This is a genomic window from Fundidesulfovibrio magnetotacticus (assembly GCF_013019105.1).
Taxonomy (GTDB): Bacteria; Desulfobacterota; Desulfovibrionia; order Desulfovibrionales; family Desulfovibrionaceae; genus Fundidesulfovibrio; species Fundidesulfovibrio magnetotacticus.
Genome location: NZ_BLTE01000007.1, coordinates 1 through 57,671, shown reverse-complemented (window position 1 = coordinate 57,671; position 57,671 = coordinate 1). Strand labels below are relative to the sequence as shown.

The following is a 57,671-nucleotide window of genomic DNA, read 5'->3' as shown; positions in this document are numbered from 1 at the left end:
GTCTACGGCAACGCGCTCCTCAAGGCCTGCGCGGCCATGCGCGAGAAGCTCCAGGCCCGCGCCGCCCTCTTCCTGCTGGCCGACGAACCGCACCGCCTGGTCCTGGCGCCCGGGGCCGTCACGGACCCGACCGGCGGCCGCAGCGTGCCCCTGGCCCTGATCGCCTCCATGCTCCAGCGCGACGACCGCATCTGCGTCGACCAGTTCGTCTCGCCCGTGGTGGAGAGCCCGCCCGACACCGGCCGGGAGTTCCGCCTGGGCTTCCCGCACCGTTTTTATTCCCACGCCGCGTGCGTGTGCGCCGTGGAGGCCGACGAGCTCACCGGTCAGGTGGAGCTTGCGCGCTGCGTCACGGCCGTGGAGTGCGGCCGCGTGTTCGACGCCCAGGGCGTGGAGCGCCAGGTGCAGGGCGCGTCGGCCCAGGGCGTCGGCTTCGCCCTCTTCGAGGACCTAGCCGTTCAAGAAGGGCTCATCCGCGCCGACGGTCTGGACCGCTACCTGATCCCCACCGCCCTCGACCTGCCCGATCTGGAGTCTCTCAGCGTGGAGGGCCACGAGCCCAGCGGCCCGCACGGGCTCAAGGGCATGGGCGAGGTGGGCGTGCACGGCCCGGGGCCCGCCGCGGCCCAGGCCCTGGAGGACGCGGTGGGCCTGGACGCGCGCCGTCTGCCCGTCACCCCCGAAGAGGTGCTCGCGGCCATGGGAGGCGCACGATGAGCGCGACCGTCACCCTGGAGTTCACCCTGAACGGCGCGCCCGTGCGCCTGGAGGCCGCCCCCGGCAGGCGCGTCCTGGACCTCCTGCGCGAGGACCTGGGCCTCACCGCCGCCAAGGAGGGCTGTGGCTCGGGCGAGTGCGGGGCCTGCGCCGTGCTGGTGGACGGCGAGGCCCGGCTCTCCTGCCTGATGCTGGCCGCCCAGTTGGAGGGGCGCGAGGTGGTCACGGCAGAGGGGCTGGGGACGCTGGAGAATCCGCACCCCGTCCAGGCCGCGTTCGCCGCCGCCGGGGCCGTGCAGTGCGGCTACTGCACCCCGGGCATGACCATCGCGGCCTCGGAACTGCTCGCGCGCGACCCCGCGCCGGACCGGGACGAGGCCCGCCGGGCTCTCTCGGGCAACCTCTGCCGCTGCACCGGCTACGTGAAGGTCGTGGACGCCGTGCTGGACGCCGCCCGGACCCTGCGTGGAGAGAAGCCGTGACCCCCGACGTGCGCTCTCCGCGCTCCCTGGAGGAACTCTGGCCCCTGCTGGAGGACGGCTACACGGCCATGGCCGGAGGCACCGACCTCCTGGCGCGCCGCGCCCCGGCACGCCCGGAGCGCATCGCCTGCCTGGAGCGCATCGCCTGCCTGCAGGGCGTGCGCGAGGAGGGGGGCCTGCTGCGCCTGGGCGCGTGCGAAACCCACGCCCGGCTCCTGCGCCATCCCCTGGCGGCCGTGCGGCTGCCCGTGCTGGCCCGGGCGCTCTCCGAGCTGGGCTCGCCGCTCGTCCGCAACATGGGCACCCTGGGGGGCAACCTCGCCACGGCCTCGCCCGCCGGGGACGCCCTCCCGCCGCTCGCCGTCCTGGACGCCCAGGTGGAGCTGACATCCCGCCGGGGCGTCCGGCTGGTCCCCCTGTCCGGGTTCCTGCTGGGGCCTGGCCGCACGGCCCTCTCGCCCGGGGAGATCGTCTCGGCGGCCCTCGTGCGCCTGCCTGAGCCCGGGGAAATCCAGCACTTCGAGAAGGTGGGACGGCGCAAGGCCCTGGCCATCGCGGTGGTCAGCCTCGCGGCGACCATACGCCTGGACGGGGAGGGCAGGGTGACGCAGGCTCGCCTGGCCCTGGGCAGCGTGGCCCCCACGGCCGTGCGCTGCCCCCGGGCCGAAGCCCTGCTCACCGGACGACACCTGGACCGGGAAACGCTCCTGGACGCCGCCGAGACCCTGCGCGAAGAGATCGCGCCTATCGACGACCTGCGCGCCTCGGCCGAATACCGTCGCGCTGTGGCGGGGAACCTCCTGCTGCGCCTGGCCCTTTAGGAGGCCTCCGGCGGCCAGAGAGGGCGCTGCCCTCTCTGGACTCTCCCGCCAGGGGGGTGACCCCCCTGGACCCGCAATTGCTTCGCGGGCTTCACCGGTAAGGCCGCAGGTTCCGGTCCTGGTCCCCCTGAGCGCGCCGCACGGTGGATCGTCTTCAAATCGGTCCGCCGTGCGGCGCGCTCAGGGGGGCCAGGGCCGGAGCCGGTGGGCGAATTGAACAGACCGGACGTATCCGATCGTCTTCCGATCGGTCGGCGGCGACGGCCCGCGAAGGGGGCCCCGGGGGATGCTGCCGGTGGGACGAGGGAGCCGGGCCGGCTGCGGCTCAGTGCGGCGCGTCCGCCCCGGCGCGCAGCTCCCGCGCGGCCAGGGGCAGGTAGAGGAGCGCCGCCCCCGTCGCGCAGGCAGCGCTCACGCCGAACAGCGCCCCGAAGCCCCCGGAACCGGCCAGCAGCGCGCCGCCCGCCAGCGGCCCCAGCACGTACCCCGCGTCCATCATGAAGAGCATCAGGTTCATGTTCATGCCCCGCAGGCGCGCGGGCGACTCCAGGAACATGGCGGCGTTGGCCAGGGGCATGGCCACGCCCAGGCACGAACCGTAGACCCCGGCCAGGGCCAGGAAGGTCGTCGCGCTCGCCGCCAGGGGGAAAAGGACAATGCACGCGCCGAGCAGCGCCAGGGCCGAAAGGGCGGCCGTGCGCCGGGGCAGCCTGTCGTAGTACGGCCCGGCCAGCACCCGCACGGCGATGGATGCGCCGGTGGACACGGTGAAGAAAAGCCCCGGATCGGCCAGGCCCAAGGAAAGGGCGTAGGGCTTGGCGAAGAAGAACACCTGGGTGGTGGCCGCGAACGCCAGAAGGTTCGCGCCCAGGAGCAGCAGGACCGGCGGCCTGCCCAGGTTCTCCAGGATCTCCGCGCGCGAAGGCCCGTGGCGCTCCTCCGGTGGGAAGGCCTTTCGCCCCAGACGCTTGCCAAGGGGAACCATGAGCGCCAGGGCGGGCAGGGTCAGAAGCGCCGTCCAGGCGTAGGCCCGGGCCTCGCCCCCCGCGCGCGGCAGGAGCCATTCGGTCAGCGGGGGCATGAGGGCGTAGGGCACCAGCGACGCCAGCGAGAAGTATCCGAAGGCCCGGCCCGAAAGCTTCGGGGGCACGGTGCGCGCCAGGAGCGCCATCACCGCGCTCACCAGGCACACGAACGAGAGCCCGTGGAAGATGCGCACCGCCAGCAACTCCGGGACGGAGTGCGCGAACTGGTAGCAGGGCAGCGCGAGCCCCAGACCCGCCAGGGAGAGGCGCGCCAGCAGGAGGGCGCGCCGCGCGGTGACGAGCACGCTCAGGAAGGGCCGGACCGCCAGCGCGGCCATGGGCTCGGCCGCGATCACGGCCCCGCGCCAGGCCGGGTCCACGCCCTGGCGCTCCAGCCAGCTTGCCAGCCCGTAGAACACGGCGATGTTGCAGAAGCCGAAGGCCGCCGCCAGGGTGAGCACCGCGAAGTCGTAGGTGAACAGGCGCTGCGGCCCGTCGTCCGAAGGAGGGGTCATGAGCGGTCCAGGGCCTTGCGCAGGGCCTTGGCGAAGGCCTCCATGGCCTCCTCCCCGGCCAGCGTGACCCGGATCCAGTTGGGAAAGCGGAAGCCCGTCATGGTGCGCACCATCACGCCCTGGCGCATGAGCAGGCGGTGGAGCAGGGTGTCCGGCATGGGGGCGCGGGCCATGATGAAATTGCCCTCGCCCGAGACGTGCTCCAGGCCCAGGGAGTCGAACACGCCGCGCAGATGGCCGCGCGCCTGGGCCACCAGGGCGCGCGTGGCCTCCACGTGCTCCGCGCCGTGCTCCACCGCCGCCCGTGCGGCCAGCTGCCCAGGCGTGTTGACCGAATAGACCAGGTGCGTGCGCCGCACGATGTCCACGGCCTCGGCCGAGCCGCACAGGTAGCCCACCCGGAAGGCCGCCAAACCGTACATCTTGGAGAAGGTCCTGAACACGAGCACGTTGGGATGGCGCTCCAGCGCCTCCATGCCGTCGGGGAAGTCCGGCGAGTCCACGAATTCGCGGTAGGCCTCGTCCAGCACCACCACGGCGCGCCCGGCCACCCCGTCCAGGAAGCGCTCCAGGGTGGCCTTGTTCCACCAGGAGCCCGTGGGGTTGTTGGGGTTGCACACGAAGACGATCTTGGTCTTTTCCGTCACGGCCGCGAGCAGGGCCCCGGGGTCCAAGGCGTAGTCCCTGAGGGGGACGAGCCTGGCCTCGATGCCGGAAAACGCGGCCACCCACTCGTAGACGGCGAAGGTTTTGTCCGCCGTTACGATGGCGTCCCCGGGCTGGCAGAAGGCCTTGATCACCGAGGTGATCACCTCGCAGGAGCCGTTGCCCACCAGGAAGCGCGAGGGGTCCTTCCCGAAACTTCGGCCCAGGGCCTCGCGCAGGAAGTGGCAGTCCCCCTGGGGGTAGACGGCCCCCCGGCCGGGCTCGAAGGCCGCCAGGGCCTCGCGGGCGGCGGGCGGCGGCCCCAGGGCGTTCTCGTTGTTGTTCAGGCGCAGCAGCCGCTCCACGCCGTACTGACGCATGAGAACCTCGTCCGGACGGCTGGGGACGTAGCTCTCGAAGTTCAGGACGTGGGAGGGCGCGAGGTCAGCGATCCGGCTCATGCTGGAGCACCAGGAGGTCCGAGCGGCCCGCGAAGGGGAGCACGAGCCTCGGGCGGAATCCGGCCCGGGCGGCGGGGCCTGCCAGAGCGGCCTCCCAGGCGCGGGAGAGGTCGAGATAGAGCAGGATGTTCGCCGCGCCCTTGTCCGCAAGGGCCCTGGCGTGGGCGCGGAGGTTTTCGGGCACGTTGGCCCCGTCCAGCAGGGGGGTGAGCGTCGCCAGCCCCTTGTTCTTGTCCAGGTTCACCGAGAAGAGCGAGCGCTCGCGCTCCCAGGCTTCGGGGGATCGGGCGGGGAGGATGTCGCGGCACATGGCCAGGCGGTCGTAGGCCTTGCGCAGGAAGTCCGCCGATTCCGGGTCCGCCCAGACCGCCTCGCCTGCGTCCTCGCGCAGGTGGCGGTAGAGCACGGGTTGGCGCGCCGCGCCCTCGGGGCCGAGGAAAACGAGTTCCCCCAGGGGCTCGAAGTAGCCCGGTGGCACGTCCTGCGTGGCCCGTTCGCTGAAGACGATGTCCGCCTTCTCGCGGGCCACGGCCGAGAGGAAGGCGTCCGCCAGCATCCGGGCCACCTGTGGCCCGTCCCCCGGCGGGGCGAAGACGAACGGACCGGAAAAGGCCAGGCCCCTCCCGCCGGAGCGGGTCCAGCACAAAAGCCCCGCCGGGTGGGACGCCCCGTCCAGGGCCATGACGCTCTGGAAACGGCCCTCCAGGCTCATGTCCGCGAATTTTCCGGGCGTGCGGAAGCTGGCGGGGCAGTGGCGGGCGGGGTAGCGGGCGTAGGCCAGGGCGGCGGCGCGAAGGAGCAGGCCCGCATCGGCCTCCGCGCGGACGCGGTAGGGCGGGCGCACCGGTACGCATCCCATGGGGGAGTCCATGGCCGGATAGGCCTTGTCCACCTCGGCGTGCAGGACGAAGGAGCCGTCGCCCTCGCTTTCCAGGCGGAAACGGTCGGCCACGCGCCCGGCGAGGATCAGGCTCAGAGGCTCGCCGTCGTCCCCCGCGCCCGAGGGGGCGGGGGGGCGGCAGGCGTTGAGCGCGCCCAGGCAGAGCCCCTCGGCCCGGAAGCGGATGGATGCGCGGGTCTGGTAGGAGCTGCCCGTGAGGGCCACGCGGACCGGGCCGTGGTCCGGCAGGGTCTTGGCCAGGTAGAGGAAGAATTCCTCGACGGCCAGCTGGAAGCGCATCTGCTCGCGGGGGGCCATCGCGCGCGACCGGGCCAGGGCCTCGGCGGCGGTGGTCAGGACGCGGGCGTAGCCAGGGTCCGGGGGGATTTCCAGAGAGAGCGTGGTGTCCATTGCAGCCGCCGTGTTCGTGGTCGCGGGCGGCCCGGGCTCCAGGCCCGCGAAAAACCGTCGCGCCGCAAGCATAACCCGAACCCGGCGGCAAGGCAAACCGGCAGCGGACAGGGGACCTTGCGTCCGCCGACGCCTCGGTCTTCCGTGACCGGCCGACGGCTTGCGTCACGCCCCCTTAGGCCGTGGACTCCTCAACGCGATTCAGCGGGCGGTTGCTCTGGTCGAGGAACCATTGCATGTAGGCGTGGACCGACCGTCGGCCGGACTCCTGCAGACTCGCGATGGACTCCTGCGGCAGGTTGAAATCCGTTGCGCGCACACCGTCCGCTTCGATGAAGACGGTTCGCTGCCAGTCGGAGAGGTTGAGGAAATTCCCGGAACTGGAGTCGGTCATCAGTCCGATCATGGCTTTGATGTAGGCAGGGAAGGATTCGATGCCGCGCCGGAAGCCCGAATCATCGGGCGCGACGCCGGCGTCTCGCGTCCGGGTCTCCACCATGAGCCCAAGGGTTTCCTTGTTATAGAACCGGCTGGCGTTTCTGGAGGAGGGGTGGTCGACCAGGGCGAAGAGCCTCGCGTCGTCCTCCTGCGAGAGCCACCGCGCCTCGTCGTAGAAATTCAGCGGGTAGTTCCAAGTGAGGCCGCCGTCCACGTAGGGGCCCTCGCCGTCGAGCCGGGCGACGCTGAACAGGAAAGGGATGCTCATGGAGGCCTGGAGCGCCTTCCAGATGGGCAGTTCCGGCGTTGTCGAGGCGCTGAAGATGTGCGCGCATTGGAGTGTCACGTTGGTCGCGATGACGGCCAGATGCTTGCAGGCAGCGCCGCTGCGGCCCGCAAGTCCCTCAAGCTGTCCGAAGGTGATTCCGGGATCGCCCGAAAGGCTCTCCATGTGCCGCTTGAGCCAAAGGCTGAGGCGCTTGCCCTGGAACCAGCCGTAATCGGTGAGCAGGTGGGGCAGGGGCTGGCCAGGCCAGAACGTCTTGTCCAGAAGTCCGCGAAGGAAGCCGCTGTCCAGCAGCCGCCCGAGTTGTTCGGCCCGGCCGCCCAGGGCTATGTGCGCGGCCACGAGCGCCCCCGAGGACGTGCCGCAAACCCTGCGGATGTCCGGGATGACCCCGTACTGCTCAAGGGCCTCCAACGCTCCGATGTACGCGACACCCTTCACCCCGCCGCCTTTGAAGACAAGATTTCGGAATTGGGTCACGCCGTATCCTCCGGGCTTGGGTGGCTTGTGTTCGGGTTTGATCCTCCGTGCCGGGCCAGGCTGACCAAGCAAATTGCACTCCATGATCCGTGTCCTCTCGCACGGGCCTGGCAGGCCGTCGTGGCACGATTCATGCTTTAGGACCTTTGAAAGGAGATCACCATGAAGCCGTTCACACTGATCTTGGCGTTGTCAGTCTTCTTCAGCGGGTCCGCCCTGGCGGCTCCTGAGTATACCCAGGACACAAACCTGAACTGGGACGGATACAACTCCTCGACCTATGTCACGACATACGGGACCAAATACGGGGCCATCCCCGGGGATGTCATAGGCATTCCGGACATCAAACAGATTGGATTCACTTTCAACGGAACGCACCTAACCGCTGTCTCCGTCGACTTCTTCCTTCCGACGCAGCAGTCGCGCAGTTCGTGGAACTCCGACAAGTTGAAGCCCGGAGACATCTTCATCAACATCGACAACGACACGGACTGGGACTACATCATCCACAACCCCGATTCGCTCGTTCGCCCGGGCGGAACGGCGACAGCGTCGTCGGCTCAGCAAAAGGCGGCCATGGACGCGGTGAAGAACGATGTGGTCGACTCGCAGTGGACGGTGTACAAAGCCGACGGTGCGGGGCTGGAGTATGGCAACACGGCGACGTGGGCCGCCAACTACAACATGTCCACGGTCTACGAATACAACCTCGGCGGCTGGGACTGGCGCAAGAACCACCCCGTGCAGGCCAAAGATCCCGGCGACCCCACCGGCATCACCGCGACGGTCACCTGGCCCACCAGCGTGGCTGTGAATACGACCAGCACCGACTTCTGGGCCACCTGGACCCTTTCCGGCGGCGGCATCGAGCTGCAAGGTCATCATTCCATGACTGTAGGCTTCGCGGTGAGCTGCGCCAACGACGTCTTCTACGAGCGGGCGCCCATTCCCAACCCGGAACCCGCCTCCATGCTCCTTATGGGCGCCGGCGCGCTGGGAATCTCCTTCCTGCGCAGGCGGGCCCGCAGTAAGGAAGAAGTGTAAGGGATCGTTTCAATTCATGTCGGGTATCCTTACAGGCCCGGCGGTGTTCGGCCGCCGGGCTTTGTCGTTTCTGGCCCCGATCCGAATGATTCCTGCGGCCCCGATCGCCCCCCCCCACTAGACGAACCGCTTGAAGCGTTGTTACAGGATGATGTACCTGCTCAAACACGTACAAGCAGACAAGCAATGCTCCAAGAATGGTACTGGGCCCTTTCGGCCTCCGTGCTCGACCAAGCGAAACCCCTGGGGTACGCGCGGGATGCCGCCCGTTACCGGGGAATCTGGACGCGCAACGCCGAGGCCTGGCGGGGTCATCTCGAAGCCTGCCGCGCTTTTATCCTTCGGTCCGCCCGATCGGCCGCCGGGCATGGCGTCGCCGTGGTGGCGGGGTCGGGGTGGTGTCTCGATGTTCCGCTGGAAGAGCTTTCCCGCTTGTTCGTCAACGTCGTGCTCGTCGATGTCGCCCATCCTCTGGAGGTCCGGCGCAGGGCCGCGCGGCTTGGCAACGTGCGCCTTCTCCATGCGGACCTTACCGGCTCGCTTTCCGCAGTGCTGGAGTCCCTGAAATCCGGGGTGCGACTCCCGAACCGATTCGTCCCCGTCGACCCGCTTCCCGGGGTGAGCCCGGACATCACGATTTCCGCCAATGCTCTTGCACGGCTTCCCCTGCTGCCCATGGAGCGCCTTTGGACCGCCGGCCGCCATTCGGAAGGGGAGTTGGAAGCTTTCGCGCGCAATGCCATGCAGGCCCACCTCGACTGGCTTGAAAGCCGTCCGGGGGTTCGCTGTCTGCTCACGGAGCTTGCGTGGCTCGGGGTTGCCGACAACGAGACCATGATGTCGGATCCTCTGCACGGCGTGGCTTCCCCCGCGCCCCAGGAGCGCTGGGAATGGAGCTATGCTCCCAGGCCCGAAGCCCACCCCCTCCGGGACGTTGTCCACGTGATCGGGGCGACGGTTTTCTAATTCCCGGCGTTTCCCTGTCGTGATCTCCGGCTTGGCGGAGCCCAAGGCCGATCCACTCCTGACCTCTCCGCGCGTCCCAAGTCCTGGCCATAGCATGCCCGGCCCCGCATCACCGTGCCGGTCCCTTCTGGAAGAACATCCGACATGTGTTGCGTTTGTTTACATTCTGCCCGTTGGATTCATCCGAAAAGGCCGTTTCGGCACGTCCAGAGTGCAGTTTCCAATCCTGGAGAGGACGGCTGTCTTGGCATATATTTTGTAATGTATTTGAAATATGACAACAGACAAGGAAAGAGAGCATACAGTGATGCATCAGCAATTGACAGTATCAAGGGGGGGCACGACAACAGTTTGTTTTGATATTCCAGTCGGTTTGGCTGACAGATTCCGTGAAAAAGCCAGTCTCGCTGGAGAAACGCAGGACGCACTGTTGGATGATGTTTTGACAAAATTCTTGAATTGCACGAGCGATGCACGTTTCCATGAAAACGGATTCGATAAAAGGAGGGAGAAGCGTGTTGATGTATCGATAAACGGAGTGATGGAGATTTCTATGCCGCACAATGAGACACAATATAAGGCCGTGAAGATACGTGACATTTCTGTTGGTGGCCTCGGGATGGTCATCAGCTGCGACTCGTCTGTGATAGTGGATAATCTGCGTAGTGGAACACCGTTTGTTGTTATTTTTAGTGTGCCGTCACTTACGAATATTTTCAAGGTGTTGTGTAGGCCCGTCCATGTGACAACAAGTCTTGCGGTGTCTGTAGGTGCTTCGTTTGTTAAGCTCCCGGCAGTGTTGGCAAACACGCTTCAGGTTCATTTCGGCTTTTGAATCCCGAGACGGCACCCCTCCCCGCCCTGCATTTTCGTGTTACGAGTATTGACGCCAACAAGGGGCTCCCTTAAACAATGCTTGGTTTGCATTAGCCGTTTGGCGTCTGTTCGTACCATGTTCCCCTTTGTATACTGAAGGCGTCTGGAGTGGCGGGCAGAATGGCCAATATTATTGTTCTTGAAAAGGGACGTGATATCCTTAACGAAATTTTAGAGATTTCCAAGGGGGTACCTCATTCCGTCTGCTCCGCCAAGCGGTCTAGCGATCTGGTGGAGGACGGGCAGGAAGCCAAAACGGACCTGCTTGTCTACTATAAAAACGACGGTGTCCCCGTCGATCAGCTCTTCAACCGGATCCGTGAGTTCCGTTCCCCCCCCAAGGTTCTGGTCGTTGTCGACAAACCCGACTTTTCCGAGTTGGAATTCTCCCTGCGCGAAGGGGCCCTGGATTATATCCCCCGCAACGAAGCCACGGGTTTCCTGACCAGCTTGTTGGGGCGTCTGGACCAGCTTGTGGTCAAAGACGAGCCCATCGGGGCCGAGCTCGGCGAACGGTTCAACATCGTCGGCGAGTGCACGCTCATGCGCAACTGTCTCAATACGGTGGCAAAGGCCAGACACAGTGATGTTTCCGTGCTCATCCAGGGGGAGACGGGCACTGGCAAGGAGCTCATCGCGCGCGCGATCCATGGCATCAGCACGCGCTCCTCGAAGAGCCTCATCGTGGTCGACTGCGCCTCGCTGCCTGACACCCTCGTCGAATCGATCCTGTTCGGCTATTCCAAGGGGGCCTTCACCGGGGCTGACATGCAGAATGAGGGTCTCGTTATGCGAGCGCATGGGGGGACGCTTTTTCTTGATGAGGTCTCCGAGCTTCCCCTGGAATTGCAGAAAAAGTTTCTCCGGGTGCTCCAGGAGCGAAGGTTCAGGCCTGTAGGAGCAAAGCGCGAAGTGGAGAGTGATTTCAGGCTCGTTGCAGCGACTAACAAAGATCTTTCTCAGATGGTTAAGGATGGCCTTTTCCGTTCAGATCTTTTGTACAGAATCCAATCGCTCAAGGTCAATCTGCCGCCGTTGAGAAGTCGACTGGAAGATCTTCCGCTGTTGATCAAGCATCTTCTGAAAAAGTCGTGCAAGAAAAATCGTATTTCAGAGAAGTCATTCTCGGATTGTTTTTTAGAGACAATGAAATGTCACGATTGGCCAGGAAATGTGCGTGAGTTGGAGAATGTTCTCGACTCTGTTGTGGTGCTGGCTCATTTCAGTCCTGTTGTATATCCTGAGCATATTCCTCACTACATTCGTGTTCGCGTGGCAAAGCATTCTTTGCATAATAATGACATGCAGTCATCTGGTGACTTGAAGAGAATAACAGGCGGGTTGGTTACCAGGTCGTCGTTGCCGACGTACAAAAAATACCGGAACGAAGTGCTGGAGTCGATGGAGCAGCATTATTTCAAGGAAGTGTATGAACTCAGCGGCGGCAATCTGGCGGAGGCCATGAAGATCACCAACCTCTCCAGGGCCAGACTTTATGAATTTTATAAGAGATACAATCTGACGAAGAGTGAGGCGCACTGAATTTGAACAACTTCTGGTAAGCAATTTGCATGAGTGACCCATTCTGCCTGGGAGCATTGCATGCAACATATTTCATTGTCAAACTCATCGGGCTCGCCACTGCCTCCGCCAATCGCCCAGGACGACGGCTCCACCTCTGGAGCGGATCGTCGCCGTACCATACGTATCCGCCGTTCCGCATTGCTCGACGCCAAGCTTGAATCGCTCGATCGGCCGAGCATCAAGATCGCCGAGACCATGGAGGAATATTCCCAGGCCTTCGGGGTGCTCCATGATGTCTATGTCGCTTCAGGCTACCTGCGGTCTCCATTGACGTCCGGGATGCACTTTGGCATCCACCATCTCCTTCCGAAAACATGTGTGTTTGTATTCAAGACATATCTGACGGTCATATCGACCATGAGCTACATACCAGATACTCCGCAGTTTGGTCTTCCAATGGATGAGCTTTACAAAGATGAACTTGACTCGCTTCGTGCACAGGGTCGTAAAATCATAGAGGTCGGGTCCTTGGCAACATCACCGCACAGGCGGTGGCAAAACATTGTCGTCTTTCTGGCCAAGGCAATTTTCACCTATGCCTTATCCACGGGGGCTGACGATCTCTGCATCATGGTCAACCCGAAGCACGTAAGATTCTACAAGTCAATTTTCCTGTTTGAGGAATTTGGAGAGGCGAAGCATTACGGAAAGGTGGACGCTCCGGCTGTCGCACTTCGCGCCGACATGCGCGATATCGAATCTGCACTTTTCAAAGCCTATCATGACAATGACTTTGATACGAACCTTCACGCATTCTTCGTAAAGGTCAACGCGCGTCCAGGAGGTCATGAAGTTGATGGCGAAAGTTCTGAAAAAGATTACTCTCTGGACAACGACATAATGCGTCATCTCTTGCATTCAAATCCGTTTGTTCTCCACGCGCTGTCGCCTGGGCAACTGGCATGGCTGAAGCAAACATACGGCTGCGTCATCTCACAAACGCCCCCTCCTGTATCATGACCACCAAAGGACAGGATCCCCCCGTCGCGTCGTCACTGTTCGACGTCGAGGCCCGGGCTTTCATGGAGGCGGCCTTCTCCCGCAACCTGGGCATTCTCACCCCGCAGGAGCAGGAGAAACTTTTCCTGTCACGAGTGGCCGTGCCCGGCCTGGGGGGCGTCGGCGGGCTTCACTGCATGACTCTGGCCAGACTTGGCGTGGGGAGCTTTCACTTGGCCGATCCGGACGCCTACGAACTGGCGAATTTCAACCGCCAATTCGGGGCCACGGTGCGCCATCTGGGCGAAAGCAAGCTGTCCTCCATGGTCGAGGAGATCCGTCAGATCAACCCCCGTGCGTCGCTGACATCGTTTCACGACGGGCTGACCCCGGACAATCTGGACGAATTCCTCTCCGGTGTGAACGTTGTCGTGGACGGTCTGGACTTCAGCGCCTTCAACATCCGCAGGATGCTCTTCAACAGGGCGCGTGAAATGGGCATCCCGGTTGTTACGGCCGCCCCCCTGGGTTATACTGCGTCGCTTCTGGTCTTCGCTCCGGACTCCATGACCTTCGATGACTACTTCGACAACCGACCGGGGCTTTCCGAGCGCGAACGCCTGCTGCGCTTCGCGGTCGGGCTGGCGCCTTCCGGGCTGCATCTGGGGCAGATCGATCCGGCGAAGGTCGATCTGGCCAGGGGGCGGGGCCCGTCGCTTGCGGTTGCCTGCCTCCTCTGCGCAGCCTTGGCAGCCACGGAAACGGTACGGCTCCTAGGGGGGCGTCCCGGGCTCAAAACTGCCCCATGGTCGCTGCAGGTTGATCTTGCCACGGGCCGGTCCAAATGGTCCCGTCCGCGCCGGGGCAACGCCTCGGCAAGCCAGCGTCTCAAGCTTTGGTACGTCCGTAACGTTCTCCTGGCAGGCATGTCCGAGGCGACGCGCGGCGTGCCCTCCACACCGGTCGGCGTCACGGCGGGCCAGGCTCCGACTCCCGACCAACTGGGCTGGCTGGAGCAGGCGGCTCGCCAGGCGCCCTCCGGCGACAACTGCCAGCCGTGGCGCATCCAACGTACGGAGAATGGCCTGAGCATCCGGCTCGATCCATCCCGCGACGGTAGTTTCTTCAACTTCCGGCAGTTGGCGTCCGTCATAGCCTGTGGCGCAGCCGTCCAGAATGTGGTTAGCTCAGCCCCGGATACAGGCCTCAGGGCCTTGTTTGAGCTCTTGCCCGATCCTGCCGACAGGGATTGCATGGCGGAAATACGTCTTGAGCCCTCAGTTGCTGTCCCTGATGTGCTTAGCGAAACGGTTTGGACGCGCTGCACCAATCGACGTCCGTATTTCCGACGCTCCGTGGACTCCTACAGCGTTAAGCGTCTCGTGGAGTCGGCGGAGCCCTCCCGCCTGATCGTCGTGCATGATCCCAAGAGACTCCGGGAGCTTGCTGGTCTTGTCTATCTTGCGGACCGCATCCGGGTGGAGCGTCGCGACCTGCACGAGCACTTCACCTCCATGACCCGCTTCACACCTCCCGACGGGGCCGGGCATGACGACGGCCTGCCGCTCAAGAACCTCCATGCCGGCGCGGCGGGCGAGGCCTTCCTGCGGTTGACGCGTCCCTGGTGGGCCATGCGTGTCGCCAACACCGTAGGTCTCGGCAGGCTGGTTGCGCTGCATTCGCGCCTCGGCATGCTGTCGAGCCCTCTCGCGGGGCTTTTGTGCGCGGAGCAGGCCGACGTGGAGGGGTTCCTGAAGGGCGGCATGGGGATGGAGCGCGTCTGGCTCATGGCCACCCGCCTGGGCCTTGCTCTTCAGCCCATGACGGCCATCACCCTCTTCTGGCTGCGCTGGCGTCTGGAGGGTCCGGATGCCTTCAGTAAGGCGCACCGGACCCTCCTGGAAAAGGTTTGGCAAGGGTTCGAGAAGCTCTTTCCGGAGCTCGGAGCTGCCTGCTGGCCGGTGATGCTCTTCCGGGCAGGGCATGCGCGGCCCATCAGCCAAGGCACCCCCAGAAGACTGCGCGAGCCCTAGCAGCCTCTTGAAAAATCTTCGCTGGCTGCGTTGCAGGGGAAAAGCCAAACCCTCACGTATGGGAAATACGCTTCGGGCTTGGCTTTTTCCCCGCGCCTTGCCAGCGAGTTGTTTGAGCAGGCTGCAAGAATCGACTTATTTAACGGTCTGCCAGGCGCGCAGTGGGGGCGGTCCCCCAGCCCCCAGGGACTCTAAGGCCTCGGCACATGCGCGAGGGGCGTCGCGGGTCTGGATGATCTGCCCCAGGCGTCGCGCCGCGGAGGTGTACGCCGCATCCTCCAGGACGCGCTCCACGGCCTGTTTGAGGGACGCGGGGGAGCGCAGGAAGGCCTCCGGCGTTACGGTGAGCCCCGCCCCCAGGGCCTGGACGCGGCGCATGTTGAACTTCTGGTCCGGGATGGTGGGAATGCCCACGATGGGCTTGCCCAGGCGCAGGGCCTGGTAGACGCTTCCGTTGCCCCCGTGGCAGACCACCACGTCGCTCTCCACGATGACCAACTCCCCATCAACGAATTCCTCGATCCGGATGAAGCGGCTTGGCGAGGCCACATCCCGGGTCTGTCCGCCCGTGGTGATCACCGCGTTCCATCCCTCCGCCTCGAAAACGTCCGTCACGCGCTGAAAGAATTCCGGAATACCCGTGGTGCCCATGGTCATGTAGATCATGGGGCCGTCGCGCCTGGGCAGGGGCCACCAGTCGGGTCGGCCCTGGGGGAGTTCCCAACCCAGGGGGCCGACGTAGCGGGTGTCGGCCGGGAGGGTGCGTGTGGGGAAATATTCTGGGATGTCGGCCAGCAGCGTCATGTCTGCCCCGGTCAGGCAGTTGGTGGCCGTGACTCTCTTGCGCAGCGAGTGTCGTCTGGAAAGCCTTGAGAAGTCGCCCATGGCCGTGTCGAACACCGTCATCTCCACGGCCAAGTTCACCCGGTTCAGGACGCGCCGGACCAGGGAGCCCTGCGGCGCAAGACGCTCCGGAACCCCCTCGAACAAGGGAACATAGGGGAGCGCCCGGTATTCGCAGGATGAAACGTTCACGATGGCGGCATGCCTGTGTCCGCCCAGTTGCATGGAAATGGCCGCTGAAAAGCGCCCGTCGGTGAGGACCACGTCCGGACGCAGGCGGCCGGCCAGTTCAAGGTCCGCCTCGATCATCCGGTTCAATTCTTTGGTGGTGACGAAGCGCAGCGTTCCTTCCCGGATGCGGTCGAAAAGAGCCTTGGGATCGGGCTCGAACAGGGGGTGGGCCTGGAATCCTGCCTCGGACACGTGTCGCAGCTTGGGGCTTTCCCCAGCGAAGTGCACCTCGTGCCCCCGGCGGCGCAGTTCCAGGGCCACGGCCAGTGGCCGGGCCAGGTGCGAAAAGGTGTGGGAGTATGGGATGCAGAGGATGCGCAAGGTGCCTCCAGATCAAAAAGGAAAGGCGGGGAAGACCGGCTTCCCCGCCTTTGCCTGCAAGGGAACTCTAGTTCTTTCTGGCGCGGCGGCGCAGGCCGAAGAGGCCCAGGAGGCCGGAGCCCATGGCGATCATGGTGGCGGGTTCGGGGGTGGCGTAGATCTCGGCGCGGTCGCCGATGGCCACCTGGTAGTCGCCCGTCTGACGGGTGCGGGTCAGGCCCAGGCCGGTGGCGCTGGCCTGCGCGGCCTGCCAGCCGCCGGTGTTGCCCAGCAGGGTCTGCACGGCCAGGCCGGCGGTCGGGGAGAGGCTGAAGTCCATGGTGCCGAAGTAGTTGCCCTGCGGGACGGTGCCGCCGACGTACTGGCTGAGGATGTTCACGGAGAAGTCGTCGGCGCTGCCGAGCTGGAACGAGGACCAGAGGTCGCCGCTGACGATGTTGTTCACGTTGGTCGAGGAGTAGGTCTGGGTGGGGACGGAAGCGAGGTCGGTGGACCAGTACATCTTGAGCACTTCCGAAGCGTTGTCCTTGGTCCAGGTGTCGTTCTGGGCGTCGTAGGAGCCGAAGGCGTCCTTGAATGCATTGGACAGGGACGCGAACTGGCCGGAGGTGTAGTCGACAGCGCCCAGGGTGAGGATGGCGTCGCCGTTGCTGGCCAAGGAGATATTCGTCACCTGGGCCATGAACACGCCGGTGAGGTATCCGGCCCCGGCGTTGAGGTTGTTGTAGGTCTGGACCGAGGTGGAACCATTTTCGCTGTACATTTGCGAGACGTTGAGAACGCCAGCGAAAATGGTGCCATACAGGTTGTTGAGCTGCGGCCAGGAATTCGGGTAACCCGATTCCCATCCGTTCATGGTGAGCGAGTTAACGCCTTCGCTCAGCGTAGGCCACGCCGGGGTTGCATTCGCGTGCAAAGCACCACCGAAAGACATGAGCGCGACAATCGCAATGATCAGCCTGATTTTTTTCATGGTTACTGTCCTCCTGTTCACCGTGTACAGCAAGTGTAATGCCATCTTGTTGTTGCTTGTAATTATTGACTAATTCGTCAAGGCTGGTCGAACTGGTCTGTCGGCGTAAACTTTTCCGACCGCGAATTCCAAGAAACTTAACAAGCGGCTCGAGGGCTGGGTAGCGGGGTGCGGCAGGAGTATGTGGTTACTGCCCGCCGACGCGCCGCTCGATGGCGTCCGCCAGGAGTGCGCGGGCTTTGGCCATGGCATCCGGGTCGTCCCGCCAAGCGAAGGGACCGTTTCCGACCTGTGCGCAGATGCTTTCCGCCTCGGACCGGCCGCCCAGCTTTTCCAGAAGGGCGAGGTATTCGAAATCCTCAAACCCGTCTCGAATCGCCTTGAGCCTGATGGAAGGCACGGGAATCTCTTTGGTCCCTCCGATGACGTCCGGCGTCCCCGGATACCAGAGCGTACCGTCCCCGTTGGCGTCGAATGCGAACTGGTTTTCCCACGGGCGGTTCTTCCAGGCTAAAGCCATGTGGTAGTAAAGCACTCCCTGCACACCGCGTTGCCAGGTGAGCCATCCGACGACACGCGGCGAGACGGCGCTGGCGTCGATGAAGTAGCTGGGCAGGCTTTTGGTCTCCTCCGACATCATGGAGGTATACCACCACACCTGCTCCCCCGACTTCTGTCGCGACCGGTAAAGTTCCTCGCCGCCGTGCTTGTCCTTGCTGTCGTAGAAGTTGATCACGGGGCACCAGATGTCGATCAGTCCGCGTAACTCCGGGCGGCATTCCGTGGTGACCAGGGTGCGCAGTTTCGGGGCTCCGGCCTTGATCAGCCGTGCTCTCCGGGCCAGCTCGGGAATGTCGCTGTCGCGGGGTTCGTCCCACACGTAAACATAGGTTCTGTCCAACCAGCCTTTGCTTTCAAGGTAGGCCTGCACCGCGCGCCAATAGGCCACCCAGGCTTGATCGGAGTTCACATCCGGCTTGCCGGAGACGTTGATGGAGTCGAAGGAACGTCCATGCGGCATGCCCTTTCCAGTCATAGCCGATTCGTAATACTGTTCAGCCTGCTTCGCATTGATGCTGCACGTGTCAGAGTTGACGTCATAGACCCCAGTGATTGTGAAATATCCGCCATATAGTGAGATGCGGTGCTTGGATGCTTCCTTGGTGTATATATTGTAGTTCTTGCCAAGGTATGTCGGGTCGCAGCCGAATGATGTCCGTAGCGTCTGTTGAACTGGTATGGTGAAGTTTCGGACAGTAAACGCCAGCGGGATCTCCTTCTGCAGCACGCTTCCACTGTCAACACGGACGGTTCCTCGATACGTACCAGGTGTCTGATTTGACGGGACGTCGATCTCAATCCAGAACGATTCATTCTCCCCGCCATTCTTGACCATTGGTCGCTTTGCACGAGATTCACCGAAATATGCGTCTCGGAGAGGAACCAAAGCGTCAGGCCACCAGCCGATCCTTCCGACGTTTTTGGAAGGTTTGGTGAGGTTGATATACTCCTGACGGTAGATGCAGACGTTGTCGTCCGCGATGGCCGATCCACCGGGCCCCTGAAGGGGGGAAATTGTCACGCGGAGGTCGTCTAGGGTTGCCGCTCCGGTGAGCACAAGCTGGATCAGCTCGGACTCGCCCCGCGCGGCAAAGAATGTCGGCGGAGAGGAGGGCCTTTGGGGCAGGTCGAAACGCATGATCTTGCGCAGGGGGGACTCGAAATAAGCCTCGAGAGCCGACTCCTCCGGCGCGGCCTGGACATAGGGCTTGTCCGTTTGCACCCAGGGGCTGGCGGCGCCGAGATCGTTGACTGCTCGGATCCTTATGTGGACTTGGCCCCCAGGCCGGACTCCATCCATGGGGAGAAAAGCCTTCCGCTTGTCGCCGGGCAATTGCGCCAAAGGTACCCAGTTGGACCGGTCCTGCGACGTCTCGATCTGGTAGGAAACCTGGGCGCCTTGGTTGAAGTCGTGGGGGGCCTTGTGCTCCCACGTGAGCAGCACCTTGTCCTTAACCGGGTTTGGTGGGGGCTGCATGGACCATTCGGGAGGGGTTGGAGCTGCAACGCCCGAAAATGAGCACCGGAGCTTGAGGACCGGGCGAACGCTCTCGCTCCCATTGGGGCTGCCGAATACCAGGGGGTGGTTGGGGTTGCGCCCACCGCCAACATATTCTCGACGCACCAGAGCTCCGGGGGATCCTTTCCCGGTGGCCCAGGCCTCGACGGTCTCCCTGGGCAAGGGGAACTCGTACCAGCGACCGTGCGGGGTCTTTTGGGGGTGGTTGGCGCCATACCATGGTGTGGAGACCATCGGGGATCCGTCGAGACCCTCGACCACCAGCTTGAGGGACACGTCGGTCCAGTCGGGTTCGTAGCGGTAGTACAGCAAAAGACTGGCGGATTCCACACGAGGCTTGTTACCCGGAAGTGTGAACTTCGGGATGGTCAGGCGAAGTGGTGTCGTCCCCAGCGTGTACCATTCTTGATCTGGCGCAACGTTGGCGGCGAAGGGCAATGACAGCTCGCAGGTTTTTTGTTGCTCGGTGGATGCTGCGGTGCACTCGTTACTCAAGCAGACAATGGATGCAACAATGATAATCAATCGTGTCAGTGATACTGCGCTCATGTTATCCTGCCGTTGTCGCTACATGTTTCATAGCCTGTTTGTGTGTCTGTTGTACAGTGCGCTTAAATTCTTGAAATATGCATAAATTTCTTGGAAAGTAATGTTGCTGGTATCGCAACAATGATGGAAGCCGCCATGAACAAAGGAACTGTTGCGAATGATTTACCGATATATTGCAGTGTTGGCTTGATGAGTTCAAAGTGAAGTATGTAGACAGCGAGTGACAGCGATGCAATGTATGCAAAAAATTTAGCGTTTCGTGTGAAGATGCTCATGTCGTTAATCCTTCCGGCGACAAAGAAGAGCGAGGTCATCGTGGAAATGTTTACATAAAAATTGATCATTCTTACAGAAGGAATGAAGTGTACGATGGCCGTATGGAGTGTCATGGAGGTAATGAAGATGGTGAGCCATGGGATCGATTTCCCCTCGTTGCGGGACGATGAGTAATGTTGACCTGCAATAATACCAAATAGAAACATGCAAAGCGCATTGAAACAGTAGAGGATGTCGCTAGAGGGGTTTGTCGCTAGAGAGTAGTTGTTGCTGCCTAGAACAAGCGCGGCGGGTGCGATGAGTGCAATGGCGAGCAGGGCAAGCCGGAAGCTGTTTCTGCCTACCACAAGGGGGAACAGGAGGTAGAGGACAATGAGGTTGGGGAGAAATCGTGTGGATTGTTCAAGGGAGTGCGGGATCATGTTCTGCCAAATATCATAGAGCAGTTTCTGAGGGTTTGCAGGGTTGGCGATAATGAAAAACAGTATCGCTGGAACAAATAGCCTGAGGAACCTCCTTCTGTACCAATCAATCGGGGCTAGTGGCCTGTTGATATAACTAAGCAGCAGTCCGAATCCGGATGCGAAAAAGAAGATGGAGTTGCCAAGGTGTCCTCCAACAGCGAAACGCCCGTCTGGATACAGTGGCGTCATGTGCGAATTTACGATGAGCAGAATCGCAAGCGAGCGCAAAACGTGGATGGCGACATTTTGAGGTGCACTAGTGGAGGAAGGCCCGGACATGGTCAGCTCCTTTGATCTGCATCGAATCGTTGTCTGATTGCTGTAGTTTATTTAGATATTGCCGCGCTTTTGAGAAGTGTGATGTCCTGTCGACGCAGGCGTGTCACGCTGCCTGTCTATTAGAGGACGAGTTTGGAAAGATGTTGTTGACTAGTTTGCGGAGACATTCCATGTTGAATAGCATGTTGGCAACTATATAAAACCCCACGCCTGCCCCGCATTTGAAGGCTAGCGCCATAAAATTATCGCTGTACTGATGGCTGCTGGCTAAGATCATTACTGTGATTAGAGCTATGTGTATCATTGCGATCCTTCGCAGCCGACTTATTACTTGGGCAAAGCTGATTCCGAGCCTTGCGAGAAGAGCTTTGCTGAATCCGAGGCTGAGAAGAGGGTACGCAGTTATCCATATAAACAGAGAGTATCTTGGGCCAGCTGTCGCTGCGATCAGCGTAATGCTTACGCTTAGGACAATAATTAACGTCAGCATGTAACGTATCTGTTCATAGATCATGCCCATTGCTGTCATGCAATTTATATTGTAACTTTCTGCAAGCCTGAACAGGCATGCAACACAAAATATCTTCAACGGAAATACGGCTTGTGACCAGTTAGGCCCTAATAAAATGCTGACTGTTTCGTCAGCGCAAAAGAACAGTATGTAGTAGAACGGCGCGATAACCAGTGCTTGGTGTTCCGCAGCCTTGAGCGTCAATTCACGCAAGGCTGAAATGTCCCCCTGGTTGCGCGCGAGATACGGATAGAGAACCTGGTTCACGATCCTGACGATTTTCTCGAAAGGCATGTTGGTCAACTGTTTGGCGAAGCCGTATGCTCCGAGAAAATCCTTGGTGGCAAGCTTGCCCAGGATCGCCGTGTCGACGAGGGCGTAGAGTTGGAAAAAAATGGACCTGACCATGATCCCGATTCCGAAGTAAAGGATGTCGCGGATTTCCGAATATCTGATTAGGAGCGTTGGCCTGATGCGTTCAATCCTGCTGAACATTATGAATTGGAAGAACTCAATTAAGAGCCACTGCGCAGCCAACGCCCAGTAGCCGAATCCCGTCGCGGCCATTGCCAATGTGCAACAAGAGGTGCCTATGCGAGAGATGGTTTCCACCTTGGCGATCAGGTCGAAACGTGTTTCACGGACCAGGACGTTGCGCTGCATGGACTTCATGGCGGCGACGATGAAGATCAGACTTTGGAAGGCCACTAGGTTGCTCAAGCGTTCGTCGGAAAATATCCAGGCCAGGACAGGGCCAGCCAGGTAGCCGATCAGGGTCATGACGACGCCCGTGAGCAGGGAGAGGCCATACAGTGAGCGAATCTGGTGTTCCGTAACGCTTTCCCGCTGGATGACAGCCGCGCCCACCCCAAGCTCGCTCACTGACTGTGCGAACACGGTGAAGAGGCCGGACAATGCCACTAAGCCATAGTCCTCCGGGGTGAGAAGCCTCGCGACGAGTATGGTGACGCTCCATGTGACCACTTGTCCTAGGGCGCTGGTGCATCCCATCCAGGCGATGCTCTTCGCGATGCTCATACGAGCCATTGGCAATTACTCTCCAGAATAAATTGTATACACGATGCCGGTCGCTGCGGGTGCCGGGGATTTTCTTTTCAGCGCCTGGAAGAGCGCCTGGCTGGACCGGACATAGCTTTCTTCCGATAGCACCGTTCGGCATCTCGCCTGGGCGGCCTCGCCCAGGCGGTCGCGCAACGACTGATCGCTCAGGATCAGACGCAGTTTGTCGGCAAGATCCGCCGGGTCTTCCGGGCGGACCAGCAGGCCGGCCTCGCCGTGTCCCAACACGTCGGGGATGCCTCCCACGCTTGTCCCTATCACTGGTTTCCCGCATGCCATGGCCTCGATGAGCACTCTGCCCATGGCCTCTGAGCGCGAAGGTTGCGTGAGAACCGTGCAGCCGCGCATCACGTCCAGCATCTGGTCGTAGTCCACCGGTTTACGCAACTCGGCGCCTGGAACGGCATCAAATCTGGCCTGCCAGCGGCTGCGTTCCGGCTCCCGGCAGTGGCCCATGACCACAAGGCGCATGCCGGGGAATTCCCGGCGGACGGCATCATAGGCTTCCAGCAGGATGTCAACGCCCTTGCGACGGAACGGATACCCGACGCACAGGATGTACCCTTCGTCTCTGTCGCCAGGTGAGAATAAAGAGGTGGGGACAAAGTCGTGAAATATGAAACAGGGCTTGCGCCTGAGTATGTGTTCCCATTCGTCGTATTGTTCTTTGTTGAGAATCTTGACAGCATCTGCCAGGCAAAGTGTGATTGTTGATGCCATGTTGAAGAGGACTCTTCTTGATTTCTTCACATTGCCGTCGTTTGATTCCGCGTCGGCAGCGTTTTTCACGTGGCCGTTTATTTCGATGACCGACTTGCAACCGGTCAGCAGCTTGATGGCCGTGGCAACGATGCCGAGTTTCAAAGGGTCATAGGCAAGGACAGCATTGATTTTCTCCTGCCGGGCGATCCTCCAACCTTTGTATATCATGCGGGCAGTGGATAGCAGTTTGCCAAAGATGCTGGAGCCATCCTGTGGCGGTTGGGCGTGGAGCACAGTTCCCTTGAAACGTTGACCGTCCATGGTCGGATCACCCGTGAAGAGAACATGGCTCTCCATCTGTACGGAGAGAAGTTCAAACCTCGACCTGAAGTGCGGCAGGTGCGCATTGTAGGTAATGGGCATCACAAAGAGCACCTTGATCATATTGAATCCCCGCCTGGTTGCTGAAGACCGAGGGCCAGCAGATAGGCTTGGACCATGGTCTCGATGGAATATTCCAGCTCCGCGCGGCCCCTGGCGGCCAGCCCCAGGTTCTGGGACAGGCCAGGGTCGCCTGCCAAGGCGACAAGTCGGTCCGCCAGTTCGTCGGGACGGCGTGTTTGAAGCAAAAATCCCACCCGATCGTCCACCACGCGGGACAGGGACCCCACGTCCGTGGCCACTACGGGCAGAGAACAACTCATGGCCTCCATGACTGAGAGCGGGAGCCCCTCGTTGACGGATGTCATGGCATAGGCGTCGAATCCGCTCAGCCATGCGGGCACGTCGTCAACCATGCCTGTGAAGTGTACATCCTGGACTACTCCAAACGCTGCCGCCGTTGCCTCCAGCGACGTCCGAAGGCTGCCGTCGCCGACGAGCACCAATTTTGATCGTCGGATGTTGGGATGCTGCTTCATCTGGGCGAATCCTCGCAGGAGCAGTTCAAGATCCTTGACAGGTTCGAGCCTGGCGCAAGTTCCCACCACGAAGTCGTCCTGCCCCGCGCCGACCAGGGCCCGAACGCGCATGCGCTCACCCTGGTCCCGAACGAAACGGTCGGTGTCCACGCCGTTGGTGATGACAACCGCCTTGTGAGCAATTTGCGGCGCGCGTTCCACAAACCAGTCGCGGACAGCATCGGACACGAAAACAAACCTGCTCACCAATGGCGCGATGCGTCCGAAGTGAGCCAGGATGTGCGGCTGGTTCTCATGGGAATGGTGGTCGTGCTCCACGTGGACGAGACGGCGCCTGAGCACGGCAGCCCCTGGAACGGCATGGACGAGTTGCCGGAAATGATGGGTGATCACCGCATCGCAACGCCTTGCGAGCATGAGCCAGGTGAGCCTGGCCATGAGATCCGGGCGGACCCCGGAGGCCTTGCGCAGGCTCATGCATTGGACATTCGCGCGCGCCAGCCTGTCCCGCAGGGGGCCGTCCTGACCCAACCCGCAGACCAGACCGTCCACCCCGCGCTCCCGGAAGGCTCCAGCAAGAGTGGCAGACAGGGATTCCGATCCCCCAACGCGCAGGGAATCCAAGACATGGAGGATCTTCATGGCCGAGTCCCTTGACCGCGCGCGTTTGCATCGTGCGAGGATGCCTTGTCCCAGACGTCGTAGCGTCCTCTGATCCAGAGCATCCAGGCCCGGACGACGGCCGCGTTGAGCAGGAGCAGGCCAGCCATGGCCCGCCAGGGGAATCCCTGCCAGCCGAAACGCCAGGCGGCGATGGCCGCAATCCAGAAGGCCAGTTGCGCGACGCCCAGAACAGCGAGCCAGCCTCCTGCGGCCAGACTCGTCACCAAGCATCCCGCGAGCATGGCCGGGAGGAACAGGCGGGCCATCTTGTGGGAGACGAAGCGGAACCAGATGGGGTTGCGCCAGGGCGAAAGGAGTTCTGGAGCCAACTGTATGAGTTGGAGGTTGCCCAGAAGGGTACGCACCTTGCGGGTCAGTTCGCCAGCGTCGTGCACGGGCTTGGAGTCCACAGCAAGGGCGTCGGTGTCGTAGACCACGCGTTTTCCGGCCAGGACCACCCGCATGGGCGCGAGCACGTCGTCCAAGATGGTTCCGGGAGGCAAGGGGGTCCAAAGCTCTCTGCGCATGGCGTAAATGGCCCCGGTGACCCCCACCACCGAGCCGCTTGCCGCCTCGGAGTCGCGCAGCATGACTTCATAGTTCCAGTAGGATCCAACCCCGGAGGCCGCCGCAGTCTGACTGGCGGGACGTAAGCAGAGCCTGCCAGACACCGCGCCCACGTCCGGGTCCGCGAAGTGGGCCATGAGCCTTCGTGCCACATCAGTGCCGAAGCTCTGCCTTGCGTCGCACAACAAGAGAAGTGGGTAGGAGGACGCCGCGACCCCGGCGTTCAAAGCAGCCGCCTTGCCAAGGGGGCGTTCCAATCGGATCAGTCGTACCCGTTGTTGCGCGAACGACCGAACGACATCGTCTGTGGTGTCGGTGGAGCCATCCGATACCACTACGATCTCCATCAGGTCCGGAGGGTAGTCCATGTTAAGCAGATTCTCCAGGCGCAAGACGAGGCGTTCTCCCTCGTCGCGTGCGCAGAGGACCACCGAGAACGATCGAGCGAAATCGTCCTTGCGCACGGACCGCGGGCGCAGCCTAGCCATGGCCAGCATGAGCAAAGGGTACCCAGCTAAAGTGTGAAATAGCAAAGCGGTTGAGAGAATGAAGGCCAAAGTCATGAGACGTTCCTTTTCTTTCTGGTCAAATCAACAAGCGAGTCGTAAGTATATTGAATTGCATACGAGATTGCAAAGATAGATATGAAGCCGACGACAAATAGCATGAAAATGTTAAGCGCAGGGTTGTGTATCGGGATTACTTCGACAACATACATGAATATCACTCTGTGGTACAAGTACATGCAGTAAGAAGCATATGAAACAGCTGTAATTATGCAGTTTTGCGCGTAAATCTTGCTCGACAGTAAGATTATCAAAGGGATTGCAGCTGTGCTGGATGCGCGAGAAATACTTTCAGTTCCACAATTGTAGCCAACACAGGTCGCCAAAATTCCTGCTACGAAAAGGGGCACGACAACAGAGTATTTCGCAGTATATTTGCGAACCATAGCTGAGCGATTTGATATTATTCCGAATGTGAATGGAATGAGATAAACTATGGCTCTCTTGTCAACCAATGCACTGTTGAGTTTGCTTATCGTGACGAGAATTATGATTGCAAATGCTGCAGATATCGTGCAATGCGCAAAAGAATATCTATATATGATAACTGGGAATATTAAATAATACGCAATGATGCAGGTGATAAACCAGAGAGTAATTGGCTGATCATTTGTAATGATGCTGGTTAAGGTGGCTGCGTGAAAAAAAACATTGGCGTCGATCATTCCCGTTAAATAGAACAATGTTAGTGCAAGAATAAAAAGAGGGTATATTCGAATGAATCTTTTTTGGTAAAACAATAAAAAGTCATTGAAGTTTGAGATTGTATTCCGTGCAGACAATAGGAATCCTGATATGTACATAAATAAAGCAAGGAGTGTGTATGTTGTAATCTCGAAAGGCGTTGTGTCGAAAATGTGAATCGGTAAATAATTGTCAAAATGCCATATCATTACAATATAGAAGATAGAAGTTGCCCGTAACAGGTCGAGGTGAGGGTATCTCTGGCTTGTCATGAGGGTGCTGTCTCGAAGTTATATTGTTGAGTAAGACCCGTAGTAGCATTCATTGCGTGGTGACGGAAGGTCAGCGAATGCCGTGCTGGCAATTCTGCGTCCCAGATCTACGGTAAAAAAATTAATGTCCATATGTTGCGCTTCAGTTCAACTCTTCGAGTCGTCCTTCTCTCATTCCTTCGCTGGATCGCAATGCCACGTGGAAGTCGGAATGTATCATTTAGGGCGCAGGTGGTGTTTTGTATGAAACGGTGGCGAGAATCACGGTTGACAATGTTATGGAAGCGGGCCCCGATATAGCCCGTGGCCCAGGCCGGGGGGGGGTGCTGTTTGGCCGCCTCTTCGTGGTGGTTTGTGCTTCACTTTGTTCTATGGGTGAAAGTCGAGAGAATTCGTCACGTGACATGGTAAGAGATGATACTGTTGTAGATTGTCCAGACTTAGCAACAGTTAAGATTTGAACATAATATTTGGTTTGGCAAGGCGATTGAGAAGTCGTGTTGTATTTCATGGCTGTAAATTATTGTGGTCACATTGGACTGGCTGCGGCCTCGTGCAAACCGATTAGTCTTAGTGTAAGACTTGCGATCGTTTGTCGAGAATGTACGCGCTGTTACGTTGTGTTGGCGTTGCTATGTTTCGCGCATTAAGCTTTGTGCGCAGGTGCGATGCTCAGCAACGACTTGATAATACATTTAAATTTTCGCAACATTGCAAGCTGTACAAGCCCTTTGTTACTTAGCATGCCTGGCAGCTTGCTGGCAGCAACGTGGCTTTTCGGACATATTCTTCCAAGGTATGATGTGCCCTCGACATCAATCTGCTTCGTAGTTATTTCAGAAGTAAAAATGTAGTCGTAGCCGAGGTTTGCAATGTTCACATATGTTGAACTGTCAATGTCGCCTCCCGGTATGGATCCCGTAATGCATCGTTCGCCAGTAATGTCTTCGAGGATGTGCTTGCTGGTCATGAACTCGTCTTTCTGTCGCTCAGCAGTCAGTCTACAGAATGGATGTGGATGAGTGTGGGAGTGCGAGCCTATAATATGTCCCCTTGCCAAGAGATTCCGGATGCCGGATTTGTCTATAAAGTACGGTGCACCGATTCGATTCGTGGTAATGAAAAAATGGCCTCTAATTTCAAAGCGTTCGAGAAAGTCTGCTGCATGCAGGAATGAAAGCCCTCCGTCGTCAAAGGTAAATAGCATTCTGTTCTCAGGGCTTGCTGGGTCAAGATCGTTTATGGTGCATGCTTTGATGTTTAGAGAGGTAAGCGTGTGCAGGTATTGCTCGAATTGTTGGGTTGAGTGTTTGTATGGATGTGCGGCCTTGTTTTGGAAGCCGCTTCTTGTGTAGGCGTCCACAACGTCGTGAAACATTATGTTGTAGGTGTTCATTGTGTGGTTTCCTCTGTGAGTTGCTCGCGTTTTGTGTTCAGTTGCTGTTTGAATTGGTCGTATATCGTGCCACGGCTGATTGTCAGGTGCATTGATTGCTTGGTGTTCTTGTATAAATCTTGCCATAGAATTCACATGTTGCGCTTGTTTTGTTGTTGCAATATGTCCAGGGCGTTGTTCATTTTGTTTATTATGGCTGGCCATGCGTAGTTTGTTGACGCCAAAGTCTTTGCTTTCGCGCCAAGTGATTCTCGAATGTCTCTGTTGTTCATAAGTTTTAGGCATGCTGCAGCCATGCTTTCTGGTGTGTCTCTGATGAGCAAGTGTTTCCCGTCTTCACAAGAAATGCCTTCGCAGCCAAGCGTCGTTGAAAGTACGGCTTTGCCCATGGAGAAAGCTTCCAGTATTTTTAGCCGAGTGCCGCCTCCAAACCTGAGCGGTACGACCACAACAGAGCTGCTTCGCAGATACGGCCGAACGTCAGAAACGGTTCCCGTGACGTATACGCCTCTTTCGGGGGCATGCAGTCGCTTTACAGAGGGCATAGGGTTACGTCCAACGATATGCAGCCTACTCTGGGTACGCGCAGTTTTGATCATTGGAAAAACACACTGCACGAACCACTCCATTCCATCAGCATTGGGGAGCCAGTCCATGGATCCGACAAACACTAGGTCGTCGGGATTGACGTCCTCCGGTCGGCCCTGGGTGTAATATGTCTCGTCAACTCCGTTTTCGATCACTGCGGTATTGGCTTTGCCGGTAGTCATCATCGTTATAATGTCTGCGTCTTCGCGTGATACAGAAAGGACAAGGTCGCACAAACTGTAGGCCTGAGCTTCAAAGCGGCGCATGGTGTACGCGTTTACGGTGAGAGCGACTTTGCGTGGCAGTGAGGTCTGCACATCCCGAAGGCGTTCTGCGATCTGGCATTCCACATTGTGAGAGTTCATTGTCAGTAGCGTACTTCGACGCTGGCCATGTCTTGGATGCAGTATGTCGGCAATCTGCATGTTCTCGATGTGAGCTAGGATCGGCTCCTTGGACAGCATCTCGTGGTATTTCCTGGTAAACTCACGTGTTGTATACTTCAGAGCTGTGGCGGGCAGGCCTCGGATGGATGCACGAAGGAACAGGCTTGGCGAGACGGGATTGTTTAGTGCATGATTTTCAACCTGGACGACACTTGTTACTCCTATGTCGCGGACAGCATCAAGCCATTCATTTTTAATGATTGGATCACTGTATGTAAGTATGCTTATGTTGTATCGTTGAGCTAGGCCTGCTAGTACGTGCCAAGAACGTATTTTTGCGCCAGTATCTAGAGGATATGGAGGTCTAGCTGTAACATAAAGAGCTTTTTGCCGTTTCATATTGATATGTCCTTACTGCGAACGTCTAGCGAGCGATCTAGGATTGAGCAGATGCGTTCAACGCAAGAATCAGGATGGAAGAGTTCCCTGTCCTTTATGCATGCCTCGCGCATGCCATCAAGTCGATCAGTGTCGGTAAGGAGTTCCAGGGAAGCGTCAGCAAGGGACTCGGGAGTTGGTTGATTCAATACAATGCCGGTCCTGCCGTGATGGATGATCTCGGGGATTCCGGCCGAGTCCGAGGCCACAGCTGGCAATCCGCAGGCAATCGCTTCCTTGAGGACATTGGGGAAGGCATCGTGTCTGGCCGGATGTAGGATCAATGAACTGTTGAGAAACAGTTTGACCAGCGACTCGTGGGGGACCATCCCGAGATTCCTTGCGCCTTCGGGCAATGAGACGTTGACCGCCCCCCCCACCAGTACGAGTTCCAATTCCGGCTTGGAGCGGCGCATGATCTGGAAGCCCTTCAAGACGATGTCTCCGCCCTTGCGAAGAAAATCAGTGCTGGCAAAGACTATGCGGCCAGGTCTGGGAGACCGCGCCGCCGCTTCCTCGGGGTAGACGATCTTGCAGGCAGTGGGGGCGACGTGCACCTTGCACTCGTCTATTCCATAGTCATGTATCATGGAACGTTTGGCCGCCTCACTATATGTCAGGATCAGGTCGCGTGATTCCAGGGCGTTGCGCTCAAGTTCCATCCAGCGATCCCTCATGTGATGGAATTCAGGCGGAAGCCAAGCTCGCCAACCACGCTCCACCATTGCTACCGTCTGGTCGTGGTAGGATGCGTGCAATGCGTCCGTCCTGCACACTGGGCCGAACAGGCAGCCGATCTGAAGCACGGCGTCGACAGGACCGTTGAGCCGGTTCAAGGCGCGTTGGAAGCGGGTTGTGCGTTTTTGAAAGGAGGCTGGCCTTTTGGATTCCCATTCCAATTCGTGGTGGTAGGCTTCCCTCCAATGCAAAGGGTTGGTCAGCAGCGCCCGTGAAAGGCTGGAAAGTCGCCTGGAGGTCTGCACATTGGCGCCGTCGGCGTTGAGCAAGCGCATTTTGAATCGCCGACCTAGCCCTTCGTAAAGCCAGTTTTTGCTGGTGCCTACAGTGGCGTCCGGGCTTGCCCATTGATCGAGTACGAGCAGGGATCGCATCGTCATCCCTGCTCCTTGAGCCTGAAAGTAGGGCGTAACTGATGATAGAAACTGAAGTGTCGCCTCGCCCATCGGCCGGGATCGAAGGCGTGGCGTGTGTGTTCGAATGCCATGCGGCCGTGCTCCTCGCGCAAGTTCTGGTCGCACAGGTAGGAGACGCTCGCCCGAGTTAGTGCTGCGAGATCGTTCACGGGGTAGAGCGTCCCGTCCAGGCCGTCACGCACGACGTCCACGTTGCCTCCTACGGCCGGGGCGATCACGGGTAATCCATGGGCTCGCGCCTCAAGAAGGCACATGGGCGTTCCTTCCCATGTCGAGGTTTGGATAAGGAGATCGGCCGCACGGTAGAGCCTGTCCATGTCCGTCACGAAGCCTGCGAAGTGTACGTTGTTGCGGATGTCTAGACGGTCGGTTTCCGCCTCGAGTTCAGCCCGTAGCGGTCCCTCGCCTGCGATGAGGAACATTGCCTCCGGGCCCTCATATTTCATCCCAGACAAACATTTAATAAGTTGAAGGAACAGGTGAAAATTTTTTTGCGGGCAGAGTCTGCCGATGTTGATAACCAAGGGGCGGGTTTGGTCGAACCCGAGCGTCCGCGCCAGCGAGGTCCGGGCGTCGGTGTGGCCCTCCCGGGCAGACTCGAAGCCGCCCAGAGGCACATCAATGGCATTCACGATGACCATGTGCGGCCTGGACTTGCGTTTGGGCAGCGTACGCTCAAGCACTTCCCGGGAGCAGCCCACCACCCCGTCAGCAAAGTGGAGCCCGATGCGCTGGAAAGCCTTGATGAGCGTCGCTCCGAAGCCGAAAGGGAGTTCGATGCCGTGGAGGGTGTATACAACCGGTCCGGAGAAGCGACCTGTAAACTTCAATAACAAGGCATAGAACAGCGATTTGTAGCAATGACAATGCAAAATGGACGCATCATATTCAAGCAAGGCTTCATATAGCTGGCTAACGAGGGAAAATGAAAAGCGCTTATGTGTTTGAAAAAAACGGCACAAACTAACAGTGTCCCCCAAGGCGTTAAACAGGTTCGAATTGCGCTTGGATCCGTTGCGTGTCTCCACCACAATGTACAGCATGCTGAACACGCCCTCCTGGCGCATGGCTCGGCACAGCCAGGAGGCAGCCTTTTCGCGCCCTCCGAAATCTCCAGAGAAGCTTAGGTGGACCACATGCGCCTTGAACTCCCCTTGGTTTGCAGTCATGGCCGCTCCTGGGGCGTTCGTTTCTCGGACTTTAGGGGGGGGGTGGTGCGCCAAGTGATGGGGACGCCCTCGAAGAGTAAACGTTCGCGCATCATGGCAATGCCAAGGAAGAAGTAAAGGACGAAGTGGTATGCCCAGGACAAAAACATCCCGCCCACCACAAAGGCGACCAGGGATAATCGGATGCCCCTTCCGATCCAGTCCTCTGGGGAAACGGGCCTAGCCAGCCGGAACGCGGAGAGCAGCATGCCAAGGAAGGCGAGAAGTCCCGGCACGCCCAATTCAGCGCCGATCTCGATGAAGCTGTTGTGGGCCTCGCTCCACTTGCCTCCTTCGTGGGAGGCTCCTTCCGCATAGCGGAATGTTTTGAGGCCGACGCCCAGCACAGGATGTTCGATGATCATGTTTAGGCCGCGCTCCCAGATCGCAATTCTTCCACTGCTGCTATTAGTGTTGTAGTCATTTTGAACGTCCGTAATTGTGCCGAGTCTGCCAAGATTGTCTGCGTTTGGAAAAACGACAAAGACTGCAAGCACGAAAAATACAAGTAGGCGTGTCACAAAGGATTTCTTGCCGTGAAACAACGATTCTGCCATTATCGCGGCGAATAGCGCAGCAAATCCTCCGCGAGATTGAGAAAGATAAACTGAGACAAATGCCATTATGACGCTCGTATACGTCATTAAGCGTTGCAGAGATGTGAAGTGATGCCTTCCTGGGTATAGGAATGCTGCAATGATTGTCATGAGTAGCGAGAAGTCGTTGGGGTCGTACGTGTATATAGCTGTTGCGCGTCCGTCTATGTAGCGAGGCATGAAGATAATTATTAGTGATAGGCAGGCCATTGATGTAATGACAGCTGAAACGACAGGGTTCAGGTCAGCGAATGAGTCGACAGTCGAGTTGAGTCCGAGAATGTAGATGGCGTTGATTTGCAGGAATATTTCGATGAAATAAGCAAGGGAATTGCTGTTGTATATGCTGAATGGTATGCCGATGCCTGATATGATGATGATGAAGAAGTAGTATTTGAATGTCTTGGAGTGGAACAGTTTTCCTAGCCGAATTTGTTTGAAGCCACCGTTTGTGATGATAAGGGATGCCGCCAGTAGACAGGACAACAGGGTGAGTCGCAATGGCCAAAGAAATTGAATGGACTCCTGTACCCGTCCAAGGAGAAAGAAGGATATCAGAAAGATGACCCATCCGCCCTTGGTCCATCCTTCTTTCCGGGGCACGGGTACGCCGTTGATGCTTCGAACTATCAGGTCGGCCATGCGTTCATGCTGGAAGTTGGTTTCTCGGCTTGCGCGACTGTTGGAGCGGTGGTCCGGTGCGTATCCAGTGTGATTTTTTGGGGTCATGGCTCACCACCTTTGTCGGCATCTGCTTGATGGGTGTCGCCGGTAGGCATGCTTGTTTTGTTGCCGTCAAGCATGATGGAGCCAGTTCTTTGGAGCATGTGCAATAAGTTGCTATTTGTCATGGCCGGTATGGTCGCTGCGGCGCTTGACAATGAGGGCTGTGGGGGGTAGCGAAAGTCCATATGACACTTTTAACGACAATGATACTGTACAATGTATAAGATAGCCGTCGGCGAATTGGTGTCGACATGTAGTGCGTTGTTCAGGGTTCTGGCGACAATCTATATTTTTGTTTTCCACTGTAATAGTCTTTATGGTTTGAGTAATTTCGGGCTTGTCGATTATGCGTTTATCGTATTCATGTTTGTGTCGGGCTATTATGCCGTGGCGGCCAATGTTGGTGCGAATGAATGGCTTGTTAGGCGGCTGAAGCGTATATTCATACCGTATTGGATTGTGACGCCTGCTGTTCTCTTGTTTAATCATGTCTTTAGTTATAAGGATGTCGGCCTGTTTGAGAGTGTTGTCTTGTTGTTGGGGGGGAACTTTTTCCTGAGCCACAGGTTGTATGTTGTTACATGGTTTGTTTCGGTGATCGTTGTTTTTTATGTTTACACGTATGTAGTTGTAAAATTTGCAAGTGTTTTGACGAGGGCCGTTTTTGCTGTTGTCTCGTTGTTCATCTTTTTGTCCCTGAATGTGCCTGCGTATCTTTTTGTTTCTTATAATGTCGGGATGCTTGTGAGTGTTGCTTTCAGGAAGTTTGATGTTGTTGGTGTCATGGTTAGCGTAAGTGGGCCTGTGTTTAACTTGTTCCGTGGCTTTGGCGTTGTTTTCAATGAGGCACAGGGCGTGTCCTATGAGTTTTTCCTTGTTCACGGAGGTGTCTTGCTGTTGTTTTGTAAGGTGCTGCATTTTGGATATGTTCAGGCGTTCCTGGTGTCGTTTTGTGTGTCTGTTGTTTTTTCGTATGCCGTAAGGTACGTTGCGAGTTGTGTTGAAGGTGCTGCGCGTAATGCTTGTCGTGGCGTTCTGACGATCAGGCGTCGCATTTGACGCGCGTACGTTTCGTATCTCATCCTCTCGTTGTCGTAAGCGTCATGTCTCGATGCTGTGCTTCCTCAGCAGGTCATACATCGTCGGCCTGCTGATCCCCAGGGCCTCAGAGGCCTTCAGGATGTTCCCGCCGCTGCGCTTGAGCGCATCCTCCACGAGGCGCTTCTCCAGGATGCTCCGGGCTTCTTTCAGGGTCGTGCCGCCCGGGGTGCCCGGTTCCGTCGTACGCGGCGCCTCCAGTGATTGAAGTTCCAGATCCTCCGCGGTGATGAAGGCGCCCGGGGCCATCACCATGGCCCGGCGCACGCGGTTTTCCAGCTCGCGGACGTTTCCCGGCCAGGAGTGCGCCTTGAGCCGCTCCAGGGCCTCCCCGGTGAAGCCGCGCAACTGTTTCGCCAGTTCTCTCGAATGCTTCGCCAGGAAATGCTCCGCCAGCAGCACCACGTCGTCCCCGCGCTGCCTCAGGGGGGGGAGCTTCAGCGTGACCACCCCGATGCGGTAGAAGAGGTCCTCCCGGAAAGCCCCGGACTTCATGGCCGTCTGGATGTCCACGTTGGTGGCGGCGAGGACGCGCACATCCACCTGGATGCTCTTGCGTCCGCCCACACGCTGGAAGACTTGCTCCTGGAGGAAGCGCAGGAGCTTCACCTGGAGGTTCACGGGGAGTTCGCCGATCTCGTCCAGGAACAGGACGCCCCGGTGGGCGAACTCCACCTTGCCCTGGACCGTGGCCACCGCGCCCGTGAAAGCGCCCCGCTCGTGGCCGAAAAATTCCGATTCGATGAGGTTCTCCGGCAGCGCCCCGCAGTTGATCGAGACCATGGGGCCCCGCGCGCGCGAGGAAAGGGCGTGCAGGGCCCTGGCCGCCAGTTCCTTTCCGGTGCCGGATTCCCCCTGGATGAGCACGGGCACGTCGGACTGAGCCACGCGGCGGATTTGCGCCAGAAGGTCTCTGATGGCGGGCGACCGTCCGATGATGCCCTCCTGCCCCGCGTCGCTGGCCTGGGCCGACTGGTCAGCGTTGTCCTGGCGCAACTCGTGAAGCTGGAAGGCTCTGCGCACCATGACCTTGAGCTCGTCGAGGTTGATGGGCTTGAGGAAGAAATCGTGCGCGCCCATCTCCACCGCCCGGCGGGCGTAGTCCCTGGAATCGAAGCCTGTGATCACGATGATCCGGGCGGCGTTGTTCCTGGCCCGCATGCTCTCCAGGCAATGGAACCCCTGGGTGGAGTCTTCCGTGTTGGGAGGCAGGCCCAGGTCCAGGGTCACCACTTGGGGGGAGTGTGCCTGGAACGCGGCAAGGGCTTCCTCGGCGTTCTTGGCGAAGCTGAGTTCGTATGGCTCCGAGGAGAGTCCCCACTTGAGCTGCTGGCGGATGTCCTCGTTGTCGTCGACGATGAGCAGTTTCTGTTTCATGCCGCGTCCGCCTGGGGCATGGACGTGACGTCGGGAAAACGCACGGTGAATCGGGCGCCCTGTCCTGGTGCGCTCAGAACGTCGATGCGGCCGCCATGGGCCTCCACGATGTGCTTGCTCTGGTACAAACCGATCCCCATTCCCTTGGGCTTGCTGGTTTTGAAGGGTTCGTAAAGCTCGTTGCGGATGAACTCCTCGCTCATGCCCACGCCGTTGTCCGTAACGGCGAGATACGGACCGCCGTTGCACCCCGTCTCGATGAGAACTTCAGAGGCTTCGGGGCTCGCTTCGACGGCGTTGATCACGAGGTTGGCGATGACCTTGCGCATCTGTGTCGGGTCCACGGTGGCCGGAGTGCTCTCCCCCGCGAAGCGCACGTTGCCCAGGGGCAGCTGTTTGATCGAATCGCGCGCCAGTTCGGCCAGGTCCACGCGGGCGAAGCGCATGGTCTCGCGGGTGGGGAGCTGCTTGATCTGCGCGATGAGGCGGTGCATGCGGCTCACGGTGTTGTCCAGGCTGCCCAGCATGTCCTTCTGGAATTCCTCGTTGCCGATGTAGCGCTTGGCGTTTTCCAGGATCAAAGAAAGGGTGTAGACGAGATTCTTCAGGTCGTGGGCGATGAACGTGGAGACCTTGCCCATCACCTCCATGTCCCTGGCCTTGGCGAGCTGGTCGGCCAGGCGCAAGTTGTGGATGGAGGCCTGGGCCTGGTTGGCCAGGGCCTCCATGAGGTCGAAGTCCTCCCTGTCCCAGGACTCGCCCTTGTTGATCTGTCGGCAGAGCATGATCACGCCGTCCAGGGAATCGCCCAGGAACACGGGGACGGCGAAGGCCGCCTTGAGTTCGGAGAGTCCCGCCGCCAGGGGGTCGGCGTTGCCGGGGCCGTCGAGGCGCAGATCCAGGGGCTTTTTCCGGGCGTCCAGCGTGGCGCACACGCCATCTCCCGAGGCGAGACGCCAGGATGGAGCGTCGAGCTCCAGCAGCCCCTCGGGGGAGAATTCGCCCGTGTCCGCCTCGCGAAGCCAGAGGATTCCCCCTCCCATGCCGAAGGTGTCGCAGAAGCCGAGCAGGACCGCACGGTAGAGGCTCTCCCGGCTGTTGGACGCGGTAAGCCGCCGCGTGAACGCCAGCCATTGGGCCCGGTAATCGTATTTGTCCGCGGGGAAATATTCCCGGAAGATCTGCAACGCCTTGCGTCGGAACGACTCGGAGATCAGTACGACGATCAGGCACACCCCGGATGCGCCGCCGATGGCCAGCAGGAAGATGCGGTCTATGCCCCCGCCCAGGAACTGCATCGCGAGCCCGATGCAGCCGAGCCCGAGAAGATAGACGCCGGCGGCGAACAGGACGATGGAGCGCTGGGCCTGGCGACAGGTCATGGAGATGGAGACGTCCTGGCCCTTGCGCCGCAGGGAGTGCCAGATGAGCCCGACTCCGGACAAGAGCCCCAGTTGCCTGGCGGGGATCAGTGAGTAGTCCAGGGACCTGTAGAGCAGGCCCAGGCTGATGATGAACGCCTGGGACGCCAGGATGGAGATCACGCCCACGATGAAATACTTGATCTGCCAGCGCTTGCCGTGGACCGCGCCCGCAAGGGTCGATTCCAGTTGGAACATGCCCACGATCAGCACGGACAAGGTCCCGGCCTCGAACGAGAACCCGAGCCAGCTCAGGTGGCTGCGGTGGCGGTCCCACGCCTGGTCCATGTCGAACACCGCATCCGGGGGAAGCAGAAGCAGGGCGCCGTAGAGGAGCATGGCCAGCAAGGCCCAGCGTTTGAGGGGGGTGTTGCGGGCGCAGTGCTGCTCGCTCCGGGAGAAGTCCAGGCAGAAGATCAGCCAGGCGAGCGCCGCCAGTCCGCCCAGCGTCATGGAGGCCTGGGCCAGGCGGAGGGACGCTGACGCCTGTGCCAGGAGCATGCTGTCCAGGGCCTCGAGGGCCGCGCAGAGCAAGAGGGCCGCTACCCCTGTCCGCAGCCCCGGGGCGTTGCCGCGCAGGAAGAACATCCGCAGCGCCAGGGCCGCGGAAGCGAGCACGCTCAGGACGAGGATGGTTGTCTGGATCATGCTGCGTGCTCTCGCTTGTCCGTCAGGAGGGTAGGTGCCACCTGAGGCTCTGCCATGCATCCCCGAGGAAGCGCCTCGCCTGCTGGAAGGCGGCGTCCAGGGAGTCGCCCCTGGTGGTCACCCCGATGCGCACGAACGCCGCGTCCCGTCTGCCGCGGAAGATGGAGTTCTCCACCTCCTTGAGCTTGAAGGCGTATTCGTTGGTCACCTCGACTCCGCCTGCCTCGAACCAGTAGAGCATGACCTCCGTGGTCTCGCCGTGTTTGTAGACGGCCTCCACCAGGGGGATGCTCGATCCGTCCGGAAGTGGCAGGGAGGTCTTGCGGGACGAGACCTCGTACCAGCCGCCGCCCGGCAGGCAGTTCTTGGGGGAGTGGATCTGCCCGGCGTTGCGGGTTCCGTCGTGGTAGCCGATGTAGAGGTGCACGGCGTCCCCGTTGTTCGTCGTGTAGACCCTGTAGAGGTAGTCGGTCGGCCGCAGGACCTTGAGCAGCTCCGGAGAGAACGTTTCCTCGCGGGCAAGACGCCACTGCGCCAGGGAAGCGGGGAAGTCCTCCAACGGAACGGGGAGGTAGGTCGGCACGGTGGTGTGCAGTCCCATGAAGAGGCCGGCCGCCCCCACCAGCAGGATGGACAGGACGTAGCGATGGATGCGCATCACGAGTCGAACCTCCTCAGGACGAGATGCGCGGCGAAGAGCAGCGCCAGCGCCGTGATGAAGATCACCATGCCAGCGAATTCATGGAAGAAGCCCTCGGCGGCCGCTGCTCCGAAATATTGCGAGAGCACCCCTGTCGCCACCACGCGTCCGATGTTGGTGATCACGGCGATGGGCAGGGCGAGCAGGGCCAGAATCCAGCGGGTCACGGCTGACTTCTGGAAAAGCAGGGCGAAAGCCACCGCCAGGGCGAGCAGGGAGGTCAGGGAGCGCAGCCCGCTGCAGGCGTTGACGACCTCCAGGGTGATGTTGGGAAAGAGCATCACGTTCCCCTCCCGCAGGACGAGAACGCCCAGGCTCTTCATGATCCACACCGAGACCATCGTGACGAACCCCCTGAGCGGCATGGCCAGGGCGTCGTAGACCACCGCCGGGACGGGGATCATGAGCAGCAGGTAGAGCAGGGGGCCGCCCAGCAGGCGCATGACCTCCCAGCCGTACCAGTAGAGCACGGTGCCGTAGAGGATCACCACCAGGGATGCGCGCATGGTGAAGAACTCCGTGGAGACCCATCCGGCCAGGAGCATCACCACCCCCAGGACCGAAATCCACAGCCCCCAGGCGCAGGGGGTCACCTGGGCCGTGGCCAGCCGGTCCCGCCGGGTGGCGATGAGGTAAAGGCTTACCAGGGGGACGAGAAACCCGTGGGAATTGTTCTCGTCGTCTGCCCAGACACGGACCATGGCGGCCACGATGTCCTGGAACACCAACCCCAGGATCAGGAGAAGCGCCAGGAGCCAAGGCCAGGAGCGCCGCAGCGCGTCCTGCAGGGCAAGGGGCGGTTCGCCTCGGGAGATCGTCCCGACATGTTCCATGTGCAGACTCCAGCCTCTGGCGGTCAGAATTGCTTTTTCAGGCGCAGGCCGACGATGTTCACGGTGTAGTTGTTGCTGCTGCTGGCGGAAGAATCGGAAAACTTGAACTTGCAGTAGCCTTCCAGGGAAAAGTCGTGTCCCAAATCGTAGGTCCCCGAGAGGTCGGCGTACCAGCGCGTCAGGGATCCGCTGTCCGTCGTGCTGAGTTCGCGCGTTCCGGAGGCCTTCAGTTTCAACCTCGGGGTGAGCTCGTAGGAAGCCGAGAGCCCAAGGGAGACCTGTTCGGAGTTTTGGGTCCCCTTCCCGCTCAGAGTCGAATAGCTGGCCTTGGCCTGGAGGGTGAGGCGATCCTCCGTCCAGGCCAAGGAAGCGCCTGCGGAGTTCTGCCGGGACGTGTAGCGCGACGAGGGGTTCTCCACATATTTCGAACTGGTGTCCGCCGTAAGCTGGAGCTTCTTGAAGGAATGGACCAGCCTGGCGTCCCAGTAGATGTCGGTGGTGAAGTCGCCCTGGTCGTAGCGCGTGAACCTGGGCCCGACCTTGATCTGGATGCTTCCGTCCTGGCTGTAGGTCCAGAGGAAGCCCCCGCCAAGGACCACGCGTTCGAACCAGCCGGTCTGGGAGTCCTGCCTGCCGCCGTCTCCTTCGAGGATCAGGCTCAGATTGGGGGTCAACTCGTAGTTGGACAGGGCGAAGACGTTGCAGCCCTGCTTGTTCCGCTCCGGCTGGTTGTAGATGATGGCTGTGTACTGGAACCCCGCCTTCAGCGAGAGCCGGTCCGTCAGCCTGGGCGTGACATAGATCCTTCCCGTGACGGTGTTCTGATTTACCTGGTTGCGTGTGGAGTCGGTGGGGTTGGTCTCGCCGCGCGCGAGGTTGCTGAACACCTGCTGGAACTGGCCTTCGCCCTCCAGGAACAGGAATTCCTTGATGATGTTTCCCGTCCCCTTCACCTGGGCCGTGCCCTTGAATTCGTCCGCGCGATTGCCCAGGGCGTAGATGTTGTAGGTTCCGTCGATCTTGGCGCTGGCAGTAAGATATGTGGACTCAAGATTGGCGGAACCGACAGCAGAGATGACGCTGGAAAAGTCATGCTGCGCCTTGGGCTTCTCGTTGACGTTGCTGTTGTATTCCTCCCCGGCGCCAAGCCTCAATTCATGCTTCAGCGTGGAGCAAAGCGCATCCGGAGGCATGATGAACGAACAGGCCATCAAGGAGGCGAGCAGCAGGAGCGGGAAGGAGCTTTTCATGACGCCTTCAGAAGAAATCTGCGCATCCAGCCCCCCTTGGCGGGGCGGGGCGCGTTGTCGTCGAGCGCGAGCCTGGGATGTTCCGCGGGGTGTGGCGGCTGGACCAGGGGGGCTTCGAGTGGCGTGAGGTCCTCCCGCTCGTGTTCCCGCCGCGCCGTGTCCTCCGGGGAGGGCAGTGGAGCACAGACGGCCGAGGGCTCCATGCGCTCCGAGATGTCGTGCACCTCGCGGGAGAGCCTCCCCACGGCGTTCCACATCTCGTCCAAACGGGAGTTCAAGGTTTCCTGCAGCCCGCTCAGCTTGCCCAGAACATCGCTCATGTCCGGCGGGGGCACGGGCTGGCTGGCCTGTTCCAGCCGCGGAAGCGCTTCCTCGATGGACCGCAGCCTGCCGTTGAGGTTCTTGAGCAGCGAGGTCATTTTGGCGGAGGCCAGGTGGGCGTGCTGGCGCTGCTGGGGCTCCTCCAGGGCCGGCGGGACGGTGGGGTGATTCCAGTACTGGTTGTCGAAGTCCAGGTCCTTTGCCACCTCGTGGACTGCCTCGGCGGTGATCTCCCGGGTCTCGTTGGCGAAGGCGTCCAGGAAGAGGTAGTCGCAGAGTATGTTGATAAGCCTCGGGACGCCGCGAGTGTAGGTCCCGATGGCCTCCAGCGAGCCCGGTTTGAAGTCCGCCGCGTTCTTGTTGCCCGCCGCTTCGAGCCTGTGCCCGATGTAGTGTCCCACTTCGGTCGGTTGCAGCGGATGGATATGGCAGCTCACCTGGATGCGCTGGCGCAGTTGGAGGAGTTCCGGCGAGGCGAGCAGCTGTTTGAGCTCCGGCTGCCCCACAAGGATGATGCGCAGGAGCTTCTGGCTGTCGCTTTCCAGGTTCGAGAGCAGCCGGACTTCTTCAAGCAGTTCCCGGTTCAGGTTCTGGGCCTCGTCCACGATGAGCACGCACTGGCGGCCCCTGGAATACTGCTCGATGAGGAAATCGTTGAGGTCGCGCAGCAGGGACGGCTTGTCCTTGCCCGCCGGATGGACCCCGAAGTCCTCCAGGATCATTTCCAGCAGTTGTCGGGCGTGGACCTTGGTGTTGAACACCTTGGCCAGCACCACGTCGGAGAGCTGGCTCTTGATGAGTCCCCGCACGAGGGTGGTCTTTCCCGCCCCCACTTCTCCGGTGAGCAGGATGAATCCGCTTTGCTGGCGGATGCCGTAGCTCAGGTAGTTGAAGGCCTTCTTGTGCCCCGCGCTCATGAACAGCATGGATGGATTGGGGACCAGTTCGAAGGGTTTGCGGTCGAACCCGAAAAACGCCCCGTAAACGTTGCTGTCGCGGCCGCCGGGAGAACCGGGGGAACGGTTCATCGTGCCGCCTCGTCGGACTGGGCGTAATAATAGTAGTGTTGGGACATGTCGCGGAAGGGGAGGTCCTTGGCTCCGTTGTAGACGATGCCCATCACCCTCTGGTCCAGGGCCAGGACGGTTTCCTCGACGTCTTGCAGGGAAGTGCCTCCCTCACGCACCACGAGCAGCGTGGAGTCGGCGATGCCGGCCAGGAAGCGCGTCTCGGCGAAGAGCTTCGCGGGCGGTGAATCGATAAGGATGAAGCGGTCGGGATAGCGGTGCTTGAGCTCCTGGAGGAGCTGGCGCATCCTGTTGGAGGAGAGCAGCTCCACGGGGTTTTCGGCCCTGCGCCCGGCCGGAAGCAGCACGAGGCGGCCCACGCTTGAGCGGATAAGCACGTCGGAGCATTCGGCCCGCCCTTCCAGGCAGTCCGTGAGGCCCACCGTGGCTTCAATGCCCAGATACTTGTGGCAGGAGGGGGCCCTCAGGTCCGCGTCCACAACGAGGACGGTGTAGTCGTATTCCTGGGCCAGGCTGATGGCCAGGTTCAGGGTGGTGACGCTCTTGCCTTCCCTGGGATTGACGCTCGTCACCAGCAGGACGTTGTTGAAGCCCTCCCGTTTGGACTCGCGGATGATGCATTCCTTGAGCTTGCGGTATTCCTCGGCGATCAGCGAGTTGGGCGAGGTGTAGGTGAAGAGCATGTGTTCCACGGGACGGATTTCCACCGCCTCTCCCGCGGGATTCGGGGGCGGGGGCGTCGGCGCGACGGCCGCGACCTGGCCCGGATGACGCAGGGCCGCCTTGTTCAACGCTTCTTCGATCCTGCTCATGCTGTGGCCCTCGACCCGTCAGTTGCTGATGAATTTGTTCACGGAGGCGACGAGGTAATTCGTGATCACCTCGCTCCGAGCGCCTAGATGCATTGTGTCCGACACGGCCAGGACCAGGATGAGCGCAAAATATCCGGCGGCGAGCGTCATGATCAGGCGATCCTTGCGCCGGACCACGCGCTCCGCCTCCATATCCTGAACGTTTGGGACCACCGCGAGAACAGGTATGGCGAGTTCCTTGAGCTCCGAAACGCCCTTGACCCCCCCCCGGATCAGGTCCATCAGGATGATCAGGCCTGCCCCGGCGACGATGCCGCCCCCCATGGAGGCAAGGATGATGAGCAGCCTGTTGGGGCTCACGGGGTTCTGGGGGAGCACGGCCGGATCCAGGATGCGGAACGTGATGGACTTGTCCTGCAGTTCCATCTGCTTGGAGACCTCGGACTGGCCGTACCGGGAGACGAGTTGCTGGTAGACCACGCTCTCGTTCTCCTTCTTGCGTACCAGTTCCGCCAATTCGGCCTTCACGCTGGGCATCTCGCGCAGGTTGTTCTTGTTGTCGGCGAGCAGCTTCTGTTGGTGCTCCTGCATGCTCTTGAGGGCTTCGATCTCTATCTCCAGCATGTGCACTGCGTCCTGCGCGGCCAGGGAACTGCGGCGTCCCGCTTCGTCGCCCCGCCCGTAGCGCAGCCGGGCAACCTCCGCCCTGGCCCTGGCCACCTTGGGATGTTCTTCGGTGTAGCGCGCGAGCATGTCCGACAGGTGGGCCTCGGCTTCGGCCAGTTTGCCGGGCTCCGGGCCGCGCTCCTTGATGATCCGGAGCTTGGCCTCCAGTTCGGCGCGCTTGATGGCGATCTCTTCCAGCTTTTTTTCCCCGGTGGCGATTTCGCCGCGCAGGAAGATGTCGTCCGTGGAGAGCAGGTAGCCCTTTTCGCTCTTGTAGCGGCTGATGGCGTCCTCGGCCGTGTCGATCCTGCGTTTGAAGATCTCGATCTGTTCCGCCAGGAACTTGGTGGCGTCCAGGGACTCCTCGCGTTTGGAGGAGGTGTTCTCGTCGATGTACTTGCGGGTGATGGTGTTCACGAAATCCTTGGCGAACACCGGGTTTACGTCGCGAAGGGTTATTCGGAACACGCCCTGCTTTTCCTGGAAGGAGATTTTTGTGCGGCTTGTGAGCTGTTGCAGGTACTCTTCGACATGTCTTTCGTGGGCGTAGGCCATGTCCTTGTTTAGCTCGGTGATGACCTTGAGCATCATGGTGCGGCTGAGCAGGGCAACGGACAGCATCTTGAGTTTTGCGTCAACAGATGGTGTTACTGCAATGCCTTTCACCAGGTCAGTGATGACGTTCTGCTCCAGGAATACGGTGCTGCTGGCCTCGTATGTTTTCGGCAATGAGTAGGCGACGATCACTCCGGCGGTCATCACGATGGCTGCTACAGCAAGAAGCAGGCGCTTCCTGCCAAGGATGAGGCCGATGTAATAGTGGTATTCGTGCAGGCTGTTGGACACGCTGTTCTCCCGGAAGGATTAGAAGAGGCCTTCCTCGACGATGACCATGTCTCCGCGACGCAGGAGAATGTTCTGGGAGGAGTCCCCGTTCTCCAGAAGGTGTTTGGCCTTCACTTTCAGAACCACTTCTTTGCCGTCGCCGCGCCTGATCACCTTGGTGCTGTTCTGACTGGCGTACTTGGTGAAGCCTTCCGCCTCCATGATGGCGTCAAGAACGGTCATGCCCTCCCGGAACGACAGGATTTTGGGCTTGTTCACCGCGCCGGACACATAGACGAAGCGGTCCTTGAGCACGGGAAGTATGATCACGTCTCCAGCCTGGAGCTCCTGGTTCTTGGCGATGTTGCCTTCCTCATAGAGTTCCCTGAACCCCTTGAGCACCGCCACGTTCTCGCGCACCAGCGAAGCCTCGTTCAGGTCCGCCAGGGACATATCCTCGATGCTGGCCAGCACCTGAAGCAGGGTCTTGTGGGTTGAAATCTCGAAGAACGTGGGTTTCACGCCGCCTCCCACCACGTAGACCTTGTCGTTCTTGCCTTCCACAACGCTCACCATGACCACGGGCTTGCGTACATAGGTCTTGAGTCGCTGCGCCAGGCTGTCGGCAAGTTGGAGGGGGGTCAGCCCCGCGGCCTGGATATCCCCGGCGTGGGGATAGGTGATCTTGCCGTCCGGGCGCACGGTGACGGGGAGGCTCAGCTCCTGCTCCCCCTGCACCGTGACGGCCAGCTTGTCGCCGGCAACGATGGCGTAGTCGAGGGCCAGTGCCGCCTGGGCAAGGATCAGCACGATGAAAAGCACGAGGGATTTCTTCACGCCTTGCTTCCTCCGGGTAAGCCGGAGCGGACGATGCAAGGAAAGTCCGCCCCGAGGATCATGGGATCGATGGATGGGGCCGGGGCAGGCATGCTAGCGCCCCCCCCGGCAGAAGAGCATCACGGCCACGGTCTTCAGGATGATTTTGAAGTCGAGCAGGATGGAGATGTTCTTGATGTAGTAGAGGTCGTAGCGAAGCTTCTCCACGGCGTCCTCCACGGAGGCCCCGTAGGGATAGCGGACCTGGGCCCAGCCCGATACGCCAGGTTTCACGAAGTGGCGTTCCGAATAGTAGGGGATGCGCTCCTTGAGGGTGCGCACGAACTCCGGCCTTTCCGGACGCGGCCCGACGAGGCTCATCTCGCCCCTGAGCACGTTGATCAGCTGGGGAATTTCGTCGATGCGCGACTTGCGCAGGAACTTGCCCAGGCGGGTGACCCGGTTGTCGTTCTTCTGCGCCCACACCGCTCCGGACAGCTTTTCCGCGTCCTGGCGCATGGAGCGGAACTTGATCAGGCTGAAGAGCTGGTCGCCCTCGCCCACGCGGACTTGGCGAAAGAACACCGGGCCGGGGGAGTCGAGCCTGATGGCCAGGGCCACCAGCAACCCGAAGGGGGCGAAGCACAGCAAGCCCAGGGAGGAGAGCGCGATGTCGATGGCGCGCTTCACGAGACGCAGACCCGGCGTGACCCGAAAACCGTGGCAGAAGATGAACCAACTTGGGGTGATGTTCTCGATGAGCAGCTTGCCGGTCAGACGTTCATAGAGCGACGGGGAGTCCAGGACCTCGATGCCCGAGAGCTTGCAGTTGAGCATCTCCTGGAGAGGGAAGACGCCCCGGCGTTCCGTGAGCGAGATGACCACCTTGTTGGCGTCCAGGCGTTTGGCGGTCTCGAAGATGTCCTGGGCGTCCTCGGCCTTGGCCGCGTTGTCCGGCCCGGGGTAGTGCACCTTGCCGACGAGTTGGAACTTGCCGGACATGGATCTGATCAGCTCCTCGATCTGGAAGGCAAGTTGGCCGTTGCCCACCAGAAGCACCCTGCACGTGCCGTCCGAGGCCCAGCTTCTCAGTGCGCAAAAGAGTTCGCGGCCCAGGCTCAGCGTGGCGAACAGGGCCACCCCGAGGGTGATCTCGACGGAGCTCAGCCGGTGGGGGATGTTGACCTCCTCCAGGGCCAGGAAGATGATGAACGAAGCAAGAACGGAGAGCATGGTCTTCACCAGATGGATGGCCAGACCCTTCTTGCGGGCCGCATAGGCGATGATGATCCCCAGGATGATGGATGGAAACGCCGCGATGACGATGAAGTGCAGCGTGTCGTCCGCCGGCAGGAGAAAGAAGTTGTGCACCTTTGCCATCATTGGGGAAAGCAGGAGGGTGATCTGCAGCGCCATGACCGCGGCGAGTACGTCGAGAGCGCATTGCGACAGGGCAAGCTTGCCGTAACCTCTTTGAATCCCATGTTCTTCCATCATGTTTCGCCCCATGTGCCACCCCGGGCAAACCGGGATGCTGGTCAGACTACTGGTTGTTTTCCCCCGCGAGTTCACGGGCCAGAGTGAGGTGCTTGCTGATGTCCGCATTGCCGGGTCCGAGTGTTTCGGCGCGCTGCAATGCGGTGATGGCTTCACGGGGTTTGCCGTTCTTCAGCAGCACGTATCCCAGGGTATCCAGCACGGAGGCGCTGTCGGGCTCCTGCGAATAGGCCCGCAACGCGAGTTCGAGCGCCTTGGCGCCGTTTTGTCCTTCCTCGGCGTAGATCATGGCCAGGTTGTTCATCGCCAGCGTCAGGCGCTCCTGGTAGCGAAGGGCGGTTTCGTATTCCTTGGCGGCCTTGGCCTTGTCCCCGGCCTGGTGCATGATGGCGCCCTTGAGGGCATGCCCGTTGGCGGGATCAAACCCTGCGTCGATGGCCTGATCCATGAGGGCCAAGGACTTGTCCAGGTTGCCCTGGCGGGCTTCAAGTTTGGCCAGGGCGCTCAAGACCCTGGGGTTCTTCGGGTCGGTCTTCTGGGCGTTCTCCAGGGTGGTCTTGGCTGCGGGCGTCTGCCCGGCCAGTTCCTGGATTTCGGCCAGAGGCAGGGCGTAGTCGCCCGAGTTCGTGTTCATGTCCCTGAGCCGCTCGGCGAGTTGGACGGCCTTGGCCGGGTCTTTGCGGGACATGGCGAATTTGGCCTTCTCAAGCAGCCCGACGCGCTGGTTGATGGTTTCAACGCGGTTCAGGGCGTTCGTGGCGTTAGCGTCGTCTCCCGTCGAGGCGTGGAGGCGCGCCTTGAGCAACCAGAGGGGAATGGACTTGGGCGAAGCGTCCAGGTTCGTGTCCAGGATGGCGAGGGCTTTGGGGATGTCCTTGCGGCGGACGAAGAAGTCGGCCAGTTGCATTGTGGCTCTTGGGTCCTTGCTTTTGGCCGCGCGCTCCAGGTGTTCCTGGGCCTTGGCCATGTCCCCGAGGGCTTCGCGGCAGGCCGCCGCGCCCAGCAGGGCGCGCAGGTCGTCCGGCTTGACGGCCAGGGCGGCCTCGAACGCGGCGGTTGCGCGATCCATCTTGCCCGCCGCGGTGGCGAGGGCGGCCTGGTTGTAGTAGGTCGTGAGCACGGAGGGGGCGAGGGTCCTGGCCTTGTCCAGCAGTTCCGACGCCTGATCGAGCTTTCCCTGATTCAGCCGGAGCTTGGCCATGGCGTTGCAGGCCAGGGCGGCGACCGGCCCTTCGCCCATGTCGCTCCCCAGGATGTCCACGGCTTCGTCCATGCGGTTTTTGCTGGCAAGGAAGGCGGCCAGGTAGATCTTCGGTTCCAGCACCCCGGCCCCGAGTTGCACCGCCTTGCGCAGGTCCGCTTCCGCCGCAGCGTCCTGGCCCTTGATGGCCAGGATCATCCCCTTACGCAGGTAGTCCGCCGAGGAGGCGTCGCCCTTATCCACAAGGCCGGTGATGATCCGCAGACCTTTGTCGAGGTCGCGCTTGGCGATGAGGGCTTCGGCGAGAATGCGTTGTCCGGCCTCGTCGGAGGGTTTGACCGCGAAGATTTTTTGGGTTTCGGCGATGGCCTCGTCCAGGCGGTTCTGCTTCAGGTAGATGGAGGCCAGCATCCGGCGTGGTCCGTCCAGGTCGGGATTGCGCGTCAGGGCCGTCTGAAGGTGGCTCACGGCGGTCTCAAGATTGCCGGTGCTTGTGTAGGCCTGCGCGAGGAAAAGGTTGGTGTCGATGTCGGGGCGGATCTTGAGGGCCGTGAGCAGAGGTTCGATGGCCAGGGAGGGCTCGTTCTTGGCCAGGAAGGCCAGACCCTTGAGTTTGTAGCCCTCGGGCGCCTTGGGGCTGCCCTGGATCAAACGGGCGGCGGTTTCTTCGGCGCGGGCCACGTCGTTTCGCCTCGCCAGCCTCAGGAAGGCCTCGCGGTAGGCGGCCTGGGCATCGTCGGGGAAGTGATTCACGATGAGGCCGTAGGTGGCGATGGCGCCGTCCTCGTCGTTGTCCAAGGCCTGGAGCTGGGCCAGCAGGAGCAGGGCGCTCTTGTTCTTGGGGGCGGCGGCCAGCAGGGTGTCCAGCTCCTGCCGGGCCAGCTGGGGCTGCCGGTTATGGAGGTGGCTTTCGGCCAGGCCGAGCCGCGCGAGCGGACGTCCGGGTTCAAGGGCCAGGGCGCTGACGTAGAAGCCCTGAGCCTCCTTGATGTCGCCCAGCATCAAAGAGGCGTTGCCTGCCGCCTCCAGGGCCGCGGCGGACGCCGGGGAGACGTTCAGGAGCGGATTGAGGATGTCGAGTGAGTCTGCCGGCTTGCCTTGCGCCATGCGGATCTTGGCCAACACCACGGGTATCTCGCGGCTTCCGGCTGGGTCGGCCAGGACGCTCTTGAGTTCGGCCTCAGCCTGCTGCGGATTGCCGGCGAGAAGGTTTGCTTCAGCCAAGGCGAGGGTGGCCGGGAGGTTCCTGGGGTTCTTCTCCAGGATGTTCTTGTAGATGACCATCGCCCCCTTGGGGTTGCCCTGCTGGACGAGCTCCTGTGCCTGGAGCATCAACTCCTCGCGCGATTTACCTTGGCATCCTGTTAGGATGCATAAGCAGACCACCAGAAGGCCGAACACCTTCAAGACCATTTGCGATGCTCCTTTCACACCGGACAAGCTGTGGGAGAGAGGACGAGGGCCGAAACGACGATCCCTTAGAGCGAATATCGTGCCTAGTCTTCAGGATGTGGGAATGCTGTATGATTTTGGTGTGTTATGTGTGGTTTGAAGTGCTGAGGCCCGAAAGTCCGGTGTTTCTTGGGGGTCTTGTTTTCACAGACTGTCTTGTAAAATCAGATTTGCGTAAGATGCTGAAATCACGTGCAGTGGCTGTCCGCAGCTGGATTCAGGCCTCCGGCTGCCCTACCTGTATCCCTACCTCGGCTTGAAGGCAGTTTGACAAGGATTCGTTATGGATGTTCGAGTTCGTCCACAAAACTGGTAGTGAAACCCTACTCCAGTGCGGCAAGTCCGGGAAAACAAGATTTTTGCGGAAGGAGTTAGGACTGATTCCGATCCATACGATTCTAACAAGCGGGAGTAGCTCGCATTCCACGGGGGATTTGCGGCAATCATGGGTTCGCAGGAGTAAATCCTTCATGGAGTTGCCTTGAATCAACGGGAGGCTTTCGAAGCAGGGCTCGAGGGGGAGCGGCGGCAATATTCCCCGGGGAAGGGGGGAGGAACTGCGGGAAGCGGAAAGTAACCACTCGATTGTGAGCATGGTCCGGCAATGCTCACCTGCGGATATCGCCCAAATCATGCAATATGTGTTGGTCTTGGCATCCCGCTAATGGCTGGTGCTGGACAACCCTGCCACAAGGTCGATCAATTGTGACTCGACATCTTCCTGGCTGAGAATGAACGACAGGCCGACATGGAACAGACCGTTGCCGATCTCATGGACCCGCTCAACCTTCGCACCTACAGTAAATTTGAGGTTGAAGCGGGGGTTGTCGATGGACAGTTTGATCCTCGAGGACGTTGAAAGCCTATGACTGGTTTCGCACAACATGCCGCCGGTGCTGATGTTCTTCGCCTTGCCCAGGGCCGGTGCGCCGTTGTCGTCGTCCCAGATGGACGTAAGGAAATCCGAGGGGACCCTGGGATATCTTCTCTGCGGGTCCCAATATGAGGCTACCTTGTTCCTGTCCTTCTTGGCCATGTAGAGTGCTTTATCGGCACATTGGATCAACTCGTCGAGGTTGAGAGAATCTCTTGGATATTCAGCAACGCCTATGCTGATGGTCAACTTGCCCAGCAAAACGCCATTGTACGCAATCTGCGTATTCTCGACAGCTCGGCGCATCCTTTCTGCAAACAGAGCTGCGTGGACACGGTTTGTCTGAGGAAGAATGACGGCGAATTCTTCACCGCCGTAGCGTACGACCCTGTCATACGCCCTTGCGTTAGAACTGAGTGCTCTGGCAATGGAATGGATGGCCTCGTCTCCGGCAGAGTGACCATATGTATCATTGAATACCTTGAAGTGATCGATGTCAATGAATAATAATGATAGAGGTGCTTTGTGCCTCGAGTATCTGTCGATTTCAACGGAAATCTCGCTGTTGAAAAATCTTCTGTTGTAGAGCCCTGTCAAATCGTCGCGGATGATTCTGTTCTCCATGTCCACGACAGTGTCTTCAGGCAGAAGTTTGATTGTTTCGTATTTGTTGCTAATGCTCAAGAGGTAGTCGCATGCGGCAGTCTCAAATGCGATGCTTCGCTGCAGGATAGATTCGAGGTGTAGTTTGTGGCTGACGATTGTGTTCCAGAGTGCTGCAGCCTCTGGTTCGGGGAAGTGCGTCCTTGTGAGCTGGAGCAGGGCGCTGGAGTAAGGCTGCTCGGGCGCGTCGTGTGGGGCAGGCGGAGTAGCCTCGGATGGCCCCTTGCCGCCATGGTCCCGTGTTTTAGGGGATGCCTGCGTGGTCAAGGGGGGCACGGGCTGCCTGGCCGCTTGGTCTTGGTGTGGGTAGAGGACCATTGCCTCCGGCGATATGCAAAAATCTGTCCAGCGCTATCTGCCTGGAATGGCGTCCCATGAGGGGCGGCGCAGGTTCGGGAGGTGTAAAGACAAAGCGGTGTTGTCGGATTCCCTGACACGCAAGCGGAGGCATCGGAGCCGCAGTCCCTGGGATGGTTGTTCGCGGAAGCGGCGGGAAGCCACGCATGCAAGGCCAAGGTTGTCAGGCGCTTAACTGATGGCAACGCACAGCGGGGGCATCCGCCTCCGCAGCAGGGTGTCCACCGGGAGTGATGCAGGAGTTCGCACGTCTTACTGCATGGTGCCTGTCAGGCAGCGTGGGAGGACGGCGCGGAACGAGAAAGCCCGGCCGCCTGATGAGGTGGCCGGGCCGGGCGGTCGCTGGATGCAAATTGGGGGGAGCTAGTCGACCAGTGTCTTCCTGCGTTGGCGCAAGAGGGCCGCGCCTGCCGCGCCGAGGCCCATGAGGAGCATCGTGCCGGGTTCTGGCGTGGCGGTGGGCGGGGAGTTGCCCACAGTCGGGTGATTGACGAGTATCAAGTCGTTGGGATTGTTGGGGTCGTTGGCGATGGAGATGGTTGGATCTATCACTATGTTGGAGTGGGAGTCGCCTGCTCCGTGCATGGCAGATTCCGCCAGGGTGATGTGGTACAGGGTGTTTGTGTTGATGTTCGTTTCGTAGACGCTGGGTCCAGTGCTGTAGTGTGGCCCGTTTGCCGAAAGCGAGATGCTGTTAATGATCGTGTCGGTCGTGTAAATTGTATCAACTTCTCCAATGCCAAGCCGCAATGATGCTACAGATCCAAAGACGCTTCCTGATGCATCAATGCTTGCATTGTAAGATATGTTGATGGCAGCCATTGCTGAAGAATTTGAAAGAACGGCGAAGTAGTATGTGAGCCCAGAAACGTCGCCCCACTGTGTTGCTTGAAAATTATTACCAGTTGTAACCATGCTCAGTGCTGGCATTGGCTGCAGTGACATCGTGATATTTGAAGTTGCTGTGCCTCCTTGGTAGGTGGCAGATTTAAATTTTTCAAATGTTTCTGAATTGAAATAGGACGACTGCAGCTCGTTGGAGTTTAGCTCGTAGTAGTATGCTTCGGGGGCAGGGATCGTTATGTCGATTGGGTATGCCGAGGCATGATTGTTCAGCCCAGATAATGGAACTGCGATGGTGGCGATGGCAATGCTCAGTATGAATCTTATCGTCCGCATGCTGATCATGATGGCCTCGTTCGTGGTTTGAGAGCCATTGGGCCGCATGTCTTTCGCTGCGCCAATGCCCTGATTCTGAAACTTTCATCCTGGTTCCCGCGTCAGAGAGACCAGTGGGGCTCAATCGCCTAGGGGGTGTGCCATGTGCCGCACACCTCCGCCCGTCCCCGGGTTCGTGTTCAACGTTAGCAAAAGAAGTGCCGTGAAAAATAGTGTGGTATGTTTGATGGTTGGGGCGTGCTAGTCCCTTTCTGGGGAGCAATTCGTAAACTCCACCGACAATTCGACCAGGAGGCTCTCGTCGAGTCCCGTGACGGCGTGGTGAAGCGGTGCGAGCCGCGATTCCCGGGGAAAGGGCCTTGCCGTTCCCGACCCGGGGGCGAGGCAGTTCGCGTTTCTTCGTGGAGGTCTACGCAGGGCGTAGCGGCAAACCGTATTGCGATGGTAGGGAGGGCGTTGCGCTTGACATAGGAACATAAAGACTGCAAGGAGATAATCGCTAGAAAGGATGACGCTCGCCAACCGGCTCACCTCCCTCGTGGCCCGCGCCAGATGGATGGATGGTTGAGAACGTTCTGGAGTGCCGACGACAACTCTGGATTGATAAGATCAGGTGTCATGGACAGCAATACATACAAAATCGTTCTGATCGACGACAACAAGCTGTTTCGCGAATTTCTCGCCAGTACGTTGACTGATTTTGGCTATTCTGTCGTGATGGCGGAGAATGGCCTGGAGGGACTGCATCAGCTCAAAGAGCATCCCGACACTGATCTTGTTGTTGTTGACCTGATTATGCCGATCATGGACGGATATTCATTCATAAACGCAGCACGAGACAAGTATCCAGATGTTCCGATTGTCGTGATTTCTGGTGTCGGTTCGCTCAAGGATGCACTCGGAGCAATCCGTCTTGGTGCGCGTGATTTCATTAACAAGCCAATCGAAAGTGATGAATTGTTGAAGATCGTCATTGAGAGAAATATCGAGAGATGCATTGTCGAAAGGTCCAACAGGGAGTACCGTGACTTTCTCGAGACTCTTGCAAAAACTCGTTCAACACAGCTTGATGAGGCCATGGCCAGAGAAGTAAGCATTGAAAAAGAGCTTCACCATCAGGTCTGCCTGTATAAAAGCATTTTCAACAGCATCTCCTCCCCCATGCTTCTGGTTGAAGTGGGCGGCGAACTGGTCCTGGACGCCAACGCCGCCTTTGCACACCTGAGCGGTTGCCAGACTCACGAGGCCATCGGGAGATCCTGTAGTGAAATCGGGATCGCGCTGACAGGGCCTCTCCCTCTGGCGTCCTCGCCCTCAGCCGCTAAGCCAGCACCCGTGACCACCCTTCAGGCCACGTTGGGGGGCAGGCGCTTCACGGTCCAGTGCCAGTCCATTGCCTGCCACAAGGATGAGCAGAGGGGCTACGCCACCCTCCTCTTCAGCGATTCCATGAAGTAACGCCGGGGGCTCGGCGCCTCAGGCGCATTCCTTGGTTGTGGTGTCGCGTTTCGGTGATGCCCTTGTCAGCGCGGTGAAAAGGTCGTTTCCGGCTAATGACCGTCGGACCTCACGCGACCGGGATAACCTGCTGCAATTCGCCCTCGGCAACCAAAACGATGGCCCAAAGGGCCGATAAACCCGGGTATTTCAGGCCAAACAACCGCAAACCATGCGTCGGCCCAGCCCCTCGGGGTGCCGCTGCCGGTCTTGATCCGCATCAGCAAGCCGCGATTGAAGCCCGCCACGTGGAGCAGGCAGCGTCTCTGGATGTTCTCCCGGCCCCGGAGCCAAACCCGGCGCATCCCGCCGGAGCGGTCCAGGGTGTGCTCGAAGCTGCGCTCCAGGTGTTTCGTTCACGATCTTCCCAGAGCCTTGCCAACCCCGGACGATATCCGGGCGCGGGCGTTGTACCCGGCGCGCCGGGCTTCATGGTCGCCACGCCAGGAGTTCAGACCATTGCGCTTGCGGTCCATCCGCGACAGGTCTTCATCCGTCGCGGACTCGATGCCTCTCTCCTTGACCATGCGCCCGAGCATCTGCCGGTAGTTCTCGCCCGTGTCCCGGCGCACGATGGTCTTGAGCGCGGCGTTGGTTTCCATGGCCGAGGCGTTCAAGCCGATCCATCCGCCAAGGACAAGGCCCTCGTTGCCCAAGACCTTGAGTGCCCGGGTGAACACAAGGTGCACCCGAAAATGCCGTCCGGGCGGAATCGTGGGGGGGCCCTTGTCGGAGTAAAAAGGCGTTCACGGCTTTTCGGCGAAGGCGTCGAAGCCGGACTTGCGCAAAATCTGCTGGAGACGGTCGTAAAAGGCGTGCCCACCTGACCTGGGAACCTCAGCCCAGGCCAGATATATCTTCCCCCGCTGCTCGTCCTGACGGCCATGACCCATCGCTTCACCTCGCGTCCCTCGGTAGCTGGGTCCTCGGTCACTTCGTGGAGTATTTCAACACGCAGGTGAAGAGCCTCCCGACCTTCCTGGCAGGCAACGCCCCAAGCCGATCCTCCTGCCCGAAAGGAAGGGCGGCCCCCCCCGTGAAGCGCAAATCTCGCACACAGGGACACCAGGTGAATCGTTCACCGGGGCTTCTCAAACCAAGCTGAAGGATTTCTCAAACTGTTTTGCGCGTTCTACCCGCCCATTCCCCAGGTGCGCGACGATTCTAAGGTTGTGTGATCAGGTTCCCAAGGTTGTGTGACCGCTCACACCAGGGAGGAAGGGAACGAAAAGTGGGGAGAGTGTGGGGAGAGAAAAGGCCCCCAACGCAAAAGGGTTCCGGACTTTCATCCGGAACCCTATGTATTGCGTGGCTCCTCGGGGGTGACTCGAACACCCAACCTAGTGGTTAACAGCCACTTTTTTAGTCATTCACATGGCTTCATGGTTCGTCATGAACATGCCGATATTGCAGGATATTATTTGTTGCCATTGCTCGTTTCGCTCACTTGATTTCATCTGCTTTCAGCTGTAAGTGGGGGACAGGCGGGGGACAACTGGAGGCGCAATGGCATACACATGGCACCAGACGAAGCACGAGGGCATCAGGTATCGGGAGCATCCAACCCGGAGGCACGGGGTCAAGCCGGACCAGTATTACGCCATTCGCTACCGCGTGGAGGGCAGACGCCGTGAGGAGGGGCTTGGATGGGCTTCTCAGGGGTGGACGGCCTCTAGGGCGTTGCAGGAACTCGCCAAACTGAAAGAGGCGCACAGAACCGGTGAGGGGGCTGTGTCCCTTGCAGAGAAGCGTGCCCAGGCGAATGCCGCACGTCGCGCTCAGGAAGAAGAGCAGGCCCGGCAGGCCCAGGCCAACGTGACCTTTGCACAGGTCTTCCGGGACACCTACCTCCCCGCCGAGCGTCTGAACAAGTCCAAGGCCTCCTGCGACAAGGAGGAGGGCTTCCTGCGCAACTGGATCGAACCCGTGTTCGGGGACAAGCCCCTCAGAGACATCGCCCCGTTCGACCTGGAGCGCTTGAAGAAGCGGATGCTCGACGCTGGCAAGTCGCCCAAGACCACCAATTACGTACTGGGCACTGTACGCCAGGTGTTCAACTTCGCCCGGCGACACGGCCTCCATGAGGGCGAGAATCCCGTCAGGCTGGTGAAGAAGCCCACCTCCGACAACCGGCGTCTGCGCTTCCTCACCCGCGCCGAGGCTGTTCGTCTCCTGGAGGCTCTGCGCGAGCGCAGCCAGGACCTCTGCGACATGGCGCTTCTGAGCCTTCACACGGGCATGAGGGCCGGTGAAATCTTTGCCCTCACCTGGATGGACGTGGACCTTGAACGCCGTTTGCTCACCCTGCGCGACACCAAGAGCGGGAAGAACCGCATCGCGTTCATGACCGGGGACGTGGCCGTAATGATCCAGGCACGGGCTGCCGAGCGCATGGACGCCCATGGCCTGGTCTTCCCGGACCGCAACGGGAAGAAACGCGTGGAAGTTTCCAACGTCTTCCAGATCGTGGCGGATTCCCTCGGGATGAACGATGGCATCACCGACCGTCGCCAGAAGCTGGTGTTCCACAGCCTGCGTCACACCTACGCCTCGTGGCTGGTTGAGCAGGGCGTGGATCTCTACACGGTCAAGGAACTCATGGGGCACGGGACCCTGGCGATGACGGAGAGGTATTCGCACCTGGCCCCGGACACCCTGCGCCGGGCCGTGCGGGTCTTGGAGGCCGGGCTGAAAAGGGATAAGGTGGGGCAGGTGGTCAACCTCGGCGGGCAACGGCAAGAGGCACATTATGAACCCTGACGACTTCAGCGACGCGGCTGCGGGCAGGCTGATGAAGGTCGGTCACTCCGAGGCCGCCTTTCATGCGTTCGTGCCTGCCCCGCTGCCGCCCGTGCTGAACCTGGACACCCCTCTCGTGCTGACGCTCTCCGCTGCGGACAGGGCGATCGGCGAACTGGCGGGTCTGGGTAGGACGCTCAGTAACATCAGGCTCTTCGTCAATCCGTTCGTGCGTCAGGAGGCCGTGCTGTCCTCGCGCATCGAGGGAACCCGCACCGATCTGGCAGGGCTGTACGAGTTTGAAGCCGGGCAGCGGCCTGGCGACGCCGACGCCCAGGAGGTGTTCAACTACGTCCTGGCCCTGGAATACGGATTGGAGCGGCTTCAGAGCTTGCCGGTAAGCCTGAGGCTGATGCGCGAGGTTCACGCGAGACTCATGGAGAGCGTCAGGGGCGGGCAGGCCACTCCGGGAGAATTCAGGCGTTCCCAGAACTGGATCGGTGCGCCCGGGGACACCCCGGTCGGCGCGCGCTACGTTCCGCCCCCTGTCCCGGAAATGCTGGAGGCTTTGGACCAGTTGGAACGGTATCTCCACGTTCCGGCGGACCTTCCCCCGTTGGTCCGGCTGGCGCTCGTTCATTACCAGTTCGAGGCCATACACCCTTTCCTGGACGGTAACGGTCGCATGGGTCGCCTGCTGATGACGCTGCTGCTGGCGTCCTGGGGCGTCCTGCCCCATCCCCTGCTCAATCTGAGCGTCTACTTCGAGGCGCGTCGCGCGCAATACTATGACCACCTCATGGCCGTGAGCACCTCTGGTTCTTGGCGGGACTGGCTTCAGTTCTTCCTTCGCGGTGTGGCCGTGCAGGCCCAGGACGCCGTCCTGAGGGCCAGAAGGCTACAGGACCTCAGGGCTGGCTGGCTGGAGACCTTGCAAGCCCGTAAGGCCTCCGCGACGAGCGTACGCCTGATGGAGGCCTTGTTCGATCATCCTGTGCTGACCATCCCTGCCGCACAGAGGCTTCTCGGCGTGGGGTATCCCGCCGCCAAGGCCAATGTGGACAAGCTGGTGCATGCCGGGATTCTCAAGCCAACTGGAGATGAACGATACCGCAAGGCGTTCGTGGCTCATGATTTGATGTGGATTGTTTCGGGCGTGGATGGCGGCGTGGCAGAATTATTGTTTTCTCCGTAAGGCATTAATTTGTCCGTCGGCAATGCTCGCTGACGATAGTTTGGTCTTTTAACAGCGTGTTGAAAAACTCCGCAAGGTGACCGAGAATCCAGCCATCGAGAGGTTGGAGGTGATGTGATGGGCCTTGGCCGTCAGAGTGACCAGCA

General features: G+C 60.0%; 45 protein-coding genes (1 of these 45 running past the window's edge). 13 read left to right on the top strand and 32 right to left on the bottom strand.

Annotated elements, in window-relative coordinates:
- The 3 genes in view from NNJEOMEG_RS08815 to NNJEOMEG_RS08805 are tightly spaced (each overlapping or abutting the next) and all read left to right on the top strand, a layout consistent with a single transcriptional unit that may run on beyond the window.
- On the top strand, window positions 1–717 hold the final stretch of the coding sequence (locus NNJEOMEG_RS08815; protein ID WP_235956903.1) for a xanthine dehydrogenase family protein molybdopterin-binding subunit. 1,545 nt of this gene lie to the left of the window's left edge; only the last 717 of its 2,262 coding nucleotides appear in the window; its start codon lies beyond the left edge, outside the window; its stop codon occupies window positions 715–717.
- Window positions 714–1,199: a (2Fe-2S)-binding protein gene (locus tag NNJEOMEG_RS08810; RefSeq protein WP_173083486.1), complete on the top strand. Its 486-nt coding sequence runs from the start codon at window positions 714–716 to the stop codon at window positions 1,197–1,199. The genes NNJEOMEG_RS08815 and NNJEOMEG_RS08810 overlap by 4 nt, the downstream gene beginning before the upstream one ends.
- Window positions 1,196–2,020, top strand: coding sequence for an FAD binding domain-containing protein (locus tag NNJEOMEG_RS08805; protein WP_235956902.1), 825 nt, complete (start codon window positions 1,196–1,198; stop codon window positions 2,018–2,020). The genes NNJEOMEG_RS08810 and NNJEOMEG_RS08805 overlap by 4 nt, the downstream gene beginning before the upstream one ends.
- Window positions 2,021–2,345: 325 nt before the next feature.
- On the opposite strand, the gene NNJEOMEG_RS08800 is transcribed toward NNJEOMEG_RS08805, so the two are convergent.
- From NNJEOMEG_RS08800 to NNJEOMEG_RS08785, 4 genes are all read right to left on the bottom strand, one after another.
- Window positions 2,346–3,560 (bottom strand): MFS transporter, encoded by a 1,215-nt coding sequence (locus NNJEOMEG_RS08800; RefSeq protein WP_173083484.1) that lies wholly within the window; start codon window positions 3,558–3,560, stop codon window positions 2,346–2,348.
- A complete protein-coding gene (locus NNJEOMEG_RS08795; RefSeq protein WP_173083482.1) occupies window positions 3,557–4,666 on the bottom strand; it encodes a pyridoxal phosphate-dependent aminotransferase in 1,110 nt (369 codons plus the stop codon). The genes NNJEOMEG_RS08800 and NNJEOMEG_RS08795 overlap by 4 nt, the downstream gene beginning before the upstream one ends.
- A complete protein-coding gene (locus NNJEOMEG_RS08790; protein ID WP_173083480.1) occupies window positions 4,650–5,957 on the bottom strand; it encodes a hypothetical protein in 1,308 nt (435 codons plus the stop codon). Before NNJEOMEG_RS08790 ends, NNJEOMEG_RS08795 begins: the two co-directional genes overlap by 17 nt.
- Before the next feature lie 175 nt (window positions 5,958–6,132).
- Window positions 6,133–7,161: a patatin-like phospholipase family protein gene (locus tag NNJEOMEG_RS08785; protein WP_173083478.1), complete on the bottom strand. Its 1,029-nt coding sequence runs from the start codon at window positions 7,159–7,161 to the stop codon at window positions 6,133–6,135.
- 162 nt (window positions 7,162–7,323) lie between these two features.
- Here NNJEOMEG_RS08785 and NNJEOMEG_RS08780 point away from each other — a divergent pair, with 162 nt between their 5' ends.
- The 6 genes from NNJEOMEG_RS08780 to NNJEOMEG_RS08755 all read left to right on the top strand — a co-directional run bounded on the left by NNJEOMEG_RS08780 (window position 7,324) and on the right by NNJEOMEG_RS08755 (window position 14,603).
- The gene (locus NNJEOMEG_RS08780) at window positions 7,324–8,205 is read left to right on the top strand and encodes a PEP-CTERM sorting domain-containing protein (protein WP_173083476.1); all 882 of its coding nucleotides are present in this window, start codon (window positions 7,324–7,326) and stop codon (window positions 8,203–8,205) included.
- A 186-nt stretch (window positions 8,206–8,391) separates the two neighbouring features.
- Window positions 8,392–9,171, top strand: coding sequence for a hypothetical protein (locus tag NNJEOMEG_RS08775; protein ID WP_173083474.1), 780 nt, complete (start codon window positions 8,392–8,394; stop codon window positions 9,169–9,171).
- A gap of 274 nt (window positions 9,172–9,445) precedes the next feature.
- Complete coding sequence (locus NNJEOMEG_RS08770) at window positions 9,446–10,006, top strand: PilZ domain-containing protein (protein ID WP_217270495.1); 561 nt, start codon at window positions 9,446–9,448, stop codon at window positions 10,004–10,006.
- A gap of 161 nt (window positions 10,007–10,167) precedes the next feature.
- Window positions 10,168–11,589, top strand: a complete 1,422-nt coding sequence (locus tag NNJEOMEG_RS08765) for a sigma-54 interaction domain-containing protein (protein WP_173083468.1) — start codon at window positions 10,168–10,170, stop codon at window positions 11,587–11,589.
- A gap of 60 nt (window positions 11,590–11,649) precedes the next feature.
- On the top strand, window positions 11,650–12,591 hold the full coding sequence (locus NNJEOMEG_RS08760) for an N-acyl amino acid synthase FeeM domain-containing protein (protein WP_235956901.1): 942 nt from the start codon (window positions 11,650–11,652) through the stop codon (window positions 12,589–12,591).
- On the top strand, window positions 12,588–14,603 hold the full coding sequence (locus tag NNJEOMEG_RS08755; RefSeq protein WP_173083466.1) for a ThiF family adenylyltransferase: 2,016 nt from the start codon (window positions 12,588–12,590) through the stop codon (window positions 14,601–14,603). Before NNJEOMEG_RS08760 ends, NNJEOMEG_RS08755 begins: the two co-directional genes overlap by 4 nt.
- 135 nt (window positions 14,604–14,738) lie before the next feature.
- On the opposite strand, the gene NNJEOMEG_RS08750 is transcribed toward NNJEOMEG_RS08755, so the two are convergent.
- The 14 genes from NNJEOMEG_RS08750 to NNJEOMEG_RS08685 all read right to left on the bottom strand — a co-directional run bounded on the left by NNJEOMEG_RS08750 (window position 14,739) and on the right by NNJEOMEG_RS08685 (window position 32,992).
- Window positions 14,739–15,998, bottom strand: coding sequence for a glycosyltransferase (locus NNJEOMEG_RS08750; RefSeq protein ID WP_173083464.1), 1,260 nt, complete (start codon window positions 15,996–15,998; stop codon window positions 14,739–14,741).
- Window positions 15,999–16,065: 67 nt separating this feature from the next.
- Complete coding sequence (locus NNJEOMEG_RS08745) at window positions 16,066–16,761, bottom strand: PEP-CTERM sorting domain-containing protein (RefSeq protein ID WP_173083462.1); 696 nt, start codon at window positions 16,759–16,761, stop codon at window positions 16,066–16,068.
- A 397-nt stretch (window positions 16,762–17,158) separates the two neighbouring features.
- On the bottom strand, window positions 17,159–19,600 hold the full coding sequence (locus NNJEOMEG_RS08740) for a glycoside hydrolase domain-containing protein (protein ID WP_173083460.1): 2,442 nt from the start codon (window positions 19,598–19,600) through the stop codon (window positions 17,159–17,161).
- 62 nt (window positions 19,601–19,662) lie between these two features.
- Entirely contained in the window at window positions 19,663–20,619 is a 957-nt protein-coding gene (locus tag NNJEOMEG_RS08735) for an acyltransferase family protein (protein ID WP_173083458.1), read from the bottom strand.
- Window positions 20,620–20,722: 103 nt separating this feature from the next.
- Window positions 20,723–22,168 carry a lipopolysaccharide biosynthesis protein gene (locus tag NNJEOMEG_RS08730; RefSeq protein ID WP_173083456.1) on the bottom strand — a complete coding sequence of 482 codons (1,446 nt, stop codon included), beginning with the start codon at window positions 22,166–22,168 and terminating at the stop codon, window positions 20,723–20,725.
- Between the two features lie 15 nt (window positions 22,169–22,183).
- A complete protein-coding gene (locus NNJEOMEG_RS08725; RefSeq protein WP_173083454.1) occupies window positions 22,184–23,356 on the bottom strand; it encodes a glycosyltransferase in 1,173 nt (390 codons plus the stop codon).
- Window positions 23,353–24,474, bottom strand: coding sequence for a glycosyltransferase (locus tag NNJEOMEG_RS08720; RefSeq protein WP_173083453.1), 1,122 nt, complete (start codon window positions 24,472–24,474; stop codon window positions 23,353–23,355). The genes NNJEOMEG_RS08725 and NNJEOMEG_RS08720 overlap by 4 nt, the downstream gene beginning before the upstream one ends.
- Window positions 24,471–25,550: a glycosyltransferase gene (locus NNJEOMEG_RS08715; protein ID WP_235956900.1), complete on the bottom strand. Its 1,080-nt coding sequence runs from the start codon at window positions 25,548–25,550 to the stop codon at window positions 24,471–24,473. The genes NNJEOMEG_RS08720 and NNJEOMEG_RS08715 overlap by 4 nt, the downstream gene beginning before the upstream one ends.
- A 71-nt stretch (window positions 25,551–25,621) precedes the next feature.
- Entirely contained in the window at window positions 25,622–26,584 is a 963-nt protein-coding gene (locus tag NNJEOMEG_RS21140; RefSeq protein WP_173083449.1) for an acyltransferase family protein, read from the bottom strand.
- 646 nt (window positions 26,585–27,230) lie between these two features.
- A complete protein-coding gene (locus NNJEOMEG_RS08705) occupies window positions 27,231–27,980 on the bottom strand; it encodes a polysaccharide deacetylase family protein (RefSeq protein WP_173083447.1) in 750 nt (249 codons plus the stop codon).
- A 131-nt stretch (window positions 27,981–28,111) separates the two neighbouring features.
- Complete coding sequence (locus tag NNJEOMEG_RS08700) at window positions 28,112–29,353, bottom strand: glycosyltransferase (protein WP_173083445.1); 1,242 nt, start codon at window positions 29,351–29,353, stop codon at window positions 28,112–28,114.
- Window positions 29,350–30,510, bottom strand: a complete 1,161-nt coding sequence (locus NNJEOMEG_RS08695) for a glycosyltransferase family 4 protein (protein ID WP_235956899.1) — start codon at window positions 30,508–30,510, stop codon at window positions 29,350–29,352. The genes NNJEOMEG_RS08700 and NNJEOMEG_RS08695 overlap by 4 nt, the downstream gene beginning before the upstream one ends.
- A complete protein-coding gene (locus NNJEOMEG_RS08690; RefSeq protein WP_173083443.1) occupies window positions 30,507–31,715 on the bottom strand; it encodes a glycosyltransferase family 4 protein in 1,209 nt (402 codons plus the stop codon). Before NNJEOMEG_RS08690 ends, NNJEOMEG_RS08695 begins: the two co-directional genes overlap by 4 nt.
- The gene (locus NNJEOMEG_RS08685; RefSeq protein ID WP_173083441.1) at window positions 31,712–32,992 is read right to left on the bottom strand and encodes an O-antigen ligase family protein; all 1,281 of its coding nucleotides are present in this window, start codon (window positions 32,990–32,992) and stop codon (window positions 31,712–31,714) included. The genes NNJEOMEG_RS08690 and NNJEOMEG_RS08685 overlap by 4 nt, the downstream gene beginning before the upstream one ends.
- A gap of 300 nt (window positions 32,993–33,292) precedes the next feature.
- Here NNJEOMEG_RS08685 and NNJEOMEG_RS08680 point away from each other — a divergent pair, with 300 nt between their 5' ends.
- Complete coding sequence (locus NNJEOMEG_RS08680; RefSeq protein ID WP_173083439.1) at window positions 33,293–34,135, top strand: acyltransferase family protein; 843 nt, start codon at window positions 33,293–33,295, stop codon at window positions 34,133–34,135.
- A gap of 42 nt (window positions 34,136–34,177) precedes the next feature.
- On the opposite strand, the gene prsR is transcribed toward NNJEOMEG_RS08680, so the two are convergent.
- From prsR to NNJEOMEG_RS08615, 13 genes are all read right to left on the bottom strand, one after another.
- Entirely contained in the window at window positions 34,178–35,551 is a 1,374-nt protein-coding gene (gene prsR / locus NNJEOMEG_RS08675) for a PEP-CTERM-box response regulator transcription factor (RefSeq protein ID WP_173083437.1), read from the bottom strand.
- The gene (prsK, locus tag NNJEOMEG_RS08670; RefSeq protein ID WP_173083435.1) at window positions 35,548–37,620 is read right to left on the bottom strand and encodes an XrtA/PEP-CTERM system histidine kinase PrsK; all 2,073 of its coding nucleotides are present in this window, start codon (window positions 37,618–37,620) and stop codon (window positions 35,548–35,550) included. Before prsK ends, prsR begins: the two co-directional genes overlap by 4 nt.
- A gap of 22 nt (window positions 37,621–37,642) precedes the next feature.
- Complete coding sequence (locus tag NNJEOMEG_RS08665) at window positions 37,643–38,278, bottom strand: exosortase C-terminal domain/associated protein EpsI (RefSeq protein ID WP_235956912.1); 636 nt, start codon at window positions 38,276–38,278, stop codon at window positions 37,643–37,645.
- The gene (locus NNJEOMEG_RS08660) at window positions 38,278–39,153 is read right to left on the bottom strand and encodes an exosortase/archaeosortase family protein (protein WP_173083431.1); all 876 of its coding nucleotides are present in this window, start codon (window positions 39,151–39,153) and stop codon (window positions 38,278–38,280) included. Before NNJEOMEG_RS08660 ends, NNJEOMEG_RS08665 begins: the two co-directional genes overlap by 1 nt.
- Before the next feature lie 23 nt (window positions 39,154–39,176).
- Complete coding sequence (locus NNJEOMEG_RS08655) at window positions 39,177–40,403, bottom strand: transporter (RefSeq protein WP_173083429.1); 1,227 nt, start codon at window positions 40,401–40,403, stop codon at window positions 39,177–39,179.
- Window positions 40,400–41,752, bottom strand: coding sequence for an XrtA/PEP-CTERM system-associated ATPase (locus NNJEOMEG_RS08650; RefSeq protein ID WP_173083427.1), 1,353 nt, complete (start codon window positions 41,750–41,752; stop codon window positions 40,400–40,402). The genes NNJEOMEG_RS08655 and NNJEOMEG_RS08650 overlap by 4 nt, the downstream gene beginning before the upstream one ends.
- A complete protein-coding gene (locus tag NNJEOMEG_RS08645) occupies window positions 41,749–42,564 on the bottom strand; it encodes an XrtA-associated tyrosine autokinase (protein WP_173083425.1) in 816 nt (271 codons plus the stop codon). Before NNJEOMEG_RS08645 ends, NNJEOMEG_RS08650 begins: the two co-directional genes overlap by 4 nt.
- A gap of 18 nt (window positions 42,565–42,582) precedes the next feature.
- On the bottom strand, window positions 42,583–44,076 hold the full coding sequence (locus NNJEOMEG_RS08640; protein ID WP_173083423.1) for an XrtA system polysaccharide chain length determinant: 1,494 nt from the start codon (window positions 44,074–44,076) through the stop codon (window positions 42,583–42,585).
- A gap of 18 nt (window positions 44,077–44,094) precedes the next feature.
- A complete protein-coding gene (locus NNJEOMEG_RS08635) occupies window positions 44,095–44,892 on the bottom strand; it encodes a polysaccharide biosynthesis/export family protein (protein WP_173083421.1) in 798 nt (265 codons plus the stop codon).
- 93 nt (window positions 44,893–44,985) lie between these two features.
- On the bottom strand, window positions 44,986–46,365 hold the full coding sequence (locus NNJEOMEG_RS08630; RefSeq protein ID WP_173083734.1) for a TIGR03013 family XrtA/PEP-CTERM system glycosyltransferase: 1,380 nt from the start codon (window positions 46,363–46,365) through the stop codon (window positions 44,986–44,988).
- A 49-nt stretch (window positions 46,366–46,414) separates the two neighbouring features.
- Window positions 46,415–48,982: an XrtA/PEP-CTERM system TPR-repeat protein PrsT gene (gene prsT / locus NNJEOMEG_RS08625; protein WP_173083419.1), complete on the bottom strand. Its 2,568-nt coding sequence runs from the start codon at window positions 48,980–48,982 to the stop codon at window positions 46,415–46,417.
- Window positions 48,983–49,682: 700 nt separating this feature from the next.
- Window positions 49,683–50,876: a diguanylate cyclase gene (locus NNJEOMEG_RS08620; protein WP_173083417.1), complete on the bottom strand. Its 1,194-nt coding sequence runs from the start codon at window positions 50,874–50,876 to the stop codon at window positions 49,683–49,685.
- A gap of 402 nt (window positions 50,877–51,278) precedes the next feature.
- Window positions 51,279–52,103 carry a PEP-CTERM sorting domain-containing protein gene (locus tag NNJEOMEG_RS08615; RefSeq protein WP_173083410.1) on the bottom strand — a complete coding sequence of 275 codons (825 nt, stop codon included), beginning with the start codon at window positions 52,101–52,103 and terminating at the stop codon, window positions 51,279–51,281.
- Window positions 52,104–52,712: 609 nt separating this feature from the next.
- Between NNJEOMEG_RS08615 and NNJEOMEG_RS08610 the strand changes: the two genes are divergently transcribed.
- Entirely contained in the window at window positions 52,713–53,552 is an 840-nt protein-coding gene (locus tag NNJEOMEG_RS08610; RefSeq protein WP_173083408.1) for a response regulator, read from the top strand.
- A gap of 395 nt (window positions 53,553–53,947) precedes the next feature.
- Here the strand turns inward: NNJEOMEG_RS08610 and NNJEOMEG_RS20635 are convergent, their stop codons facing one another.
- A complete protein-coding gene (locus NNJEOMEG_RS20635; protein ID WP_235956897.1) occupies window positions 53,948–54,208 on the bottom strand; it encodes a hypothetical protein in 261 nt (86 codons plus the stop codon).
- 1,198 nt (window positions 54,209–55,406) lie between these two features.
- On the opposite strand from NNJEOMEG_RS20635, the gene NNJEOMEG_RS08600 reads away from it, so the two are divergent.
- Together NNJEOMEG_RS08600 and NNJEOMEG_RS08595 are read left to right on the top strand one after the other, a co-directional pair.
- A complete protein-coding gene (locus NNJEOMEG_RS08600) occupies window positions 55,407–56,351 on the top strand; it encodes a tyrosine-type recombinase/integrase (RefSeq protein ID WP_235956896.1) in 945 nt (314 codons plus the stop codon).
- Window positions 56,341–57,525 carry a Fic family protein gene (locus NNJEOMEG_RS08595; RefSeq protein WP_173083404.1) on the top strand — a complete coding sequence of 395 codons (1,185 nt, stop codon included), beginning with the start codon at window positions 56,341–56,343 and terminating at the stop codon, window positions 57,523–57,525. Before NNJEOMEG_RS08600 ends, NNJEOMEG_RS08595 begins: the two co-directional genes overlap by 11 nt.
- The last annotated feature ends 146 nt before the right edge of the window (window positions 57,526–57,671 follow it).

Coding starts and splice junctions, on each gene's coding strand:
- NNJEOMEG_RS08695 (WP_235956899.1), bottom strand. CDS start 30,510: ATGACGATGCGATCCCTGCTCGTACTCGATCAATGGGCAAGCCCGGAC.
- NNJEOMEG_RS08715 (WP_235956900.1), bottom strand. CDS start 25,550: ATGGCTAGGCTGCGCCCGCGGTCCGTGCGCAAGGACGATTTCGCTCGA.
- NNJEOMEG_RS21140 (WP_173083449.1), bottom strand. CDS start 26,584: ATGACAAGCCAGAGATACCCTCACCTCGACCTGTTACGGGCAACTTCT.
- NNJEOMEG_RS08775 (WP_173083474.1), top strand. CDS start 8,392: ATGCTCCAAGAATGGTACTGGGCCCTTTCGGCCTCCGTGCTCGACCAA.
- prsK (WP_173083435.1), bottom strand. CDS start 37,620: ATGATCCAGACAACCATCCTCGTCCTGAGCGTGCTCGCTTCCGCGGCC.
- NNJEOMEG_RS08780 (WP_173083476.1), top strand. CDS start 7,324: ATGAAGCCGTTCACACTGATCTTGGCGTTGTCAGTCTTCTTCAGCGGG.
- NNJEOMEG_RS08650 (WP_173083427.1), bottom strand. CDS start 41,752: ATGAACCGTTCCCCCGGTTCTCCCGGCGGCCGCGACAGCAACGTTTAC.
- NNJEOMEG_RS08700 (WP_173083445.1), bottom strand. CDS start 29,353: ATGAAACGGCAAAAAGCTCTTTATGTTACAGCTAGACCTCCATATCCT.
- NNJEOMEG_RS08760 (WP_235956901.1), top strand. CDS start 11,650: ATGCAACATATTTCATTGTCAAACTCATCGGGCTCGCCACTGCCTCCG.
- NNJEOMEG_RS08810 (WP_173083486.1), top strand. CDS start 714: ATGAGCGCGACCGTCACCCTGGAGTTCACCCTGAACGGCGCGCCCGTG.
- NNJEOMEG_RS08725 (WP_173083454.1), bottom strand. CDS start 23,356: ATGATCAAGGTGCTCTTTGTGATGCCCATTACCTACAATGCGCACCTG.
- NNJEOMEG_RS08790 (WP_173083480.1), bottom strand. CDS start 5,957: ATGGACACCACGCTCTCTCTGGAAATCCCCCCGGACCCTGGCTACGCC.
- NNJEOMEG_RS08720 (WP_173083453.1), bottom strand. CDS start 24,474: ATGAAGATCCTCCATGTCTTGGATTCCCTGCGCGTTGGGGGATCGGAA.
- NNJEOMEG_RS08705 (WP_173083447.1), bottom strand. CDS start 27,980: ATGAACACCTACAACATAATGTTTCACGACGTTGTGGACGCCTACACA.
- prsT (WP_173083419.1), bottom strand. CDS start 48,982: ATGGTCTTGAAGGTGTTCGGCCTTCTGGTGGTCTGCTTATGCATCCTA.
- NNJEOMEG_RS08685 (WP_173083441.1), bottom strand. CDS start 32,992: ATGGCCGACCTGATAGTTCGAAGCATCAACGGCGTACCCGTGCCCCGG.
- NNJEOMEG_RS08740 (WP_173083460.1), bottom strand. CDS start 19,600: ATGAGCGCAGTATCACTGACACGATTGATTATCATTGTTGCATCCATT.
- NNJEOMEG_RS08665 (WP_235956912.1), bottom strand. CDS start 38,278: ATGCGCATCCATCGCTACGTCCTGTCCATCCTGCTGGTGGGGGCGGCC.
- NNJEOMEG_RS08690 (WP_173083443.1), bottom strand. CDS start 31,715: ATGACTGCAAACCAAGGGGAGTTCAAGGCGCATGTGGTCCACCTAAGC.
- NNJEOMEG_RS08730 (WP_173083456.1), bottom strand. CDS start 22,168: ATGAGCATCGCGAAGAGCATCGCCTGGATGGGATGCACCAGCGCCCTA.
- NNJEOMEG_RS08765 (WP_173083468.1), top strand. CDS start 10,168: ATGGCCAATATTATTGTTCTTGAAAAGGGACGTGATATCCTTAACGAA.
- NNJEOMEG_RS08755 (WP_173083466.1), top strand. CDS start 12,588: ATGACCACCAAAGGACAGGATCCCCCCGTCGCGTCGTCACTGTTCGAC.
- NNJEOMEG_RS08795 (WP_173083482.1), bottom strand. CDS start 4,666: ATGAGCCGGATCGCTGACCTCGCGCCCTCCCACGTCCTGAACTTCGAG.
- NNJEOMEG_RS08770 (WP_217270495.1), top strand. CDS start 9,446: ATGACAACAGACAAGGAAAGAGAGCATACAGTGATGCATCAGCAATTG.
- NNJEOMEG_RS08645 (WP_173083425.1), bottom strand. CDS start 42,564: ATGAGCAGGATCGAAGAAGCGTTGAACAAGGCGGCCCTGCGTCATCCG.
- NNJEOMEG_RS08660 (WP_173083431.1), bottom strand. CDS start 39,153: ATGGAACATGTCGGGACGATCTCCCGAGGCGAACCGCCCCTTGCCCTG.
- NNJEOMEG_RS08735 (WP_173083458.1), bottom strand. CDS start 20,619: ATGTCCGGGCCTTCCTCCACTAGTGCACCTCAAAATGTCGCCATCCAC.
- NNJEOMEG_RS08595 (WP_173083404.1), top strand. CDS start 56,341: ATGAACCCTGACGACTTCAGCGACGCGGCTGCGGGCAGGCTGATGAAG.
- NNJEOMEG_RS08745 (WP_173083462.1), bottom strand. CDS start 16,761: ATGTACAGCGAAAATGGTTCCACCTCGGTCCAGACCTACAACAACCTC.
- NNJEOMEG_RS08620 (WP_173083417.1), bottom strand. CDS start 50,876: ATGGTCCTCTACCCACACCAAGACCAAGCGGCCAGGCAGCCCGTGCCC.
- prsR (WP_173083437.1), bottom strand. CDS start 35,551: ATGAAACAGAAACTGCTCATCGTCGACGACAACGAGGACATCCGCCAG.
- NNJEOMEG_RS08680 (WP_173083439.1), top strand. CDS start 33,293: ATGTATAAGATAGCCGTCGGCGAATTGGTGTCGACATGTAGTGCGTTG.
- NNJEOMEG_RS08655 (WP_173083429.1), bottom strand. CDS start 40,403: ATGAAAAGCTCCTTCCCGCTCCTGCTGCTCGCCTCCTTGATGGCCTGT.
- NNJEOMEG_RS08630 (WP_173083734.1), bottom strand. CDS start 46,365: ATGGAAGAACATGGGATTCAAAGAGGTTACGGCAAGCTTGCCCTGTCG.
- NNJEOMEG_RS08800 (WP_173083484.1), bottom strand. CDS start 3,560: ATGACCCCTCCTTCGGACGACGGGCCGCAGCGCCTGTTCACCTACGAC.
- NNJEOMEG_RS08615 (WP_173083410.1), bottom strand. CDS start 52,103: ATGATCAGCATGCGGACGATAAGATTCATACTGAGCATTGCCATCGCC.
- NNJEOMEG_RS08610 (WP_173083408.1), top strand. CDS start 52,713: ATGGACAGCAATACATACAAAATCGTTCTGATCGACGACAACAAGCTG.